This window comes from Ruegeria sp. YTSA144, from assembly GCF_059610125.1.
This window is the reverse complement of sequence record NZ_JBXWNA010000015.1, coordinates 1-55,553: the sequence shown is the minus strand read 5'-3', so window position 1 is coordinate 55,553 and position 55,553 is coordinate 1. Positions and strand designations below refer to the sequence as shown.

General features: G+C 58.4%; 58 protein-coding genes and 2 tRNA genes. 23 read left to right on the top strand and 37 right to left on the bottom strand.

Annotated elements, in window-relative coordinates; genetic code table 11:
* Positions 1-37 precede the first annotated feature (37 nt).
* Positions 38-1,285 carry a hypothetical protein gene (locus tag AC2FF8_RS19770; RefSeq protein WP_496880542.1) on the top strand — a complete coding sequence of 416 codons (1,248 nt, stop codon included), beginning with the start codon at positions 38-40 and terminating at the stop codon, positions 1,283-1,285.
* 57 nt (positions 1,286-1,342) lie between these two features.
* On the opposite strand, the gene AC2FF8_RS19765 is transcribed toward AC2FF8_RS19770, so the two are convergent.
* Together AC2FF8_RS19765 and AC2FF8_RS19760 are read right to left on the bottom strand one after the other, a co-directional pair.
* On the bottom strand, positions 1,343-2,737 hold the full coding sequence (locus tag AC2FF8_RS19765) for a D-alanyl-D-alanine carboxypeptidase family protein (protein WP_496880541.1): 1,395 nt from the start codon (positions 2,735-2,737) through the stop codon (positions 1,343-1,345).
* 279 nt (positions 2,738-3,016) lie between these two features.
* Complete coding sequence (locus tag AC2FF8_RS19760; RefSeq protein ID WP_496880540.1) at positions 3,017-3,718, bottom strand: HAD family hydrolase; 702 nt, start codon at positions 3,716-3,718, stop codon at positions 3,017-3,019.
* 93 nt (positions 3,719-3,811) lie between these two features.
* Here AC2FF8_RS19760 and clpS point away from each other — a divergent pair, with 93 nt between their 5' ends.
* The 4 genes from clpS to hemF are packed head-to-tail and all read left to right on the top strand — an operon-like array spanning position 3,812 to position 6,888.
* Positions 3,812-4,153, top strand: coding sequence for an ATP-dependent Clp protease adapter ClpS (gene clpS, locus AC2FF8_RS19755; RefSeq protein WP_152456986.1), 342 nt, complete (start codon positions 3,812-3,814; stop codon positions 4,151-4,153).
* Positions 4,154-4,195: 42 nt separating this feature from the next.
* On the top strand, positions 4,196-5,161 hold the full coding sequence (locus AC2FF8_RS19750) for a class I SAM-dependent methyltransferase (RefSeq protein WP_496880539.1): 966 nt from the start codon (positions 4,196-4,198) through the stop codon (positions 5,159-5,161).
* 36 nt (positions 5,162-5,197) lie between these two features.
* Complete coding sequence (locus AC2FF8_RS19745; RefSeq protein ID WP_170347355.1) at positions 5,198-5,998, top strand: SDR family NAD(P)-dependent oxidoreductase; 801 nt, start codon at positions 5,198-5,200, stop codon at positions 5,996-5,998.
* A gap of 5 nt (positions 5,999-6,003) precedes the next feature.
* A complete protein-coding gene (gene hemF / locus AC2FF8_RS19740; protein ID WP_496880538.1) occupies positions 6,004-6,888 on the top strand; it encodes an oxygen-dependent coproporphyrinogen oxidase in 885 nt (294 codons plus the stop codon).
* A gap of 3 nt (positions 6,889-6,891) precedes the next feature.
* Here the strand turns inward: hemF and AC2FF8_RS19735 are convergent, their stop codons facing one another.
* Entirely contained in the window at positions 6,892-7,299 is a 408-nt protein-coding gene (locus AC2FF8_RS19735) for a hypothetical protein (RefSeq protein WP_170347353.1), read from the bottom strand.
* A 185-nt stretch (positions 7,300-7,484) separates the two neighbouring features.
* Between AC2FF8_RS19735 and AC2FF8_RS19730 the strand changes: the two genes are divergently transcribed.
* Complete coding sequence (locus AC2FF8_RS19730; protein WP_152456981.1) at positions 7,485-7,997, top strand: toxin-activating lysine-acyltransferase; 513 nt, start codon at positions 7,485-7,487, stop codon at positions 7,995-7,997.
* Positions 7,998-8,924 (top strand): Hint domain-containing protein, encoded by a 927-nt coding sequence (locus AC2FF8_RS19725; protein WP_496880537.1) that lies wholly within the window; start codon positions 7,998-8,000, stop codon positions 8,922-8,924.
* Positions 8,925-8,926: 2 nt separating this feature from the next.
* Here AC2FF8_RS19725 and modC read toward each other — a convergent pair whose 3' ends face one another.
* Genes modC through modA form a run of 3 tightly spaced genes read right to left on the bottom strand, consistent with a single transcriptional unit; the run spans position 8,927 to position 11,501 of the window.
* Positions 8,927-10,027, bottom strand: a complete 1,101-nt coding sequence (gene modC, locus AC2FF8_RS19720) for a molybdenum ABC transporter ATP-binding protein (RefSeq protein ID WP_496880536.1) — start codon at positions 10,025-10,027, stop codon at positions 8,927-8,929.
* Positions 10,024-10,716: a molybdate ABC transporter permease subunit gene (modB, locus tag AC2FF8_RS19715; RefSeq protein ID WP_170347349.1), complete on the bottom strand. Its 693-nt coding sequence runs from the start codon at positions 10,714-10,716 to the stop codon at positions 10,024-10,026. The genes modC and modB overlap by 4 nt, the downstream gene beginning before the upstream one ends.
* A gap of 5 nt (positions 10,717-10,721) precedes the next feature.
* On the bottom strand, positions 10,722-11,501 hold the full coding sequence (gene modA, locus AC2FF8_RS19710) for a molybdate ABC transporter substrate-binding protein (RefSeq protein ID WP_368040385.1): 780 nt from the start codon (positions 11,499-11,501) through the stop codon (positions 10,722-10,724).
* A 295-nt stretch (positions 11,502-11,796) separates the two neighbouring features.
* Here modA and AC2FF8_RS19705 point away from each other — a divergent pair.
* A tRNA-Val gene (locus AC2FF8_RS19705) sits at positions 11,797-11,872 on the top strand.
* 70 nt (positions 11,873-11,942) lie between these two features.
* On the opposite strand, the gene AC2FF8_RS19700 is transcribed toward AC2FF8_RS19705, so the two are convergent.
* The 5 genes from AC2FF8_RS19700 to AC2FF8_RS19680 form a co-directional block, all read right to left on the bottom strand.
* Complete coding sequence (locus AC2FF8_RS19700; RefSeq protein ID WP_496880535.1) at positions 11,943-12,521, bottom strand: hypothetical protein; 579 nt, start codon at positions 12,519-12,521, stop codon at positions 11,943-11,945.
* A gap of 12 nt (positions 12,522-12,533) precedes the next feature.
* Complete coding sequence (locus tag AC2FF8_RS19695; protein WP_496880534.1) at positions 12,534-13,076, bottom strand: membrane dipeptidase; 543 nt, start codon at positions 13,074-13,076, stop codon at positions 12,534-12,536.
* Positions 13,077-13,234: 158 nt separating this feature from the next.
* Positions 13,235-14,413, bottom strand: coding sequence for a carbohydrate porin (locus AC2FF8_RS19690; protein WP_496880533.1), 1,179 nt, complete (start codon positions 14,411-14,413; stop codon positions 13,235-13,237).
* Positions 14,410-15,174, bottom strand: a complete 765-nt coding sequence (locus tag AC2FF8_RS19685; protein WP_170347346.1) for a DUF3299 domain-containing protein — start codon at positions 15,172-15,174, stop codon at positions 14,410-14,412. The genes AC2FF8_RS19690 and AC2FF8_RS19685 overlap by 4 nt, the downstream gene beginning before the upstream one ends.
* 25 nt (positions 15,175-15,199) lie before the next feature.
* Complete coding sequence (locus AC2FF8_RS19680) at positions 15,200-16,597, bottom strand: amidohydrolase family protein (protein ID WP_496798046.1); 1,398 nt, start codon at positions 16,595-16,597, stop codon at positions 15,200-15,202.
* Between the two features lie 142 nt (positions 16,598-16,739).
* On the opposite strand from AC2FF8_RS19680, the gene AC2FF8_RS19675 reads away from it, so the two are divergent.
* The gene (locus AC2FF8_RS19675; protein ID WP_496880532.1) at positions 16,740-17,741 is read left to right on the top strand and encodes a helix-turn-helix transcriptional regulator; all 1,002 of its coding nucleotides are present in this window, start codon (positions 16,740-16,742) and stop codon (positions 17,739-17,741) included.
* A gap of 489 nt (positions 17,742-18,230) precedes the next feature.
* Entirely contained in the window at positions 18,231-19,229 is a 999-nt protein-coding gene (locus AC2FF8_RS19670; protein WP_257600035.1) for a LacI family DNA-binding transcriptional regulator, read from the top strand.
* On the opposite strand, the gene AC2FF8_RS19665 is transcribed toward AC2FF8_RS19670, so the two are convergent.
* Complete coding sequence (locus AC2FF8_RS19665) at positions 19,230-20,363, bottom strand: Gfo/Idh/MocA family protein (protein ID WP_496880531.1); 1,134 nt, start codon at positions 20,361-20,363, stop codon at positions 19,230-19,232.
* 37 nt (positions 20,364-20,400) lie between these two features.
* The gene (locus tag AC2FF8_RS19660) at positions 20,401-21,504 is read right to left on the bottom strand and encodes a Gfo/Idh/MocA family protein (protein ID WP_496880530.1); all 1,104 of its coding nucleotides are present in this window, start codon (positions 21,502-21,504) and stop codon (positions 20,401-20,403) included.
* Between the two features lie 124 nt (positions 21,505-21,628).
* On the opposite strand from AC2FF8_RS19660, the gene iolC reads away from it, so the two are divergent.
* Genes iolC through AC2FF8_RS19645 form a run of 3 tightly spaced genes read left to right on the top strand, consistent with a single transcriptional unit; the run spans position 21,629 to position 24,279 of the window.
* A complete protein-coding gene (gene iolC, locus AC2FF8_RS19655; protein ID WP_496873942.1) occupies positions 21,629-22,597 on the top strand; it encodes a 5-dehydro-2-deoxygluconokinase in 969 nt (322 codons plus the stop codon).
* A 9-nt stretch (positions 22,598-22,606) separates the two neighbouring features.
* Positions 22,607-23,443 carry a 5-deoxy-glucuronate isomerase gene (locus AC2FF8_RS19650; protein WP_496880529.1) on the top strand — a complete coding sequence of 279 codons (837 nt, stop codon included), beginning with the start codon at positions 22,607-22,609 and terminating at the stop codon, positions 23,441-23,443.
* Positions 23,440-24,279 carry a class II fructose-bisphosphate aldolase gene (locus tag AC2FF8_RS19645; RefSeq protein WP_496880528.1) on the top strand — a complete coding sequence of 280 codons (840 nt, stop codon included), beginning with the start codon at positions 23,440-23,442 and terminating at the stop codon, positions 24,277-24,279. Before AC2FF8_RS19650 ends, AC2FF8_RS19645 begins: the two co-directional genes overlap by 4 nt.
* Positions 24,280-24,321: 42 nt before the next feature.
* Here AC2FF8_RS19645 and AC2FF8_RS19640 read toward each other — a convergent pair whose 3' ends face one another.
* From AC2FF8_RS19640 to AC2FF8_RS19580, 13 genes are all read right to left on the bottom strand, one after another.
* Positions 24,322-24,738: a VOC family protein gene (locus tag AC2FF8_RS19640; protein ID WP_257600031.1), complete on the bottom strand. Its 417-nt coding sequence runs from the start codon at positions 24,736-24,738 to the stop codon at positions 24,322-24,324.
* A 90-nt stretch (positions 24,739-24,828) separates the two neighbouring features.
* On the bottom strand, positions 24,829-25,587 hold the full coding sequence (locus AC2FF8_RS19635) for an SDR family NAD(P)-dependent oxidoreductase (protein ID WP_496880527.1): 759 nt from the start codon (positions 25,585-25,587) through the stop codon (positions 24,829-24,831).
* Positions 25,584-26,390 (bottom strand): 5-deoxy-glucuronate isomerase, encoded by an 807-nt coding sequence (iolB, locus tag AC2FF8_RS19630; RefSeq protein WP_496880526.1) that lies wholly within the window; start codon positions 26,388-26,390, stop codon positions 25,584-25,586. The genes AC2FF8_RS19635 and iolB overlap by 4 nt, the downstream gene beginning before the upstream one ends.
* A gap of 48 nt (positions 26,391-26,438) precedes the next feature.
* A complete protein-coding gene (locus AC2FF8_RS19625; RefSeq protein ID WP_496880525.1) occupies positions 26,439-27,620 on the bottom strand; it encodes a phytanoyl-CoA dioxygenase family protein in 1,182 nt (393 codons plus the stop codon).
* 49 nt (positions 27,621-27,669) lie between these two features.
* Positions 27,670-28,569, bottom strand: coding sequence for a myo-inosose-2 dehydratase (iolE, locus tag AC2FF8_RS19620; RefSeq protein WP_496880524.1), 900 nt, complete (start codon positions 28,567-28,569; stop codon positions 27,670-27,672).
* Positions 28,566-30,398 carry a 3D-(3,5/4)-trihydroxycyclohexane-1,2-dione acylhydrolase (decyclizing) gene (iolD, locus tag AC2FF8_RS19615; RefSeq protein WP_496880523.1) on the bottom strand — a complete coding sequence of 611 codons (1,833 nt, stop codon included), beginning with the start codon at positions 30,396-30,398 and terminating at the stop codon, positions 28,566-28,568. The genes iolE and iolD overlap by 4 nt, the downstream gene beginning before the upstream one ends.
* 152 nt (positions 30,399-30,550) lie before the next feature.
* Complete coding sequence (locus AC2FF8_RS19610) at positions 30,551-31,372, bottom strand: ATP-binding cassette domain-containing protein (RefSeq protein WP_170347331.1); 822 nt, start codon at positions 31,370-31,372, stop codon at positions 30,551-30,553.
* A 1-nt stretch (position 31,373) separates the two neighbouring features.
* Entirely contained in the window at positions 31,374-32,480 is a 1,107-nt protein-coding gene (locus AC2FF8_RS19605; RefSeq protein WP_170347330.1) for an ABC transporter permease, read from the bottom strand.
* Positions 32,481-32,549: 69 nt separating this feature from the next.
* A complete protein-coding gene (locus tag AC2FF8_RS19600; RefSeq protein WP_170347329.1) occupies positions 32,550-33,470 on the bottom strand; it encodes a sugar ABC transporter substrate-binding protein in 921 nt (306 codons plus the stop codon).
* Positions 33,471-33,594: 124 nt separating this feature from the next.
* Positions 33,595-34,608, bottom strand: coding sequence for an inositol 2-dehydrogenase (iolG, locus tag AC2FF8_RS19595; protein WP_496873907.1), 1,014 nt, complete (start codon positions 34,606-34,608; stop codon positions 33,595-33,597).
* A 379-nt stretch (positions 34,609-34,987) separates the two neighbouring features.
* Positions 34,988-35,064 (bottom strand) — tRNA-Arg (locus tag AC2FF8_RS19590).
* A 21-nt stretch (positions 35,065-35,085) separates the two neighbouring features.
* Positions 35,086-35,562 (bottom strand): GNAT family N-acetyltransferase, encoded by a 477-nt coding sequence (locus AC2FF8_RS19585; RefSeq protein WP_496880522.1) that lies wholly within the window; start codon positions 35,560-35,562, stop codon positions 35,086-35,088.
* Positions 35,563-35,874 carry an ETC complex I subunit gene (locus AC2FF8_RS19580; protein WP_152459136.1) on the bottom strand — a complete coding sequence of 104 codons (312 nt, stop codon included), beginning with the start codon at positions 35,872-35,874 and terminating at the stop codon, positions 35,563-35,565. It abuts the gene before it with no gap.
* A 157-nt stretch (positions 35,875-36,031) separates the two neighbouring features.
* On the opposite strand from AC2FF8_RS19580, the gene AC2FF8_RS19575 reads away from it, so the two are divergent.
* The 4 genes from AC2FF8_RS19575 to AC2FF8_RS19560 all read left to right on the top strand — a co-directional run bounded on the left by AC2FF8_RS19575 (position 36,032) and on the right by AC2FF8_RS19560 (position 40,451).
* Positions 36,032-36,289, top strand: coding sequence for a hypothetical protein (locus tag AC2FF8_RS19575; RefSeq protein WP_496880521.1), 258 nt, complete (start codon positions 36,032-36,034; stop codon positions 36,287-36,289).
* Positions 36,290-36,303: 14 nt separating this feature from the next.
* Positions 36,304-38,493, top strand: coding sequence for an excinuclease ABC subunit UvrB (uvrB, locus tag AC2FF8_RS19570; protein WP_496880520.1), 2,190 nt, complete (start codon positions 36,304-36,306; stop codon positions 38,491-38,493).
* A 778-nt stretch (positions 38,494-39,271) separates the two neighbouring features.
* A complete protein-coding gene (locus AC2FF8_RS19565; RefSeq protein ID WP_496880519.1) occupies positions 39,272-39,979 on the top strand; it encodes an ORF6N domain-containing protein in 708 nt (235 codons plus the stop codon).
* Positions 39,980-40,022: 43 nt separating this feature from the next.
* Positions 40,023-40,451, top strand: coding sequence for an excinuclease ABC subunit B (locus AC2FF8_RS19560; RefSeq protein WP_496880518.1), 429 nt, complete (start codon positions 40,023-40,025; stop codon positions 40,449-40,451).
* Between the two features lie 5 nt (positions 40,452-40,456).
* On the opposite strand, the gene AC2FF8_RS19555 is transcribed toward AC2FF8_RS19560, so the two are convergent.
* Positions 40,457-40,699, bottom strand: coding sequence for a TFIIB-type zinc ribbon-containing protein (locus AC2FF8_RS19555; RefSeq protein WP_170347365.1), 243 nt, complete (start codon positions 40,697-40,699; stop codon positions 40,457-40,459).
* Between the two features lie 158 nt (positions 40,700-40,857).
* On the bottom strand, positions 40,858-41,280 hold the full coding sequence (locus AC2FF8_RS19550; RefSeq protein ID WP_170347320.1) for an excalibur calcium-binding domain-containing protein: 423 nt from the start codon (positions 41,278-41,280) through the stop codon (positions 40,858-40,860).
* A 145-nt stretch (positions 41,281-41,425) separates the two neighbouring features.
* Between AC2FF8_RS19550 and AC2FF8_RS19545 the strand changes: the two genes are divergently transcribed.
* A complete protein-coding gene (locus tag AC2FF8_RS19545; RefSeq protein WP_496880517.1) occupies positions 41,426-41,908 on the top strand; it encodes a HugZ family pyridoxamine 5'-phosphate oxidase in 483 nt (160 codons plus the stop codon).
* Positions 41,909-41,911: 3 nt separating this feature from the next.
* Here AC2FF8_RS19545 and AC2FF8_RS19540 read toward each other — a convergent pair whose 3' ends face one another.
* The 5 genes from AC2FF8_RS19540 to AC2FF8_RS19520 all read right to left on the bottom strand — a co-directional run bounded on the left by AC2FF8_RS19540 (position 41,912) and on the right by AC2FF8_RS19520 (position 47,307).
* A complete protein-coding gene (locus tag AC2FF8_RS19540) occupies positions 41,912-42,319 on the bottom strand; it encodes a universal stress protein (RefSeq protein ID WP_170347318.1) in 408 nt (135 codons plus the stop codon).
* A gap of 65 nt (positions 42,320-42,384) precedes the next feature.
* The gene (locus tag AC2FF8_RS19535; protein ID WP_152459145.1) at positions 42,385-42,711 is read right to left on the bottom strand and encodes an antibiotic biosynthesis monooxygenase family protein; all 327 of its coding nucleotides are present in this window, start codon (positions 42,709-42,711) and stop codon (positions 42,385-42,387) included.
* A gap of 143 nt (positions 42,712-42,854) precedes the next feature.
* A complete protein-coding gene (locus AC2FF8_RS19530) occupies positions 42,855-45,143 on the bottom strand; it encodes a glycosyl hydrolase family 28-related protein (RefSeq protein WP_496880516.1) in 2,289 nt (762 codons plus the stop codon).
* Positions 45,144-45,281: 138 nt separating this feature from the next.
* Positions 45,282-45,683, bottom strand: coding sequence for a DUF4864 domain-containing protein (locus AC2FF8_RS19525; RefSeq protein ID WP_496880515.1), 402 nt, complete (start codon positions 45,681-45,683; stop codon positions 45,282-45,284).
* A gap of 49 nt (positions 45,684-45,732) precedes the next feature.
* Positions 45,733-47,307 (bottom strand): lysine--tRNA ligase, encoded by a 1,575-nt coding sequence (locus AC2FF8_RS19520; RefSeq protein WP_496880514.1) that lies wholly within the window; start codon positions 47,305-47,307, stop codon positions 45,733-45,735.
* Positions 47,308-47,671: 364 nt separating this feature from the next.
* On the opposite strand from AC2FF8_RS19520, the gene AC2FF8_RS19515 reads away from it, so the two are divergent.
* The 3 genes from AC2FF8_RS19515 to AC2FF8_RS19505 all read left to right on the top strand — a co-directional run bounded on the left by AC2FF8_RS19515 (position 47,672) and on the right by AC2FF8_RS19505 (position 49,279).
* Entirely contained in the window at positions 47,672-48,397 is a 726-nt protein-coding gene (locus tag AC2FF8_RS19515) for a class I SAM-dependent methyltransferase (protein WP_496880513.1), read from the top strand.
* Complete coding sequence (locus AC2FF8_RS19510; RefSeq protein ID WP_496880512.1) at positions 48,394-48,768, top strand: EamA family transporter; 375 nt, start codon at positions 48,394-48,396, stop codon at positions 48,766-48,768. Before AC2FF8_RS19515 ends, AC2FF8_RS19510 begins: the two co-directional genes overlap by 4 nt.
* An 88-nt stretch (positions 48,769-48,856) precedes the next feature.
* A complete protein-coding gene (locus AC2FF8_RS19505; protein WP_170347312.1) occupies positions 48,857-49,279 on the top strand; it encodes a tellurite resistance TerB family protein in 423 nt (140 codons plus the stop codon).
* 19 nt (positions 49,280-49,298) lie between these two features.
* On the opposite strand, the gene dacB is transcribed toward AC2FF8_RS19505, so the two are convergent.
* The 3 genes from dacB to AC2FF8_RS19490 form a co-directional block, all read right to left on the bottom strand.
* Entirely contained in the window at positions 49,299-50,777 is a 1,479-nt protein-coding gene (gene dacB, locus AC2FF8_RS19500) for a D-alanyl-D-alanine carboxypeptidase/D-alanyl-D-alanine endopeptidase (protein WP_496880511.1), read from the bottom strand.
* Positions 50,778-50,843: 66 nt separating this feature from the next.
* On the bottom strand, positions 50,844-51,464 hold the full coding sequence (locus AC2FF8_RS19495; protein ID WP_170347363.1) for a nicotinate-nucleotide adenylyltransferase: 621 nt from the start codon (positions 51,462-51,464) through the stop codon (positions 50,844-50,846).
* 32 nt (positions 51,465-51,496) lie between these two features.
* Positions 51,497-51,967 carry an MOSC domain-containing protein gene (locus AC2FF8_RS19490; RefSeq protein ID WP_496880510.1) on the bottom strand — a complete coding sequence of 157 codons (471 nt, stop codon included), beginning with the start codon at positions 51,965-51,967 and terminating at the stop codon, positions 51,497-51,499.
* Positions 51,968-52,103: 136 nt separating this feature from the next.
* On the opposite strand from AC2FF8_RS19490, the gene ettA reads away from it, so the two are divergent.
* A complete protein-coding gene (gene ettA, locus AC2FF8_RS19485; protein ID WP_257600014.1) occupies positions 52,104-53,771 on the top strand; it encodes an energy-dependent translational throttle protein EttA in 1,668 nt (555 codons plus the stop codon).
* Between the two features lie 130 nt (positions 53,772-53,901).
* On the opposite strand, the gene AC2FF8_RS19480 is transcribed toward ettA, so the two are convergent.
* Complete coding sequence (locus AC2FF8_RS19480) at positions 53,902-54,684, bottom strand: hypothetical protein (RefSeq protein WP_496880509.1); 783 nt, start codon at positions 54,682-54,684, stop codon at positions 53,902-53,904.
* A gap of 337 nt (positions 54,685-55,021) precedes the next feature.
* On the opposite strand from AC2FF8_RS19480, the gene AC2FF8_RS19475 reads away from it, so the two are divergent.
* On the top strand, positions 55,022-55,192 hold the full coding sequence (locus tag AC2FF8_RS19475) for a hypothetical protein (protein WP_425080018.1): 171 nt from the start codon (positions 55,022-55,024) through the stop codon (positions 55,190-55,192).
* The last annotated feature ends 361 nt before the right edge of the window (positions 55,193-55,553 follow it).

Here is a 55,553-nt window from a genome sequence, read left to right as displayed (position 1 = left end):
ATTGACCCGCAGCGGGCAAGTGCAAGGAGGTCGTGGAATGTCATTTGATCTGATGTCTTATCAGCCCCGGGGCGACAAAAAGAACTCGGACTTCTTCAATGAATACCTTCCGAAGATTTACGAACGCCGGACAAGCTCGGGCATTGCGGATCAGGTCGGTGCAATGCGGGCCATCATCATTCAGGTTGAACCCGACGCGGTGTTCGACACAATGGTCGAGCTTTACGTGATGACGCCGTATCGACACACCGCCAGCTATCTGGGGCAGACCCACAGGTTTTCGGTACTGCATTCACATCCCGACTATCCCGCGCTGATCCTGATGGCCCCGCTCAGCCCCGGGTTTGAAGATTTCATCCCCCGCATCAACCGCATGTACCCGCTTGCGCGCAACAATCCTCAGACGCGTTACGTAGGTGAGGTTTTCGCTGCCTGTGATCTGGACGCGCTGACCCGAGCACTTGAGGATCAGAACATACGCTTCGAGTATTCCGGCGACACCGAAAACCCGTTCTACACATCAGACGGGTACCGATTCACCACCCCGTCCGATTTCACCTGCAACCGCGTCGGGTATTCGACCCACGACTTTAACGATACCGACAGTCTGGGCCTTGGGGATCGCGTGTTGCTGAGCGATACGGAACAGGCCCGTCTGGAACAGGCCGCCGCCTTTGGAACCGAAAGCAGGATCGCCCCGCTGATGCTGGGAATCGACCATCTTGCGACGCGGGTGCTGGCGGGCGAGCGCGAGGATGCGATTCTCGAGTTCCTGACCATGGTGCCCTACTATTTCTGGGGCGCTTACAACATATTCGACATGAACTCATCGACCAACGTGAACCGCAACGGCAATGTAGACGATGACAAAAAGTCTCCGGCCAAGGTATTCACCGCAAACAACACGCCATCCTTCGTCAACTCCTTCGCCAAACTGCCGATGCCGACCGAAGATTTCGTGCGCAATTTTGGCCGTCGTCTGCACCACATGGCGGTCGAGATTCAGGATGGCGATCACGGCGCCGGGGAAAAGAACGTCGATTTCGTGGTGAACACCCTGAAGGACAAGGGTGTGCCGTTCCTGGCCCATGTGGTGGGTGAGTGCAAAGACGACCCGAACCTGAAACAGATCTTTTCGAAACACTCCAAGCACACCCTGCTGATTACCGAGTATATCGAGCGGTGTCACAAATACGACGGGTTCTTCACCAAGGACAACGTCGCCGCCCTGACGGCTGCCGCCGGGCAGGATGAACAATACCAGCACGGTCACGTTTTCGACTGAAAAAAGGGCTGCGGAAAACCGCAGCCCAGACCCGTTCAGGAGAGAGAATGCCGAACCTTATGATGGCCCGATCATGAAACAGGTGACGTTGCGGGCCTGCAAACGGCGACAGGCCAGATCCGCCTGTTCGCGGGTCATGCCCTGAAAGGTTGCGTCAAACCCGCGCGCGCTTTGGTTCACCTTGCGCAGCGTGCCTTCCAGAGTGGTCATTTCCGACAATGCGGTTTTCAGCAAAACCTTCTCGGCCTCATACCGCGTGGTATAGCGACCCACATTGACCCCCCACAGGTGCCCACCTGACGAAGACAACCGAGTGACAACCTCCTGCTCAGGCTCTGGCTGTTTGGTGGCGTCCGTCGAAGCCAGAACCAGATTTTCGGGGCGCAATGCCGGACGGGTATCGGATGTTTCCACAGGCGGTGCAGTTGGCGCGATATCCGCCTCTGCAATGGCCGCCGCGATCGCGCTGGTAATGCTGTCGCGATTCTCGTCAGCCGCCGCTGCAACCGCGCTTGCGACTTGCGTGGGCGCGGTCGGGCGCCGAACCGGGCGCAAACTGGATTTTGGCGCGCCGCTCACGCTGGCGACCTGCGTCCCGACACCCAATCCGGTATTTCCAGCATAGGCCGGTCGGGCAGGTTTGCGAATGGGCGCACGCGACGGGGCGCGGCGGAAGCCCAAATCCAGAAGCTCGGCAACCTTGGCATTCCGAGAGGCGCCGGACTTTCCGCCGAAAACGGTGGCGATGATGCGTTCATCCTTGCGCTTTGCCGATGCCACAAGATTGAACCCCGCTGCACGGGTGTACCCGGTTTTGATGCCGTCGGCGCCCTTGTAGGCCGCCAGCAGGCGGCGGTTGGTGTTGGGAACGGTTTTGATCCCTGCATAGGTCGATTGGCGCGAGAACAGATTGTAGTATTGCGGATAGTCATACAGCAGATGCCGACCCAGCGTGGTCATGTCACGTGCGGTCGAAAGATGACCCGCTTCGGTCAAACCATGGGCGTTCTTGAAGGTCGTGCGGCTCATCCCCATCGCCTTGGCGGTTCGCGTCATGCGCCGCGCAAAAGCTGCCTCGGATCCGCTGATGGCAATGCCGATGGCCGTGGCGGCATCATTGGCCGACTTCACGGCAGCCGCGCGGATCAGATAGCGAAAAGCAATCGTCTGACCGGCGCGCAGCCCCAGCTTCGATGGCGGCTCGGCTGCTGCCTTTTTGGTGATCCGAACCGGGGTATCCAGCGTGATCTCACCGTTCCGCACCGCTTCGAACGCGATGTAAAGCGTCATCATCTTGGTCAGCGATGCCGGGTGAAGTCTTGTGTCAGCATTGCGCGAATGCAGAACCTCTCCGGTTCGGGCATCAATCACCATCGCCGCGTAAGGTGCCGCCATGGACCTGAGCGGCGCAAACGCCAGAGCACATAGCAACACTATGAGAAGAAAGCCCATTCGGGCCGGAACTGTCCGCCGAATCTGCACGATTATTGCCTCTGTCTGCCTCGCGCCGCCGGGTTTTCCCGGTCGGCAAATTTTGTTTTATTATCGTACAGACTATCACAGAGACTTGGTGAAATAAACCGAAAGCTGAGCTTTTCGCGGTTTCGTCAGGCCGCCCGAACATGGCTATATCTAGACAGATGCCGCCCAAAGCCCACCAGATGCGCGATTGAGGCAGAACTTGGTCAACGCCCGGCAGGGTTTTCGTGGAACTGCGGCCAAAAGGCAACATCACTTCAGGCTGTGCACCAGATCGGCCAGACCGCCCAAATCCCTCAACTCCCGGAATCGGGGACTGTCGACCGGGGCTTCAGCATGCTCCACCTCCCAGATCAGGCCGTGCGGGACATGAACCCCCCAGCTTCCTGCCTGAATCGGAGCCACGACGTCAGATCGCATGGAATTGCCAACCATCATCGCGCTCGTCGGGCCATCGCCATGCCGCTCAAATATCGACCGGTAAGTTTCAGGGGTCTTTTCAGACACGATTTCCACCGCGTCGAACAGATCGCCCAGACCCGACTGGGCCAGTTTCCGTTCCTGGTCGATCAGGTCCCCTTTGGTGATCAAGACAACCCGACACAAGCCGGTCATGCCTTCCACCGCGTCGCGGGCATGGGGCAACAGCTCGATCGGATAGGCCAGCATCTCTTGGCCGGCTTCGATCAATTGGCGAATGACCGAGGCCGGAACACGGTCGTCCGTGACCTCGATCGCGGTTTCGATCATCGATAGGACAAAGCCCTTGATACCATAGCCATAATGTCGAATGTTGCGCTTTTCGGCCGCCAGAAGCCGCTCCATCAGATGGTCCCGGTCGGCATGCTCGGCCAGCAATTCAGCAAAATGCGCCTGCGTCAGCTGAAAAAAACGCTCATTGTGCCACAGAGTATCATCCGCATCGAAACCGATTGTCGTCAGCTTGTCAGTCATCTCGTTTACGTCCGCTTGCTCTTTTCACCGGCCATCCCCACGTTATATAAGCGCGAAGATAAACCCCAAAACTGAATCGGACAGTTGCCTACGATGCTGGAAAAGACCTGGATGATGTCTGACGAACCGGACGACGACAGCGACGCGTCCGTTCTGGTGCAGACGCGCCCAAAAACCAAGCGTCCGCCTTTGTACAAGGTGCTGTTGCTGAACGACGATTACACGCCGATGGAATTCGTGGTTCATGTTCTGGAACGTTTCTTCGGCATGACCCATGCGGAAGCGTTCGAGATCATGCTGACCGTGCATAAAAAAGGTGTGGCCGTCGTCGGGGTCTTCAGCCATGAGATTGCCGAGACCAAAGTAGGCCAGGTCATGGATTTCGCCCGCAGGCACCAGCACCCGCTGCAATGCACCATGGAACGCGAAGAATAGGGCCTTTTGCCTGACAATCACCCATATTTGCCGGAATTGCCCATGTCCCCTCGCCTGGAACTTGCATTGCAGAACGGCCTGTCGCTGTCGTCGCCCCTTAGCGTGATCTGCCCTGTTCCGGCCCATGATCTGTCGGCGCTTCCCCATGAAGCGCAGGTGGTGCAACCGTTCAAACCTTTTTACGACCATTTTGCTGCGCAGGGCTTTGACACGGTGCCCGAGGCAGACGACCCTTGCCAGGATGCCATTGTGTTTTTGCCGCGCGCCAAGGCGCTGGCGCGGGCAATGATCCATCTGGCCGGTTCACGAGCCCGCGGCGTTGTCGTGATCGATGGCGCAAAGACCGATGGCGTGGACAGCATTCTGAAAGATGTTCGCAAAAGGATCTCGGTCGAAGGACCTCTGTCCAAAGCACACGGGAAAATCTTCTGGTTTCAGGCTGACCCGCAGAGCTTTGCAGATTGGGCTGCGCCAAAGACACAGATCGTCGATGGGTACCACACGGCACCGGGTGTGTTTTCAGCGGACGGGATCGATCCCGCTTCGGCCATGTTGCTGAAGGCCTTGCCCGCCAAGCTGGGGCCGCGCGTGGCCGATCTGGGTGCCGGATGGGGGTATCTGACCGCAGAGTTACTGAAGCGCGACACTGTGAAATCCGTACATCTTGTCGAAGCAGATCACACGGCCCTTTCCTGTGCGCGCATCAACGCCTCTGACCCGAAGTCCCGGTTTTATTGGGCTGACGCCGTCACCTGGTCTGCGCCAGAGCCGATGGACACCATCGTAATGAACCCCCCGTTTCACACCTCACGCAGTGCCGACCCTGCGCTGGGGCAGGGTTTCATCGCAGCAGCGGCACGCAATCTGACGCGCAACGGAACGCTCTGGATGGTGGCAAATCGCCATCTCCCCTACGAAACCACTCTGAACGAACACTTCGCTCGGGTCGATGAAGCCGCCGGCGACAACCGGTTCAAGGTGTTTGAGGCCTCTCGCCCTCGGCGATAAGGCCAGCTAACCTGCCCCCAATTCAGGAGGATTCGGATGTCCTTTTCCATCGCAGGCAAGACAGCAATCGTTACAGGCGGAGCCAATGGCATCGGGCTGGCCATAGGTCGGCATTTCGCGGATGCGGGCGCAAATGTCATGTTCGCCGATATAGATGAAAAACGTCTGATCGATGAGCTTGGGGAACAGGCAGAAGACGGCAATATTCGCTACTTCGCAGGCGATCTGCGCGAAAAACTGACCATTGCCAATTTGCTGTCGGCAACACTGGATGCGTTTGATCAGGTGGATATTCTGATCAACGGCGCGCGCCAGGTGATCCAGTCTGATCCGCTGGACCCCGATGACGATTCGATGCGCACCTTGCTGAACCAGAACTTGATGCCTGCGCTGCGGCTCAGCCAGCTGGTCGCGAAACGCATGATAAAACAGGCCGGGGATGACGATGAAAACCCGGCCGGATCGATCATCAACCTGTCATCCATCGCGGCCCGCCGCACGCATCCGGACCTGATGGCCTATTCCGTGTCTACCGCCGCGCTGGATCAGTTGACACGTTCACTGGCCGTGGCGTTGGCGCCGAACCGCATCCGGGTCAATTCGATTGCGCTCGGCTCGGTCATGAGTGCATCCCTGCAATCGACCCTGAGAGAGAACCGAGAATTCCGCGACGACATCGAAAAGCACACACCGCTTGCCCGCATCGCGTCGGCCACCGAATTGACGGAAACTGCGCAGTATCTGGCATCGGATGCAGCCGGATTCATCACCGGCCAGATCCTGACAATCGACGGTGGCCGCACATTGCTTGACCCCGTTGCCGCACCTGCGCATTAAGACCCATGTTCGAAACAGAAAAAAACACCGCCTCTGCCTGGTTCCGTCAATTGCGCGACGACATTGTCGCCGCATTCGAAGCACTGGAGAACAGCCACGACACCGGCCCGTTTTCCGACGCAAAACCCGGCCGCTTTGAAGTGAAGGAAACCAAACGCCAGTCCGAGGACGGCTCTGACGCAGGGGGCGGTCTGATGTCCGTGATGCGAGGCGGGCGCGTGTTTGAAAAGGTCGGGGTCAATGTCTCGACGGTTTACGGGACCCTGGGCGAGCGTGCACAACAGGCAATGGCAGCGCGCAAAGGCATTCCCGGGATGACCGAAGACCCGCGTTTCTGGGCCTCGGGGATCAGCCTCGTGGCGCATATGCAGAACCCCCATGTCCCGGCGGTGCACATGAACACCCGCATGTTCTGGACCCCGCACGCCTGGTGGTTCGGCGGCGGGTCGGATCTGAACCCCTGCATCGAGTATGATGAAGACACGGCGCATTTCCACGCGACCCAAAAGGCTCACCTGGACCCGCATGGTCCCGGGCACTATCCACGCCTGAAAGAGTGGGCGGACGAATATTTCTATATCCCCCACCGCAAACGCGCACGCGGCGTAGGCGGCATTTTCATGGATGATTACTGCACCGGAGACTGGCAGGCCGATTTCGCCCTGACGCAGGATATCGGTCGGGCTTTCCTGCCGGCCTTCCTGCCATTGGTTGAAAAGCGGCGCGTACAGGGTTTCTCGGACGCCGACAAAGACACCCAGCTGGTGCATCGCGGTCTTTATGCGGAATACAATCTGGTCTATGACCGGGGCACCAAGTTCGGACTGGAAACCGGACATGACCCGGACGCCGTTCTGATGAGCCTGCCGCCGATGGCGAAATGGGTCTGACGCTTAGAACGTGTCCATGATGAAATTGTCATAGCAGTAGTTCTGCGCCGACGACGCCGACATATTGGCCCCAACCTTCCTGACGGTGATGGAATATCCCGGCTTGGTATCCGCCCCCGGCGGCGGGCTCAGCGAGAATTGCACGGTCCGGACACCGGGTTCATAGGCGCGCCAGATATAGATCCGCTGGTTGTTTGGCACACCCAGCGAGCGGATCGCGTAATCCCCGATCCCACACCAATAGTTCACGGGCGCCGACGATCCGATGGCCTTGACCTCGTAGACACCGTTCGGCAAGGCTGTGATTTCCGTGCGAAATTGTGGCCGAACGGACAGACCGAACCCAACGGCCTCGGCCATTGCAGGTATCGATAAAAGCACGGCAGCAGCCAAAGTCTTGAATGAACGCATAATCCAGATATCCCGAAACAAGGGTCCGATACCAATAGCATAGCCGGGACGACCTGCGAGTAAAGCAGGACAGGCCAACGAAACGGTAACACTGACCACATCAAAGAATTTATTCTACCCATATTGCAGGAAAGCAGTACACTCGCGGCAGACTTTTGGTTCCCGTTACACTGTTGGGCATCTCTTTGAGCAAGACGTTTCCAAAAGACTGGTTCGATTTCACGCCGGAAAAATACGCGGATCTGGGCGCTATGTTCTATCTGGCGGGTTTGACGAAAACACATCAGAAACGCAGTCTGGCGCAGGTTCTGTACGCGTTCGAAACCCCGTTTCGCCTAGGCCAGTACCATATCTTCCGGCAGCACGGATTCCCCCGAGGTTTTGTCACCTTCGCCGGGCTCAGCCCCGAAGCCGAGTTCCGATATGCGGTGAAAGAAAAACCCCTTTCAGACACGGATTTCACCAGCGGATCATCCTTCTGGATCATTGATCTGGTGGCTCCGTTTGGACAGACCAGCCAAATTGTTGATATCCTCAAGCAGGAAATCCCGCACCCGCGTGTGCGCACCAACCGGATGGACAGTGACATGACACGCAATCGGATTGTCGAATGGACGCGGGATGAAGCGGGCGAGGTTCACATGCGCCTGTATCGCAAGAAGGAATTTGAACGCGTGTTGCAGCAAGGCGAGGGTTAATTGGTTTCAGTTCCGATCACAGGTGAACTGACCGGGGATGTGACTGGTTTCCCGCCCAACGTTGAGACGGGGCAACCCACTCTGGACAATGGAAACTTCAACCCGGTCACGCAAACCTGGACGATTGCGGCACAGCCCGCCAACGGTACCGCCTCGATTGACCCGAACACAGGAGAGTGGACCTATACCGTCGACCCGACATTTTTCGATGGCCTCGACAAAGGCGAGGTTGTCTTCGATTCTTTCTTCATCAGCGTCTCGGGTACAACCCAAGCCGGCCCATTCACCCTTCCATTCACCGGCACACCGGACCCGGTTGAAGTGGTCATCAGGATTGAAGGCGTCTGTTTTGCGGCCGGAACTCTGATCGAGACTGAAAGCGGCCCGCTTGCGATCGAAACGCTGGGCACAGGTCATATGGTGGCCACTGCCGATCACGGTCTGCAACCTATCCGCTGGATCGAAAGCAGCAGGATTCCACGCGAACGATTATGCGATGAACCTGCTTTGCGCCCCGTTCGTATCTCGGCGGGCAGTCTGGGGCCGAACGAACCCGCTTGCGACCTTCTGGTGTCGCAACAGCACAGAATTCTGGTAAAGGGCCCGAAGGTCGAGTTGCTTTTCGGCGCATCCGAAGCCCTGGTTGCCGCCAAACACCTGTGCGGATGGCCCGGCATTGGCATCGATACATCTGTTGAAGCCATCGAGTATCTCCACGTCCTGCTGGACCGCCACGAAATCCTGAGCGCCAACGGAGCGCTGGCCGAAAGCCTGTTTTTGGGGGAAGAGGCGCTGTATGCCTTGTCCTCTGACGCGTTGCGGGAGCTGGCCGCAATTTTCCCGGACAGGCCGACCTCGGGTCATATCGGATTCGGGCGCGCGGCTCGTCTGATACTGCGCGAACACGAAGCCCGCGCGCTCGCCTGAGACTAACTACCGGCCACGATATGTCCGCCGACATCCTGCGGGGCCAACGCAACCGTCTTGATCACCGCATGACATGTGCTGCCCGGTTGCAGGTTCAGGGCCACAACAGATCGGCGCGTGACCCGCGCCAGCACATTGCCCGCCGGAGTCCTTACGGACACGATCGCACCGGGTCCCTCGCCCGACCGGATCTCTTCGACAGTACCGCTGAGCACATTCAGCGCCGAAAGCCCCTCGGGTTTTTTGTTCGACAGGATCACTTCCTGCGCAGGAATACGAATACGCAAGTTGGCTCCGATCTCATGTGCGATACGAGGCAGAAACAACCGCGCGCCATTGGCATTCAATTCCGTCAGCCCATCGGAATGATGTTTTGCAACCTGAACCTGCAACACGGCCCCGACGGCACGGACACCCGTAGGGGCCACAGACGGGTCGGCAAGAACTTCGGATGCGGGCCCATGACGAACGGCCTTGCCATCCTGCAACGCAACGACGGACGTTGCCAATCGGGCCACTTCAGCAGCCGAGTGCGTCACATAGAGGATCGGAACCGAAACCTCATCCCTGAGGCGCTCGAAATAGGGCAGGATTTCCGCTTTTCGCCCATCATCCAGTGCCGCCAGCGGTTCATCGGCAAGGATCAATCGCGGGCTTGCCAACAAGGCCCGCCCGATGGCGACGCGTTGTTTCTCTCCGCCTGACAACCCGGCAGGTCTGCGGTCCAGCAGATGACCGATGCCCAGCATGTCGATGACCTTGTCGGGGTCTTCGCGCCGTGTATTCTTCGGCGCGAACCATCGCCCATAGGCAAGGTTCTGGCGCACGGTCAGATGAGGGAACAACCGCCCTTCCTGAAAAATATACCCCAATCGCCGCCGATGCGGCGGCAGCCAGAGCCCCTGTTCCGTGTCGAACAGAACCCAGTCATCTACCGCCACCCGGCCCGCCCGGGGCCGCAGCAACCCTGCGACTGCGTTGACGATGGTGGTCTTGCCCGATCCCGAGCGCCCGAACAGCACTGTTACGCCGGGGGGTGCATCAAAACTGACGTCCAGATCGATCCCCGGCAGATCATGGTGCAACCGAACAGACAGGCTCATGATCCGGCCACCCGCGCGGCGGCGCGGCGTCCCACATATTCTGAAAGCAACAGCGCGCTCATCGCGATGACAATCGAGATCAGAACCAGCCGCGTCGCAGCGGCCTCGCCGCCCGGGACCTGCAAAAACGCGTAGACAGCCGAAGGCAATGTTTGCGTCTGACCCGGGATGTTGGACACGAAGGTAATCGTCGCACCGAATTCACCCATGGCCTTGGCGAAGGCCAGAATAGCCCCGGCTATGACCCCTGGCAAAATCATCGGCAAGGTCACCGTACAAAACACCATCGGACGCGACGCGCCCAGAGTTGCCCCTGCCTGTTCCAGCTTCGGGTCCACCGCTTCGATCGACAAACGTATCGCCCGGACCATCAAAGGGAAGGCCATGATCCCGGCGGCAAGGGCCGCGCCTGTCCAGCGAAAGGCCACTACGATCCCGAACTCGGCCAAGATCCGCCCCAGCGGCCCTTGAATGCCGAAGGTCAGCAACAGCAGGTATCCGGTGACAACGGGCGGCAGGATCAAAGGCAAATGCACCAGACCGTTCAAAACCTGTCGCCCGGGAAACCGCCAACGCGCCAGAGCATAAGCGACAAATATCCCAAACGGCAACGTCGCCAGCGTCGCCCAGAAGGACACGCGCAATGAAAGTTTCAAGGCTTCTACTTCGGCAGGTCCCAACCAATTCAAGGCAATCACCTGCCCGGCAGGGTAAATCCCTGCTCCAGAAATACAGCCGTGACAGCATCCGTCTTCAGGTGTTCAAGGAAATCGTGTGCTCCTTCTTTTGCATTGAGGGTCAGGGCCGCAGGGTAAATTATCGGTGGATGCAGATCGGCAGGGAAAGTCGCTACGACCCGGACCCTTTCTTCCACCCTGGCGTCTGATTGGTACACGATCCCAAGTGGCGCGGCCCCTGCCGCAACCAGAGCCAGCGCAGCGCGCACATTGTCGGCCTGCGCCACCTGTGTCCGCACAGCTTCCCACTGGTTCAGGCTCTGCAAAGCAGCTTTGCCATAAATCCCGGCAGGCACCGCGTCGACCAGTGCCATGGCCAGATAGCCTTCTTTCAAGTCCGCCCTAAGGTCATATCCGGGCTGGATTTCACCCATTTGCGCATGATCTTCAGCCCCGACCAGAACCAGACCGTTGCCCAGCAGATCCACTCGAGACTCTGTCCGAATTAGACCATCCTGCTCCAACACATCCATCCAATCCGTATTGGCCGAGACAAACACATCCGCAGGTGCGCCTTGCTGAATCTGCCGCGCCAGAACCGACGACGCCGCATAGGAAACGGAAACGCTCTGACCGGTCTGGTTTTCGTATCCGGCAACGATTTCGTCCAATGCGGTCTTGAGGCTGGCCGCTGCAAAGACCAGAATGCCTTCTGCACCGGCCCGGATCGGGGCCAGCGCCGTCACGCCAAGGACCAATGCCACCATCCAAAATCGGCGGGCGAAGGATAGGGTCATGTAAACTCCCGACCGGTTTGTTTCAGTCTCTCCGGGGATATCGGACGCCACCGGTGGCGCGCAAGCGCCTTTGGCCATTTACACGTGATGGGTCGCAGGTTCAGCAAGGCGTTTTCCATCGATCTGTCTGAAAATTAGGCTGTGCACCTTCCGGCCCGAAAGGCGCCCAGAGCACCCGCATGTTCTGCCTACTGCTTGCATGATGCCCCGTTGATCGGCCGCCGAAGACGGAACGCAAGAAAATCTTCCAGACCCTCTTGCACCTGCCCGCAGGCTTGGCTAAATGCAGCATCACGGGTGATTAGCTCAGTTGGTAGAGCGCTTCGTTTACACCGAAGATGTCGGGAGTTCGAGTCTCTCATCACCCACCATCCTTTTCCCAAAAATTTCTGCGCTGTTCCGTATCCGGGGCCAATCATCATTGAGGCCGATCCTGGACATCTATCGCGAATAGAACCCTTCTCTCAGTTCCTGTCTGAGACGCAGGCGCTGGGGGTATTCTTTCAGAAATCGTTCGGGGGGCTTGCCTTCCCACACTTGCGCGTAAACCCGCATCGTGTTGCCGCCATAGATCTTTTCGAGGTCTTCATCGGAATAGCCGCGCGCCCAAAGATCATCGGTGATTGCCGCAAGTATCTTGGCCAGTTCACCGTTACCGGTGGCCCCCTTGTTGAAGGCGTCGATCATATAACCGCCATCATCATACATGCTTGCGTTTTCAGTGGCGAACTGCACGACAAGCTCGGTCGAGAACATATCATCCGTTGCGATCCCGACGTGGTCCACTCCGACAAGCTGGACATAATAATCAATCATGTCAGCGGCCTGTTTGGGTGAGATATCTTCAGGCCAAACGCCGTCCATCATCCACTCGGTGAATGTGGGAGAAATGTAACCCCCCGATTTGGCCGCACGCAGGGCCTCGTCGTCGGGAATGGCCCGATAACACCCGCGTGGCGTCGCACCGGGTTCGTTCGCGTAAAGGCCGGCGGGGACTGAGTGGGTGTAGACATAGGGCACGCCCGGATAGTTCTAGTCCATGTAGTCCATGGCGTCGTTGGCTGTTTTGGATCCGGTGTGGCTCAGGTCAAGCAGGATACCGAACCGCACCATTTCATCGATGACCGACTTCCCCCAAGGTGTCAGACCGATGTCGCGCCCGTTATAGGCTGCCAACTGTCCCGACCCGGTGCGGAAGATATCGTTGTAGGCCAGGATCATACTCTTGATCCCCATATCCTTTAGCAAGGCCATCTTCTTGAGGTCGCCGTTCAGGATTGTGGCAGTTTGGCTGTTCCAGATGACGGCCGTCTTGCCTTGAATATGGGCGGCCTCGATATCACGGGTTTCGTTCACGATCAGGTAGTTTTCCGGCTGCTGCGCCATCGCCGACCGGAAGTGGTAGTGCTGATCAAGAAAGGTCTCAAAAGACATATCCGCTGCGGCCAGCGTCATCTCGTGACCTGTTATGCCGTTGTCCCGAGCGCGCGCGAAGTAAATGTGCAGCTGTTCGTCTTCAGTCCACCCGGTGCCGTAGGGACTGGCCAACATGCCAAGCACGATTGTGTCCTTCACAAATTGCTTCGCCTTATCTGACGCATCCCATGTCTTGCTTTCCTCGCTCGCGTGCAGCGCGGCACCGAATACGATTGCAATGGCGCTTGCGGCCAACAAAGTTTTTATGACTGAGCCTCCCAAATTGGCTTCGTGTGAGTTGCAGCTTTCGAGCCGCATCAAAAAACGATCCGGGTTCGCAGGCTGAACAGCGTGATGCTATCCTGATTGGGGTTCAGCAGCGGATTGGAGATGAACTGTAGCGACGGCGTGATTTGCAGCCCGGGTGAGATCGAAAAGCGATAGAATGCTTCCAGCGTGAACTGACCGCCGTCGATGTTTCTTGCCTCGGCCCAGTTCAAACCCAAACCGGCCAGATCTGTGTTTCGACCGTAATAGCCCAACCCGGCAGAAACCGAACGATCATACAGCGCTGCCGTGCCTTTCGACGCCCCTGCCCGAAAGAACGGCATCCATTTGTTGTCGACAAACCATGCCGCGGAAAACACACCCCCGTAATCTTCTGCACGGCTGCCATCGTCGGCCGCATCCGCATGCCAGAGGGTCAGGTGGATATTGTCGAAATAGATGCGATCAAAGCCCGACGTGTAGCCAATTTCAAACGATTTGAAGAGATTGCCATCGCTGAACACGTCAAGACTTGGATCAGACGGATCGGCGTTTGCGTCTGCAACGCTGGCAACGGCATAGAAGTTTTCGTTCAGCTTTATCCCACCGGCAATGCCAATTCCCTGGTTGGGCGTGTTGATTGTCGGGTTGGTGTTGAACGACAGGTTTTGGAACCCGCTGTAGGGGCTGACCAACCCATAGATATCCACAAAGTCCGTCACATCAATCTGGCCGACTTGCAGCGTCCACGCGCCGTTCTCGGCCCTTTGGGTCCAGAACAGGTTGGTCAGCAGCAAACCGCTGTCGTTGAAGGCAGTCCCGGTGATCGACAATGCGCCTCCGTCCAGCCCGAGGAATTGCGGGGCAACATCGGTGTATCCGTGCCGATCTTCGATTTTGAATGTCAGAGAACCCCGCTCGGTTGCCTGCCAACTGCCGTAGACGCGAGCGATTCCACCTGCGGCTTCGCCAGTTCCCAAATCAGCGTTCGTGGATTGGCCCAGCGCCAGGTAATCCACGTTGAAACGAAACCCGCCCTCGGCCAGCCGGTCTTTCCACCGAAACCAACCCGGCGCGATATTGCGCGGAAACTCGGAACGGTATTGCGGATCGGTCAGGCCATCGCCAGGTTTCAGCTCGGCCTCGACCGAAGAAGGCCCGGACAACCCCTGGGCACACGCCATACCCGCGCAGGCAATACTCAATGCGGCAACAAGGCGCCCTATCATTCCGACGCCTTTGCGCCGCCGGTTTTGCGATTGCCGGCAGCTCGGACGCGATCGGCTGCACGCTGCCTCCATTCCAGACCGTCGGCCTTTGTTTCCAGCGTTTCGACGCTGTCCGTCTCCAATTTGAAGGTCGCATTCATCGGCACAGGCCCATCCACGACCATTATGTTCTGAACCGAGGGTTCAATCGTCAGCGTACCAGTGAGCCGAACAGGTTCATGGAAGTAACTGGGGGCCCAGTCGCCGTTCAACCGCACCCGGATCATCTGATTGGGCGGAGGCGGAGGCATGTGGCTGCACATCCCGCGTTCCGGTACCAAATACGCCACTGCTCGCCCGTCCGGATCGTTCGGCGCGGGAATGGCAAAGCCCGTCAATGTAACCGTCTGGCCATCGAATCGCGGATTCCCCCTTGTTCCTGCCTTTTTTCGCCGCTCTTTCACATCCTCGCGCTGATCGAGCAGCCAATCGACATCAACGCCACCCTCGGCCAAGGCGTCTTCGGTCTCGGTCAGAAGCTCTTGCCATTTCTGTCTTTCCTCGACGCTGCCGACATCCTGCTGCAACCTGCCGCGCAAGCGCACGACGAAAAGGACATCGTCAAACTGTTCAGGGCTGAGATCACGATAGGGGTCATCGAACACCTGCACGGACGGGTCCGGAAGGTCAGACCAGTCAAGCGTCGCATGGGGCGCTGCCATTGCGGAATGACCGCTCAGGACCAAGCCAGCGAAAACTGCGGCGCGAAACCAAGGGACCATGAAATCTCTCCAACCGTTTTTGGGGTCACTCCAGCGTGTTCTTGTATATCACACCGTCCTTCATAATCAGTCGGATCGTTTCCGGGCTTTCCGGCCTCGTTTCGGCGCCAAACCATTGATCCCCGGTTCCAACGACGGAAAAGTCTGCAAGCGGGTTTCCGTCGATCAGCAGGATGTCAGCATAGGCCCCTTCCTCGATCACACCCAGTTTTCCGGCCGTATACGGGTTCATGAAATCGCCGGACAGCGCCACGATCTCGCCGCCGATCGACGTCAAAGTCACCATCGACTGATAGGGCCCGAAAAACTCATTGTTCAGGTGTTTCTCATAGGCAATCTGGATATTGCAAGCCTCGACCGAACCAACACAATCGGTCTGGAATCCCCGTTTCACCGGGCATTCCTTCATATTGTCGATATAGCCTGCAAATGTGGCCGAGGCGGATTTTGCCTTGGCCAGGCTCGACGGCACGTTTGCCACAGCCGGAATGTCCAGCAATCCGGGGTCGAAGGCCGTCAGGTTGGTGGTAATGTAGGCCCCTTTTTCGTTCATGACCCGGGCAATGTCACAGTCGAACGAGAATCCATGTTCGATCGACATCACACCTGCGTCGAGCGCTGCGAGGATTGCTTCCTTGCGATAAGAATGCGCCATGACATAGCTGCCATACTCATTTGCCACTTGCACGGCGGCCCTGATTTCCTCGGGAGATCCGGCCAGCAATTGCCAGGGGTCGAAGGCCGAGACGACGCCCCCGGATTGCATGAATTTCAACTGTGTCGCACCCATTCGGAAATTGTTGCGAGCAAACCTGTAAACGTCATCCACGCCGCTGACTTCCTGCGCCATGTTCAGGCGGCTCATGTTGGTCTCCGAGCCCGGCGGAGCAGTAAAATTGGCAAAGTCAGCGTGACCACCTCGCGTACCGATGAACGCACCTGACGGAAAGAAACGCGGGCCGTCGATTTGCCCCGCCTCAATTGCCCGGCGCAGCCCGCCATTGGCCCCACCTGCATCCCTGACCGTGGTGAACCCCTGCATCAGGTACATTTCAGCCATTCGTGCGCCATGAATGGCAAAGTCTTCCCATGTCACGTTGGCTTCCATCGCGGGCAGAGTGGGCCCCATCAGCATCAAATGGGCGTGGGTCTCGACAAAGCCCGGGCTCAACGTCCGCCCTCCGCCGTCAATCACAACGGCATTGGGCGCGTCGACCGCTTCGGTTGAAACAGTCTTGATCAGGTTGCCCTCGACCAGAACATTGGCATTCTCGATACGCTGTTCATTCACGCCATCAAAGACGTGTACATTGGTGAACAGCGTTTGAGGATCTTCTTGATCCTGAGCCTGCGCAGCCGCCGAAAAACCAAAAGCTGCCGCAACCATTACCGCCGGGCCAAGGGACATTCGCATGCTGGTCATAGGTTCTCCCTTCACATTCATGTTTTGCCAAGTGTAGCCCGAAAACTCTTGGGCGGGTTGCCACTTTTGGACTAACATGTGCGAATGTGGCCGCAAAAAGGGCCACTGAACGAAACCATTGGTTCAAACAAGGGTGACGGGCGTGCCACTCGGTTCCACTTCTGAAGCGCATAGCGAAGGCTTTATCCGCCTCGCGCTGGCCGCCCCTTTTCTGCAATATCTCACCGACCGCAGGATCAATCCGCAACCGGCCTTGGATCAGGTCGGCTTGAAGGCCGACCTGCTGTCCGACCCATCTGTCTATGTCCACTCAGAACTGGTCTATGGTCTGTTGAATGCCTTCTCCGAATTGTCAGGGGATCGATACATTGGTCTGAATGTAGGAGAGACGTTTGACCTGCAAGGATGGCAGCCATTCGCCCGGTCGCTGCAATCCTCGAACACGCTGTTCGAGTTTTTTGCCCGGTTCGTCAGGCTTGTGCCACAAGAGTCAAACGCCGTGCGGCACAGCCTTGTCGTGGAAGCTGACAAAGCGATCTATCGGATCGAGCGGCAACAGGAACCCACCGTTCCGCCGGTTCAGGTTACCGGGTTTGGGGCTGCCATCTATGTGCGCCTGTTGCAAAGCATGGTGGGAAACGCGTGGGATCCGTCCCGAGTGCGATGGGAAAGCAGATACATCCTTGGCTTGCCTCTCGACTACAAGGGTATCGAAGTCGGCCTTGGAACCAACCCCGGAATGCAGATCAGTTTTCCCGTGGAATGGTTGTTTTTGCACCAGGCGGCAAAGGATCCCGAAGCGCCGAAAACCACGACCCGGCACAATGAAGACGTAACCGTGGTGGCCGCTTTGCGCTCTGTCCTGCGTGGAAAACTGGACGAGTCAGAACTGGGGCCGGAGGTTGTGGCCGGATTGCTGGGTATCCAGCCCGAGCGGTTCCTGAAAGCACTTCACAATCATCAGACAACACTTCCCCGAGAACTGAGGCGGCTGCGGGTCGATGTCGCCAAGGAGTACCTCAGAGAAAGCAAAAAGACAGTTGCCGAGATCGGACTCATGCTTGGCTATTCCGACAAGTCCCACTTCACTCGGTTTTTTCGAAGCCAGACCGGAGTGACGCCAACCAAATTCCGCCTTGGATAGAAACTACGCTGCGAATGGGCGGATTGGCGTTCCACTGCTTCCCTCATGTTTGTCCACCAAGGGATGGCAAGGGTTGAAAAAGCAATTGCCCCATGGCCCTTTTGGCGACGCATGCCTGTTTTGGCTTGATCGAACGTGACCTTGAAAACGGCAAGAAAGGATATGCCCTTGAACCGTCCCGCAGTTTGTGCAACTTCAAATCGCTGACAACACCAGGCATCTCTGGGAACTTGTGCGCTTGGTGGCAATGCAAGACTGCGTCTTGGTGCATCTGCGGATTGGAAAATGCGCTTCGGTTATACTGAAGATGTCAGGAGTTCGAGTGTCTCATTACATACCTTTTTGCGTTCAAAGTCTCGACACTCAAGCAGGGTTGAACCGTCGAAGCAGAGTTGCAACCGGTTGCAAGTTCAGGTCGATGATGCATAATGCTCGGGCAATGCCAAACTTACCTGCTTTCCTGCCTCGCTGTAATCGGAGTCCCGCAGCGTGAGCGTAACTCTGAAAGACGTGGCCGCCTTGGCTGGCGTTTCACGCTCTGCCGTGTCGCGCACCTTTACCGAAGGTGCCTCGGTTTCCGCAAAAACGCGCAGCAAGGTTGAAAAGGCGGCCCGTGAGCTTGGCTACAGCCCCAATGCTCTGGCTTCGTCTCTGACGACCGGGCGCACCAAACTGATCGGATTGATTTCGAACAACTTTCACAACCCGATTTTCCTGGAAGTCTTCGACCAGTTTACACGCGCCTTGCAGGAACGCGGCCTGCGCCCGCTGATCGTGAACCTGACCGACGAGACCGAGCCCGCCAATTCCGTGCGCATGCTACGGCAGTACTCGGTGGATGCGGTGATCGTCGCCTCGTCAACCCTGCCGCCCAGCTTTGCCAAGGCGTTCCACGACGCGGGTGTGCCGGTGGTGCATACGTTCGGACGGTCGGCGACCTCGCCCGAGGTGCATGTGGTCGGGATCGACAATGTGGAATGCGGGCGCATGGCCGCGCGCGAGCTGGTCGCGCGGGGCTATGCCAGCGTGGGCTATATGGGCGGGCCGGTCGATGCGACCTCGTCGCTGGACCGGCAGCGGGGCTTTATCGAAGAAATGGCCAACCATCCGCATATTCCGGTCAGCCACTCCTTCGCCGGGGCTTATTCCTTCGAAGCGGGGCGGGCCGAGATGTTGCGCCTGCTGGCCGGTGACCCGGCGCAGGCCTATTTCTGCGGCGACGACATCCTTTCGATCGGGGCGCTGTCGGCGCTGGCTGATCACGGGCTGAAACCGGGTTCTGACATCGGGATCATCGGCCTGAACGACATGGAGATGTCGCGCTGGGAATATATCAACCTGACGACCATCCATCAGCCGATCAAGCAGATCATCACCTCGTCGGTCGATCTGGTGGAAGAGATGCTGAAAACGCCCGACCGCTACCCCGAGGCGCGGATTTTCCCCTGCCGGGTGGTCGAGCGGGGCACGTTGCGGCCCCGCCCCTGATCAGCGGAACATCGGCGGGCGGGCATCCTGCCAGGCACCATCTGCTTTGCCCGACGCAACAGCCGCGTGGACCGCGGCGATCGATCGCACGCCATCGGCCGCGTTGGGCAGCCCATCCCGGCTTTCACCGCGGATCGCATCCGCCAGATCGCAATAGATATTGGCAACGGCCAGCGGGAAGCCTTCGGGGTGCGCGATGGCGACCCGAGACAGACGCATGGCGTCGTCATGCAGGCCGCCCTCGCCCTTTTCGATGATCTGGGTGCGCCCACCGACCGGGGTATAGATCAACTGGTTGGGTTGCTCTGACGCCCAGCGCAAACCGCCGGTTTCGCCAAAGACCTGTATGTCAAAACCATGCTGGCGCCCGATCGCCACTGAGGATGTCCAAAGACGCCCGACCGTGCCGCCTTCCATACGGAAGTTGATCATTGCATCGTCTTCCAATTCCCGGCTTGCGATCGTTGAGGCCATATCGGCCGAAAGCGTCTTCACCTCATCATCGCAGATAAAACTGGCCATATGCAGGGCGTGAATACCGCAATCGGCGAACTGCCCGGAAACCCCTGCCATCGCAGGATCATAGCGCCACCGCACACGCGGATTGTCCGCATCGGTGGCATCCCCGTGGTGGCCATGGCTGAAATTGGTCACCACAAGACGCACCTGTCCGATTTCGCCCGCGCGCACCATCGCGCGGGCCTGACGCACCATGGGATAGGCCGAATAGCAGTAGTTCACCGCGCAGATCTTTCCCGATGCTTCGGCGACGCGGACTATTTCCTCACCCTCTTCCACGGTCATGGTCATCGGCTTTTCACACAGGACATTGAAGCCTGCTTCAAGATACGCCTTGGCAATCTCGAAATGGGTCGAGTTGGGTGTGGCGATGGTCACCAGGTCAACCGGGTCTTCACGGTCTTTCTCGCCTGCCAGCATCTCTTGCCAGTCGCCATAGGCGCGATCGGCCGCAACGCCCAATCGCTGCGCGTATTCCCGGCCCGCTTCGGGCCGGTGATCCAGCGCGCCAGCGGCAAATTCAAACAGCCCGTCAGCCTGTGCCCCCAAGCGGTGCGCGGGGCCAATCTGGCTGCCTTCACCACCACCGATCATGCCCCATCTCAACTTAGCCATGGTCATTGTCTCTCATTAGAACTTTTAGGTTGAGCGATCAGAAATCGCGGATGTCTTTCCACTGCCGCTGCTCTGACGACGCCAGGGCGGCAGCAAGCACGCGGTTGACCTCATGCCCGTCGCGAAAGGTGGGCCAGGTGGCTTTTCCGGTGTGGATGGCCTGAAGAAAGTCTTTGGCCTCGATAATGATCTGGTCCTGATAGCCCGTTCCATGGCCCGGACCCTGACAGAAGGGCTCGTAATCCGGATGCGCCGGGCCGGTCAGGATCTTGGCAAACCCGCGCGTGGCTTCGGGCCCTTCCCGCTTATACAGCCACAGCGCGTTCTGGTCTTCCTGATCGAAGCGGATCGCGCCCTTTGTTCCCGATATTTCATAAGCATAGCCCATTTTTCGCCCCGTCGCGACGCGGCTGAAATACAGGTTGCCCATAACCCCGTTTTCGAACCGGCACATCATCTGGGCATGGTCGTCGTTTGTCACCTCACCACCAGGTCGGGTTTTGTGAACCGTTTCTACATCCGCCATCACCTGTGCGATGGGTCCAACCAGTGCCAACGCACCGTTGACCATGTGCGGTGCCAGATCTCCGATTGTGCCATTGGCCATGCCCGTCGTGCGCCAGGTCGCCGGAGCGCGTGGGTCGGCATAGAAATCTTCGGTGTGCTCCCCCCGGAACCAAGTGACATCCCCAATCTCTCCGTCGGCGATCAGCTGCCGGGCGAATTGGCTTGCGGGCGTGCGAATATAGTTGAACCCCACCATGTTGACCGCACCCGAAGCCTCGGCAGCAGCAACCATAGCCTGACTGTCCGCAAGCGACGCGCCCAATGGCTTTTCACACAGAACCGGTTTGCCCAGTGCAAAAGCCGCTTCGGCAATCTGACGATGCGTGGATTGAGGCGAGGCGATGACGATTGCCTCGACCTGTGGGTCCTCAACCAATACACGCCAGTCGTGGGTCGCGCGTTTGTACCCGTAGGCTGTCCTGTAACGTTCAGCGCTTTCGGGGCTGGAGGCACAAATGACCTCGAGCCGGGGTCGCAATGCCGTGTTGAACACCCCACCGACCGCAGACATGGCTACGGAATGGGCCTTGCCCATATAGCCGCCGCCGACGATTCCAATTCCGATTTCAGGCATCTGCAACGGCTCCGAACATATCATTTGCAACCGGTTGCAAAATCAGTATCGTGTGAATCGATTCAACGCAAGGTCCAAACTTTGCCGACCCCACTCTGCCGGAGGACAAAACTTGAGCGCTTTGATGGATGGTATCAAAGGAAACCGCTTCGCCGTTCTGGGTCGCGCAGGTATGGACCTGTACGCCGACCCGATCGGCGTCAGAAGCGAGGATGCCGACACTTTCCATGCCGATCTTGGCGGGTCTTCCGCCAATATTTGTGCCGGGTTGGTCAAGTTGGGCAGTGAGGCGTCGCTGATCACGTCCGTCTCGGATGATGCGATCGGACGGTTCTGTCTGAACCGGTTGCGGCATTACGGCGTGGACACATCCTATATCCGCGTTTTGGGCGGCGAATACCGCATGTCTCTGGCGGTGTACGAAAGCCGGACCGAGGATTTTCAGAATGTGATCTATCGCAACGGGGCCGTTGATTTCCAGGTCACCGAAGAGGACATGGACAAGGTCGATTATTCATCTTTCTCAGCAATCATCTCGGCTGGAACGGTCTTTGCGTCCGAACCGTCGCGCAGCGCCACATTCCGGGCATTCGAGAACGCCCGGAACGCAGGTCTGCCGATCATCTTCGATATCGATTACCGCCCCTACAGCTGGCCCTCGGCCGAGGTGGCTGCCGAAGTTCTGTCGCGGGCCGGTGACGCCAGCGACCTGATCGTCGGCAATGACGAAGAGTTCGGGTTCATGGCCGGCGGCATCGAAAAGGGGTTTGCCAAGGCCCGGGAACTTGCTGAAAAACCCGGTCGGATCGTCATCTACAAGATGGGTGAAAAAGGCGCTGTCACGTTGGTGGACGGGCAAGAGCTGCGAACGGGTATTTACCCGGTTACGGCTGTCAAACCCAACGGGGCCGGCGACAGTTTCATGGCCGGTCTGCTGGCCTCGATCGCGGCGGGGCACGATCTGAAAGACGCAGTCATGCGCGGTTCGGCCTGCGCGTCGATCGTGGTGTCGCATCCCGGTTGCGCGCCCGCCATGCCGACGACCCCGGAACTGGACGCGTTCCTCGCTTCTCATCCCGGCCCGGCCACATAGGAGAACCCCATGCATATCGCGCCCTACGACAACCAGAACAAACCCATCGTCGATGTCGATGACCCGACCGTGCCGCTGAACTATTTCAACATCGTCAAGTTGAAGCGGGGCGAAGCCTTTGAATACCAGGTCCCGGGATACGAGACCTGCATCGTGCCCGCCACCGGCAGCGTCGACGTGGAGGTCGAGGGCGTGCGCTTTGCCCATCTGGGCAACCGCGGCGAAGATGTCTGGGATGGCGAGCCCGAAGGCGCCTATGTTCCGTCGGGGGCCAGGGCGCAGATGGTCTGCGTCTCGGACACGGCCGAGGTGTTCGTGGCCGGCGCCAAATACGACAAGGTGCTGGACCCGTTCGACGTGCGCGAGCATGACCTGGTGCAATATGGCAGCGACGACACCAAGACCCATCGCAAGATCAAGCATATCCTGGGCCAGAAACAGCATGACAAGGTCGGTCGCCTGCTGGTGAGTGAGCTGTTCACCGTGGGTCAGGGCGGCTGGTCGGGCTTTCCCAGCCACAAGCACGACACCAACCGCCTGCCGGACGAGACCCGGCATGACGAAACCTACAATTTCCGTTTCAAACCCAACTGGGGCTCGGGCCTACAGATGCTGCAACGCGAGAACAACGAACCGGGCGATGCCTATCACATCGTCGATGGCTCGACGATCTGCATCGACAAGGGGTATCACCCCTGCTGCGTGCTGCCGGGATACGAGATGTATTACTTCACCATTCTCGGCGGGCTGACCCAGCGGTCGCTGGTGCAGTACTTCCAACCCACCCATGCCTATCAGATCGAAACGATCCCGGGCATCAAAGACATGATCGCCAAGTTCAAATGACCCTCGCTACGCTCAAAGACGTCCTGCAACCGGCCTATGAACAGGGCTATGCTGTCGGCGGCCTGGTGACGCTGGGCTGGGAGGACATGCGCGCCTATGTCGCCGCGGCCGAGGCCGAGAACGCCCCGGTGATCCTGCAAGCCGGCCCCAGCTGCCGCGAGCACACGCCGCTGCCGATCCTGGGCAAGATGTTCCGGTATCTCGCCGAAAACGCCTCGGTGCCCGTCGTGGCGCATCTGGACCACGGATATACGTTCGAAGAGTGCAAGATCGCGCTGGACAGCGGGTTCACCTCGCTGATGTTCGACGGATCGCGCAAGCCCTTGCAGCAGAATATCGACGAAACCGCCGCGATTGCCGAAATGGCCCATGCCGCCGGGATCTCGTGCGAGGGCGAGATCGGCTTTGTGGGCTATTCCGGGGGCGAAGGCTCGGCCGGGACCGACCCGGACGAGGCAGCGACCTTCGCCACCCAGACCGGCGTGGATGCGATGGCGATCTCGGTCGGAAACGTCCACCTTCAGCAGAACAAGGAAGGTGGTCTGGACGAGGACCGCATCCGCCGGATTCAGGCCGTGACCAACGTGCCGCTGGTGATCCATGGCGGATCGGGCGTGCCCGTGGAACAGCGCGCGCGGCTGGCGCGCGAGACCTCCATCTGCAAGTTCAACATCGGGACCGAGCTGCGCATGGCCTTCGGCACCGCCCTGCGCGCGGCCGTGAACCGCGACCCCGACCGGTTCGACCGGGTGACGATCCTGAAGGAAACCCACGATCCGGTCGTGGCTGCCGCCCGCACCGTGATCCGCGCCTTTGGTGCGCCGCCGCAGCGCTGACCGTCCCGGCCTGAGCCGTTCTGCAAAACGCGTAGGCGGCTTCTAGTCGTCGCGCCCCGGATCATTGGGATTGCTGGAAAACAGGGCGATCTTGTTGCCCTGTGGGTCCCGCAGATAGCTGACATAGAAACGCGGCCCGTACATGGCGCGAAAGCCTGGCTGGCCCTCGTCCGACCCGCCGGCGCGCAGCGCGGCGGCGTGCAGGTCGCGCACCTGCTGCTGATTGCGCGCCTCGAAGGCGACCATCGCACCATTCCCGGCCGAGGCTGCGGCCCCGTCAAAAGGCGGTTTGACATAGAATTCCGGCAGAACCGGCCGCTGGTCCGGCGGCACCGGCAGGGCGAAACTCAGCCCTTCTGGGCCTTCCTCCAGCGCATAGCCGAGATCCGGCAGAAAGGCGCAATAGAACCGTTTTGCGCGCGCGATGTCGTCCGCGCCGACCGTGACATAGGCAATCATGCCGCATCTTCCCTTGCCGGGTGTCGATCCGTCAACCGGCACCAGCGCATCGGCGCACGTCGATTCCGGACGGGGAAGACCCCAAGGCCGTCAGATCGAGCCGCCCTCGACCATGAAATTCCCCGCGCTGCACATGGCCGCGTCATCCGAGGCCAGAAACAGCACCATCCGCGCCACATAGACCGGGTCGATCGGGTCGGGCAGGCATTGGCGGTCGATCTGTTTGGCCAGCGCCTCGGGCGTGACCCACAGGTCTTTCTGGCGCTGGGTCATGATCCAGCCGGGCACGACCGTGTTGACCCGGATCCGGTGATCGCCCAGCTCGCGCGCCATGGTGCGGGTCAGGCCATGCACCGCCGATTTCGCTGTGGCATAGGCGGGAAAGCCTGCACCGGCCTCCCACCACGAATTCGACCCGATATTGATGATCGAGCCTGCGCCCTTGGCGATCATTCCCGGTGCCACCGACTGAATGGCAAAGAACGTGTGGCGGATATTGGTCGCCATGCGCTCATCCCAATAGTCAGGCGTTACCTCGCGCCAGTCGTGCCGGTCATCCCGGGCCGCATTGTTCACCAGAACATCCGCGTCGCCCAATTCTTCCACCAATTGCCCTATTGCGGCGTTCATCTCGTCAATGTCGCGCAGATCGCATTGGGCGAATGCATGCTCTCCGTCCAGTTCGGAAAGCAAAGCAAGCCCGGCATCGGCGTTGAGGTCCAAAAACCCGACCTTTGCCCCCTGTTCGGCAAAGGCCCGAACGGTTTCCGCGCCAATTCCGCCGGCGCCTCCGGTGATGAAAACCGTTTTCCCTGCAAGGCTTGGGTAATTGGCAAAAGTATGGCTCATCCGTCACGCTCCATGATCCATTCGACCTCGGGGGCTGGAACGAATCGCCATTTCCGAAGCGGCCCGGCCATGACGTTCAGGTAATACATCTCAAACCCGTAGGGTGCACCGCAAGGGTGATGGCCACGCGGGACGGTCACAATGTCGCCATCGGATACCGCCATCGTCTCATCCAACTGGCCGTCATCGGTGTAAACCCGCTGGAGTCCAAATCCGTTCGACGGGTTCAGGCGGTGGTAGTAGGTCTCTTCCAGATATGTGATGCGGGGATAGTCATCCTCGTCATGGCGGTGACTGGGATAGGACGACCAATGGCCATTCGGCGTGAACACTTCGGTCACCAGCAGGCTGTCGGCGTAGTCCTCATTCTCCATCGCGATGTTGTTGATATAGCGCGTATTCACGCCCTTGCCGCGTTCAGTCAGCGTAATGCCATCCGGGCCGATGCGGCGCGCCTGATGACCGCCTTTGCCGGGCGCTGAACACACTGCGATGACACAATCGGTCTCGGCCACTGCATCCCATTCCGTTTCGTTTGGCAAATACAGGCAATGTGGCGGCGTCTTTTCAAAGACGTTCATCCGGTCACCCATAACCCCCCAATCCTGGCCGGCCCCGGTGATCCGCGCCTTGCCTTCGACCATCACCAGAATGACCTCACGATCCGCGGTCACTTCGTTTGCGCGATCCCCTGCCTTTAGATGATAAAGCCCAAAGCCCACATATTTCCATCCCGCGCTGGCCGGAGTGATGTCATGTACCTTGCCGTGGGTTCCAATCGGTTTCTTCAGCAGGTCTGCCATTCTTGTTCTCCTTCTTGGGCGGGCCCCGAGCGCCCGCCTGTGTTGAATTCAGGCAGCTTGCCTTTGGTTCCGGGCCGATAGGGACTTGGCCAGCTGCGCCTGGGTCCACCCTTCCGCAACCGCGCGACGCAGAATATCCGCCTGGCTTTCCGGCGCATTGCCCCCGACCGGGGGGTCCGTGTCCAGATTGGTCGGGAAGGGATAGCCCTCAGCCGTGGCCGCAATTGCGGCCTCCAACTGCGCTGCGTCCAGCGCCCCGCGCTGTTTCAAGGCGATCAGAGACGGGAACACCGCCACAGACATCGCCCGCCGATCCACCGCCTCCATCGCGCGCCCGAAGGCAGATGAGATTTGCAGCAGGTTTGCCATGCGATTGATGTCGGTGCTGCTGTTCGCGCCCGCCGCATGGAACAGCGCCGGATTGAAGAACACCGCGTCACCCTTTTCCAATGGCAACTGGATACAGCTGTCTTCGAAATGCGCCCGGTGTGCTTCATCGTGGAACGCCAGATAGCCCGGCGGGTAGAGCTGCGAGAACGGCAACAACTTGGTCGGCCCGCTTTCCACCGGCATGTCACAATGGGCAACCGCCCCTTGCAGGGTCAGCGAGGCCGTCACCAGATGCGCCTGTGCCGGATACCGGGCCGCGCTTTCGGCGCTTTGAAACCCAAGGTGATAATCCCGATGCGCCTGTTGCGCCTTGCCACCGGGGCGCACCTGATTGACCTGAGCAGTCACCTGATAGTTCGGCCCAAGCCATGCTTCACAGGCCGCCGCAATCGCCGTGTTCCCGAAATAGAGAGCAAAGCCCTCGGGGTCGCGCAGGCACTGTTTCTGCAATGCGTTCCACACCCGGTCATTCGCGCCGGACGCGGCAAAGTGATCGCCCTCACCGGCGCCACCCTGGCGTTCTTCTTCGATGATTTCACGAAACACATCCGTCGCCCGATCAATGATCGACGTATCCGGGTACGCCCCTTTCAAGGCGATCACACCGGCGGATCTGCCCAGCACCCGGCCCCATTCCGCCAGCAAGGCCCTACGCATATCAGGCTGTTCCAAACCGGAACGCAGTGCCTGCATATCATAGACGGGCACGTTCTTTTCGACCGAGGCGGCAAAAGGCACCGTCTCGGCGGAAAGAGACTGAGAGGTCAACACCTTGAATTCATCCAGATCACAGGATTCCCGGTCGAAATAGCCGACGAAACCGAGTTCTTGATTTACCATGATTTTTCTCCTCTTTCATGGCTTCGGTGTTGCCTCGAAGGGCGGGTTGTTACGCTTTGATCTCCAATCCTGCCTTGCCACAAACCTCGACAATGTGGTCATAGCCCTTCTTGGAGTACTCATAGGGCGGCGCCTTGGCCGGGTCCTGCTCTGCCTCGACCACGATCCAGCCGTTGTAATCCATTGCTTTCAATGCATTGGCCACGGCCTGAAAGCCGATGCAACCGTCACCCGGCACTGTGAACGCGCCCGCGATCACCGCATCCAGAAAACTGCGATTGTTCTCACGCGTGTCCTGTACGATTTCAGGACGGATATCCTTGAAATGCACGTGATGAACCCGGTCGCCCCAACGGTTCAACGTGGCCATCACATCGCCGCCTCCAAACAGCAGATGGCCCGTATCGAAGCACAGCTTCAATTCGGGGCCTGAACCCTCCATCAGCCAGTTCACCTCATCTTCGCTTTCGATAATCGTGCCCATGTGGTGGTGATAGGCCATGGGCATGCCCTGATCAGCCATCCACTCGGCAAGTTCGGTGATCTTGGCGGCGTAGGTCAGAACCTCGTCTTTGGACAGCTTGGGACGGTTGTTCACCGGTGTCCCGATCTGCCCCTGCACGGTATTTGAACACTCGGCATAGACGATGCACGGGCTGTTCAGCGCCACGAACTGTTCGACCTGTTCACGAACCGTTTCGCGTTCAGTCGCAAAATCGTTGACTAACGAGGCGCCGGAACACCAACCGCCACACAACGCAATGTCATTGCCTTCGAGATACGCGCGCAGTCCTTCGGTGTCGCCGGGCATCCTCTGGCCACGTTCAACACCTGTGTAACCGATCTCGCGCGCTTCTTTCAGCGCCTGCTCCATCGTGTAGGCTGCGGTCAGGTCCGGCAGGTCGTCATTCTGCCAGGCAATCGGAGAGATACCGATCTTCACGCTCATTTGGTGTTTCTTTCCTTGATGGCGGCTTCATAGGCCGCGCGTTTTTCATTCACTTCGGGGCGGGTGCTGACCTCGGGCACCGCCACTTCCCACCACGTTCCGCCATATTCGGTCGATGGGTAGGGATCGGTGTCGATCACCACGACATAAGGGCCGTTGACCTCACCGCGTTTGGCCAGCGCGTCTTCAAGCTCGGCAATTGAACTGACCTTGACCGAAGTCGCCCCCATCGCTGCCGCATGGGCTGCAAAATCGATGGCGGATGCCGTCTCGTGCACGGTATGGTCAAGAAGGTTGTTGAACTCGGCCCCGCCTGTCCCCATTTGCAGACGGTTGATGCACCCAAAACCCCGGTTGTCCGTGACGACAACGGTGAACGAGATCCCCATCATCGCCGCCGTCGCCATTTCCGAGTTGGCCATCATGTAAGTACCGTCACCGGTAAAGCAGATCACGTCGCGGTCGGGCTGGGCCATCTTGATGCCCATGGCACCGGCGATCTCATACCCCATGCAACTGAAGCCGTATTCCATGTGATAGGCACCGGGGCGCGGCGCCTTCCACAGCTTGTGCAGCTCACCCGGCATCGTGCCGGCGGCGCACATCGCAACAGTGTTTTCCTTGGCGGCCCGCTGCACGGCACCGATCACCTGCATATCCGTGGGCAGTGCATTGCTGTCGGTGGGGGCATCCGTCAGCGCATCAACTTTGCCGAACCAATCAGATTTCAATGTCGCAGGCAGACCCGGCGCGCGATGGTCGCCCAGCGCTTCGCTGAGTTCGCTCAGACCAACCCGAGCGTCGGCCTGCAACGGCATCGCTCCGTGCTTTTCGGCGTCGTAGGCGGCGGTGTTCAGGCTGATCAACTCTCGCTCGGGGTTCGCGAACAAACCCCATGACCCGGTAGTGAAATCCTGAAACCGGGTGCCGACGCCCAGCACAAGATCCGCCTTTGCGCAGATGTCATTGGCGGGTTCGCCCCCGGTCACACCAACGGGACCAAGGTTGAGCGGGTGATCCCAGGGCAATGCGGACTTGCCCGCCTGTGTCTCGGCCACCGGGACATTGTGTGCTTCGGCATAGCGCTGCAACGCGGCGGTTGCGTCCGAATAATGCACACCCCCGCCTGCAACGATAACGGGACGCTTGGCGGCCTTGATCGCGGCAACGGCACGGGCCAGTTCACCCTCATCCGGGCGAATGCGGCGCTGATACCAGACGCGTGGTTCAAAGAAGCTTTCGGGATAGTCATAGGCCTCGGCCTGCACGTCCTGACAAAAGGCCAGTGTCGCCGGGCCGCAATCCGCCGGGTCCGTCATCGTGCGGAAGGCACGCGGCAGAGCCGTCAGCAGATGTTCCGGGCGAGTGATGCGGTCGAAATACCGGCTGACCGGTCTGAAACAATCATTCGCACTGATCGTTCCATCCGAGAACACTTCGGGTTGCTGCAAAACCGGATCGGGGCCACGCGTCGCAAATACATCGCCAGGCAGCAACAAAACAGGCAGACGGTTTACATGGGCCAGAGCAGCGGCCGTGACCATATTGGTCGCCCCCGGTCCGATTGACGATGTCACCGCCATGGCGCGCCGCCGACCCAATTGCTTGGCATAAGCAATCGCGCTGTGTGCCATGGTCTGTTCGTTGTGACCGCGATAGGTGGGAAGACTGTCTTTCACGCCATGCAGCGCCTCGCCCAGACCTGCCACGTTGCCATGGCCGAAGATCGCCCACACACCTGCGATGAACGGCTCTCCGGCCTCGTTCATCTGCGCCCCGAGATAGCGCACCAGAGCCTGCGCCGCGGTCAATCGGACTGTTTTGCTCATCATGATCCCTTTCAGCTCGGAGCCGCTGTCGGCGGTCCGCGGGTTTTCTCATTTGCGAAGGTGTCAGGCCTTTTACCAGAGCCTGAAATCAGAGTGGCGTCAGGTGCCACCGCCCGATGGATGCCCCCGTGGGGGCACCCGTGTGTTTTGCTTTAAACAGTACCGCCCAGTGATCCCTCAAGCTCGGCCATTTCCTGACCGCCGGCCATCAGGTCCTGCAACTCTTCGGGTGTGATTTCACCGCGTTTGGCAGTGCCCAGTGTTTTGCCACGGTTCAGCACGGTAAACCGATCACCCACCGCCAGCGCATGGCGCACGTTGTGGCTGATGAAAACCACGCCGACACCCTGGCTGCGCACCCGGTCGATCGTGGCCAGAACATTCGACGTCTGACGCACCCCAAGTGCCGAGGTCGGTTCGTCCAGGATCAGGATCTTGGCACCGAAATACACCGCCCGCGCGATGGCCACCGTCTGACGTTCGCCGCCTGACAATGTACCAACCGCCTGATCCGGCGCGCGCAGATTGATGCCCATCTTGCGCATCTCTTCCATGCAGACTTCGTTTGCATGATCCACATCGAACCGCTTGAGCAGACCTTTGCCCTTGGTGGGTTCGCGCCCCATGAAGAAATTGCGCGTCACGCTCATCAGCGGGATCATCGCCAGATCCTGAAACACCGTGGCGATACCTGCTTCCATCGCATCGCGCGGCGTGTCGAAATGCAGCGGCTGACCTTCGAACATGATCTCGCCCTTGGTCGGTTTGTGCACCCCGGACATGGTCTTGATGAAGGTGGACTTACCCGCGCCGTTGTCGCCCAGCAGGCAATGGCATTCTCCCGGTTTGACGTCAAAGCTGACGCCAGCAAGCGCGATGATATTGCCAAAGTGCTTTTCGATGTCTTTCATCTGAACGATGGGCGCCTGATCGCCGACGGCATCGCCATGGTGGAACTTGGTGTCTTCGGTCATATCAGCGCTCCCCGGTTACGCGCTTGCGGATCGCGTTGTTGAACAGAACGGCAATCAACAGCATGGCACCCAGGAAGACCTGGAACCAATCCTGATCAAAGTCGGTATAGGTCAGGCCGATGACGACCATGCCAAAGATGATCGAGCCGAAGAAAGCCCCGATGGCCGAGCCGTATCCGCCGGTCAGCAGGCAGCCGCCGATCACCGCGGCGATGATCGCCTCGAATTCCTTCTGGAACCCCCGCCGCGCATCGGTCGAGCCCGCGTCCATGACGGTAATGATCGCCACAAGGGCGGCGCAGCAGGCCGTCAGCATGAACAGTGAAACCTTGACGCGATTCACCGGAACACCTGAATTGGATGCAGCCGTGCTGTCCCCACCCGAGGCGAAAATCCAGTTCCCCACCGGGGTGCGCAGCAGCACGTAGGTTGCCGCCAGTGTAATGACAATGAACCACAGGATTTCGACCGGAATTCCCGGGACCTTGGGCGCACCGCTTTTGAATGTATCGATCATGCCGTTGGCGGCCAGCCATGCGAACAGGCTGCCGAATGCTTCGCCCGAAAAGAAGGGGGCCAGCCAGTCGTTTTCGACCGCGTCGCGTACTCCGCGCAACTGGGTTGAACCGCCTGTCGCCATTTTCAGACCCACCAGTGACAGGCCACGAAGGATGAACAGAAACGCCAGCGTTACAATGAACGAAGGCAGGCCCGAACGGATCACGATATTGCCGTTGACCGCACCGACACAGGCCGCAAATACGAATGTCATTGGGATGGCAAAGAGCAGCGGCAGTTGCCAGGTCACGACACAGACGCCGAAAAACAGCCCCGAAAACGCGACCATCGATCCGATCGACAGGTCGAACTCTCCACCGATCATCAGCAGTGCCGCACCGATAGCCAGGATGCCCAACTGCGCCGCAGGGGTCATGAAGTTCATAACACCGGCAAGAGTGAACATCGATTCATCTGCGGTAATCGCAAAGAATAGGAAAACCAGAACAGCACCGGCAATGGCGCCCAGCTCGGGTCGTTTCATCAGTTTGGCTAGGAATGGTTCTTTCTTGACCCTTTCGTCCGACAGGACGGGCGCTGATTCACTCATGTTTTCCTCCCAATTCGGTGAGACCGGCGCGTTGGCGCCGATCCTGTTGTTTGTCGGATCGCGCCGAAATCAGCGGATACCCTGCGCGGACAGTTCGATGACCTGTGCGGCCTTGTCCTGAGTGATCAGGTTCGGACCCGAAGGCACGTCACCGCCCGGCATCAGGCCGTATTTGGCGTGAAGGCCCATGAAGTTCACCGACAGATAGCCCTGAAGGTACTGCTGCTGGTCGATGGCAAAGGCCGCGTCACCATCCACGATTGACTGGAGGAAGTTGGCCGACAGGTCGAACGAGGCAACATTCAAATCCCGCCCCGAGGCTTTGGCCGCGGCAACCGAAGGCTCGCCGGCCGAGCTTGCGCCCAGCGCCATAACGGTATCGACGCTTTCGTCAGAGGCCAGAGCGGCAGCAACCTTGGACTCGATCTCGGACGGATCGTTCGAGGTCGGCAGAACGGTTACTTTACCGCCAAACCCCTCGGTGAAGCCTTCGCAGCGCAGGTCAAGTGACACGTTGCCGACCTCGTGGTTGACACAGATCGCATTGGTTCCACCCATCGAGGCCAGCTTTTCACCAGCCGCCTTGCCCGCATCATATTCGTCCTGACCTACATGCAGCAGAGCGCCCAGTTCCTTGGCCACTTCCGCGCCCGAGTTGATCGAGATCACCGGGATACCGGCGGCAACCGCACGTTCGATCGAGGGGCCAAGCGCGTCCGCATCCGGGATCGAGACGATCAGCCCGTCGGGCTCCTGGTTCACGGCGGCGTCGATCAGCTGCGACATGGCCACCATGTCAAAGGTTTCAGGTGCACGGTATTCCACGTTCACACCGACATCCTTTCCGGCCTGCTCAACACCGTTTTTCACGACGTTCCAGAATGCGTCATTGGCCTGGCCATGCGACACGACGACGATTTCCTGCGCAAATGCAGGTGTGGCCAAGGCCAGTGCCCCCGCAGCAAGCGCGCCTTTAACGAATTTCTTCATTTCAGTTTCCTCCCAATGGTTCAGTCTGATCTTCTGTCGGGGTACCGGCCCCAATCATCCGGCTGTGCCGAATCTCAGTGGCTGCGGCGCTGGGCCGAGCTGATGTCAGTTTGAAGAATTTCGATCATTTTGCAACCGGTTTCAAAATTTCCTCCATTCGAACCGGTTTTCCTGCCCGCGCCGACAGGGTTGCGGCCTCGGCCATCGCCAGCGCCGCAACACCGTCCTTCAACGTGACCGGAACTTCGGATCCACGTTCAACTGCGTCGACAAAGGCGGCCCATTCCACGCGGTATGCAGGCATGTAGCGTTCCAGGAAAAAATAGGTCGGCTTGGCACCTACGACACCGTCCGCCGTTGACTTTACGACAGTGTTTTCCAGCATGTTCTGAGCCTGTAGCAACCCCTCGGACCCCAGCAACTCGACCCGTTGGTCATAACCATAGGCCGCACGTCGCGAGTTCTTGATTACCGCGATGCGGCCATCCGCGTAAGTCATTGTGACTGCGGCTGTATCCACATCTCCAGCGGCGCCAATTTCAGCATCCACAAGCGAGGACCCAACCGCCGAGATCGTTTCGGGAACCTCCCCCATCAGAAAGTTCGCCATGTCAAAATCATGGATCATCATGTCCCGAAACAAACCACCAGACACCTTTACGTAGCTGACAGGTGGTGGCGCCGGGTCAAAAGAGGTGATCGACAGGAGCTCTGCCTTACCGATCTCACCCGCATCCAGCCCCGCCTTCAAGGTCGCAAAATTGGGATCAAATCGTCGATTGAATCCTATCATGACCGGCTTGCCGCGTTCCGAGACGGTTTTCAGGCAATCCGTGGCGCGCTTCAGGTCCAAATCAACGGGCTTTTCACACAGAACGGCTTTTCCTGCGCCTGTCGCTGCTTCAATCAGATCAGAATGCGTATCTGTTGGAGTTGCAATCAGAACCGCGCCGATTTCCGGATCGGCAATGATCTCTTCGGAACTGCGCGCCTCGGCCCCATGATCGCTGGCAAGGCTGGCTGCGGCCTCGGGCAAGGCGTCGGAAACAGCAATGAGTTTGCTGCCGGGATGCGATGCAATCGCCTGCGCATGAACACGCCCGATGCGCCCGGCACCCAACAATCCGACGTTCAACATACAGATCTCCCGAATCTTGTTGTTGCGCGCAACAATGATTCCTTTTGCAACCGGTTGCAATATTTTTTTCACAACCTTGATGCTTTTACGGCCCAATCCCCAAATCACCCTGAAGAATCGCGATATGGTCCCGGGTCCCGATCCGCCGGCCGCAACCCACACGCTGAAATCCGCGCATTGGCCGTCCTACGGGAATCCCCCAATTTCGGAACATGGTGAATCAGGTTAATACTTGGTTAAGGAACACACACTACCACACTGTGACCCCTTAGAAGGGCTGGCATGACCCCCTCGTCCAGCCCTTCATTCCCTCCCAACTGCCACAAGAAAACGGCCCGCATTGCGGCCCGATGCGTTCATTGAAATTGACGTTCGAGAATGGCGATCCCTGAAGGACTCGAACCCTCAACCTGCTGATTAGAAGTCAGCTGCTCTATCCAGTTGAGCTAAGGGACCGCTGCACCCTTCTTGCGGTTTTTACGAGCGGGGTTCAAGAGCCAAGCGCATGAATGCGCTGTTCGGATCGTCGCTGTACCCAAAGATCGGACCGCTGTAGGAATAACCCAACGCTTCGTAAAGCTTGCGGGCGGCATCATACTCCGGAAGATGCTCTGCCCCGGTTTCCAAAACCAATGCTTCGACGCCTTCTGCGCGCGCCAGTTCGGCCAGATGAGTCATCATGACGCGCGCCAGTCCGCGCCCCCGTGCCCGTGCAAGGATATGCACCGACTTCACCTCGGCCGTGCCATCGGGCAACAGCTTCAGGGCGCCGCAGCCCAAAGCCTGCTGATCGTCGAAAACCGCACAGAATCGAATACCCGGTCCGGCCAGTGATTCTGCGCTCATCGTGTGGTTGCTTTCCGCAGGGCCGGCCGATTCGCTGTGGGCGAAATGCGCTTCGACAATCGGGCGCAACACGTCCGAGGTCGGGTCGGCCTCGCGAATTTCGATCATTCAGTGAGTCCAGGGACCACGGCGGTCGGTGGCGAAGTTTTCCCCGTAGCCGCGTGCGCGCAGGTTGGGTTTGCGCTTGTGCGGCTCGCTGACCTGCGCGTCGATACCATTGTCCCGGGCGTAATCCATCGCCTCTTTCTTGGTGTCGAATTTCAGGCGTATCTGGGTTTGCGTGTCGTTGGATGATGTCCAGCCCATCAGCGGATCAACCTCACGTGCCGAAGCGGGGGCATATTCCAGAACCCACTTGCGGGTCTTGGCCATCCCTGAAGTCATCGCATTCCTTGCAGGCTGGTAAATCCGTGCGCGCATGTCGCCTCTCCGTACTCACTTGGCTGGACCTGTTTATGCGTCAGAGTGCGGCCCGGGACAAGACAACAATTGTCGCGGATCACCGAAGCAAGCCAATGCCAGAAACTGTCATCAGGACCTATTATGATCTTCCATCAATCAGCCAAAGGATAATCAGATGATCCATCGTGAACGCACTCCGGACGCCGACGCAAACCCCGGGAACATCCGGGCGATGCCCTCGACCGAAGCCCTTGCCGTGATCGCCGTCAAACCGATGATGACGAAGGCTCTCATCGGCGAGTTTGCCGCGCTGGCCGGCAAGGTTGGCTCGGATCACGATCCGGATGCGTATCTGCCCAGTGTCGAAACTGGGGGATTTGTACCGGATCAGCCCTTGCAGTTGGACAAAATAAGAACAAATGTAAGGGCCTGATCCGGAGCCTGCCCATGCCATACGCCCATTCCGACAAGACCCAAATGACAACCGAAGATGTTCGGGCCCGCCTGAAACTGGAAGGCGGCAAACGGTTTGTCATGCATACGGAGTTCGCCCCCGCAGGAGACCAGCCAACCGCGATCAAGGAACTTGCTGGCGGCATTCTGGATGGGGAGCGTGATCAGGTTCTGTTGGGGGCGACCGGTACGGGCAAAACCTTCACGATGGCCAAGGTGATCGAGGAAACCCAGCGCCCGGCCATCATCCTCGCCCCCAACAAGACATTGGCGGCACAGCTATATGGCGAGTTCAAAGGCTTCTTCCCGGAAAACGCGGTCGAATACTTCGTCTCCTACTACGACTACTACCAGCCCGAGGCCTATGTCGCGCGGTCGGACACGTATATCGAGAAGGAATCGCAGATCAACGAACAGATCGACCGGATGCGCCACTCGGCCACGCGGGCGCTGCTGGAACGGGATGACGTGATCATCGTGGCCTCGGTCTCGTGCATCTACGGTATCGGCTCGGTCGAGACCTACGGGGCGATGACGCAGGATCTGAAGGTCGGGAACGAATACGACCAGCGGCAGGTGATGGCCGATCTGGTGGCCCAGCAATACCGCCGCAACGATCAGGCCTTCCAGCGCGGCAGCTTCCGGGTACGGGGCGATTCCCTGGAAATCTGGCCCGCCCACCTTGAGGATCGCGCCTGGAAATTCTCGTTCTTCGGTGAGGAACTGGAAAGCATCACCGAATTCGACCCGCTGACCGGCGAGCGCGCCGCAACGATGGAACAGGTGCGCGTCTATGCGAACTCGCACTACGTGACGCCGAAACCGACGATGCAGCAGGCGATCATCGGCATCAAAAAGGAACTGCGCCAGCGGCTGGATCAACTGGTGGGCGAGGGCAAGCTGCTGGAAGCGCAGCGGCTGGAACAGCGCACCAATTTCGACCTGGAAATGCTCGAGGCCACCGGCGTCTGCAACGGGATCGAGAACTACTCGCGCTATCTGACCGGCCGCGCGCCCGGAGAGCCGCCCCCGACCCTGTTCGAATTCATCCCCGACAACGCCATCGTCTTTGCCGACGAAAGCCACGTCAGCGTTCCGCAGATCGGCGGCATGTACCGAGGCGACTATCGGCGCAAGTTCACCCTGGCCGAACACGGCTTCCGCCTGCCGTCCTGCATGGACAACCGACCCCTCAAGTTCGAGGAATGGGACGCCATGCGCCCGCAATCCGTCTTCGTCAGCGCCACCCCGGCGAAGTGGGAGATCGAACAGACCGGCGGTGTCTTCACCGAACAGGTGATCCGCCCCACGGGCCTCTTGGACCCCGAGGTCGAGATCCGCCCGGTCGAGATGCAGGTGGACGACCTGCTGGACGAGGTGCGCAAAGTCTCGGCCAAGGGGTTCCGCACGCTGGTCACCACGCTGACCAAGCGCATGGCCGAAGACCTGACCGAATACATGCACGAACAGGGCATCAAGGTCCGTTACATGCATTCCGACATCGACACGATCGAGCGGATCGAAATCCTGCGCGACCTGCGGCTGGGCGCCTTCGACGTGCTGGTGGGCATCAACCTGCTGCGCGAGGGGCTGGACATCCCCGAATGCGGGCTGGTCGCCATTCTGGACGCCGACAAGGAAGGCTTCCTGCGGTCCGAAACCTCGCTGATCCAGACCATCGGCCGCGCCGCGCGGAACGCCGAAGGCCGCGTGATCATGTATGCCGACAAGATCACCGGTTCGATGGAGCGCGCCTTGGGCGAAACCAACCGCCGCCGCGCCAAGCAGATCGCCTATAACGAGGAACACGGCATCACGCCTGAGACGGTAAAGAAGAATGTCGAGGACGTTCTGGCCGGGCTCTATCAGGGTGACGTGGACATGAACCGCGTCACCGCCACCATCGACAAACCGATGCACGGCGCCAACCTCGAGGCGCATCTGGATGGTCTGCGCGACAAGATGCGCAAAGCTGCCGAGAACCTGGAATTCGAAGAGGCCGCCAACATCCGAGATGAGATCAAACGTCTGGAAGCGGTCGATCTTGCCATCGCCGACGACCCCATGGCGCGCCAATGGGCGGTCGAGAAAGCCTCGGAAGATGCAGTGAAATCGCGCGGACGGTCGACGGCTGGCAGGCCGGGGCAGCGTGGGGGGAATGTGAAGCGGCGGAAGGGGAGCTAATAAGGTTACTTTTCGCTGTTACATGCAAAGGTTATTTGACAGTAGATTTTTGGCTTCTACATCCCATTCAATTCCAATTAACCCGAGAAAGAATGATGAGATGTTCCACAGAATGAACTTCAAAATTTCAGCTATTCCGCCAATAAATACTGCTGCAATATAGGACGCGGTACGTAGCAGACCCCAGATCAAAGTCCAAAGAACATTTAGTAGGCCGCTACCATGCGCATCGACAACCCTACATTCTAGATAGTCAACGTAAGCAAAACAAACCAAAGAAATAAATGCGAAAACAGAACCGGCTATTAATGGAAACCATATTGGTGAAAGCGCCGCTAGGGTTATGGTCAAGAACGATTTTACCTTTACTCCCACTGGGTCACCTAATTAATTGCCTTCAAGAACATTGCCGCAACGAATGAATGCTCAGACTGATAGTCTTAACGCATTAATCCACTTTAGCTTCTGCGCATATCGTCGCCATCCTCTATTTTCTCATTAGACGTTGGATAGAGCAACACCTACAATTTTATTTACGTTTGTGCTGCGCCTTTAGTTTGGAGGGAACTACAGACTTTGAGTGGAGCCAGTTTCCACGCCAAGTTCCAAGTATCAATACTTCCTATTGGTCAACTCGGTTTCAAGTTGTCCACATTTTTTGTTTCACTTTGGTTCTTTGAGGTGTGGTCCGTTCGGCAACCCCAAAAACTCCACCCTTGCCACGCACCCCTCCCTCCTCCACGTTTGAAATCACAGTTTGTGATTCCAAACGGTTGCCATGACGAACGCCAAAAACCTTCCCAGCACACAAGAGGTCCAAAGCGCCATCCACAGGGTGCGCGGCACTCGCGTGGTCCTGGCCGAGGATCTGGCGCGGTTCTACGGAAAATCCGTCAGCGCCTTCAATCAGGCCGTCTCGCGCAACAAGGATCTGTTCGAGGGCTATCGCTTTCAGCTGACCGACGACGAGGTGGCCGATTTGATATCACAGAATGTGATCTCGAAACCCAAGGGCCGCGGCGGGCGGCGGGTCAACCCGTGGGTCTATACCGATTACGGCGTGGCCATCGCCTCGACCCTGTTCAAAGACCCGCGCGCGATCAAGATCACCCGCATGATCACCGAGGCCTTCGTCGACGGCGCCAACGCCCTGGCCGAGACCCCGCGCAGCGCGCCCGAGATCCTGCCGCCCGAAGGCACCCCCGCCCCGCTGCTGCCCAATGGCGATCAGTTGCGGGCGCTGGCCGAAAACATCCTCGATTCCGGGCGGCAGAGCCTTGTCGATTATATCGCCAACCCCACCACCAAGCGCCAACAGGCCGTGGCCGTGATCATGAAGACGCTGGCGGAAACCGCCGGCGAAGAGGTGCGCACCCAACAGGAACGTCTACGCCTGAGCATCGCTGAACGGTTGGCCGCGGGCGATTATGCCGATGATGATGACCGCAAGGGGTTGCTGGACCTGCTGAATGCAATGAAAGGCTGACGCAGCCCTTGCCCCGGACCTTTCGGCCGCTAGACTCCGGGACATGCGCGTTGTCTTGTTATCACTGATCCTCGGCACACCCGCCGCCGCGTGGGAAGCAACGGTGGGCCAGATCTGCACCCTGTCACACGTGACGGGTACGGCAGAGATATTCCTGACCTATGACCCGGCAAAGCCGCTCTATACCCTGTCCGTTACCCGCAAGACCGAAGGTTGGACCAATACCCCATGGTTCGCGATGCGGTTCGAGGGGCCAAACCCCATCGAAATCGCCACTCCGCATCATGTCCTGTCTGACGGTGCATCATCGTTGACGGTCACTGATACAGGATTTGGAAACGTGCTGGTCGGGCTGGAATACAACTTGACCGCCTATGCATTCACGCAGGACAGGGTGACTGAATTTCCCTTGAACGGTGCTGCGCCCCAGGTTCGCATTTTTCGCGAATGCGCCGGGGCCCAGCTGTCCTGACCGGGTCAGAAATCGAACAGATCTTCCAGAAAACCGCCTCGTTTCTTTTTCTTGCGATAGCCGTGATCTGCCCGGTCATCATAGCCGGATTGTGGCGGAGGCGGTGGAGCATAAGCTGTCGACCGCTCAATGATCTTGTCCAGTTCGCCCCGATCTAACCAGACACCTCGGCATTGCGGACAGTAGTCGATTTCAACCCCGTTTCGGTCCGTGATGACCAGTTGAGTTCCGTCAATCGGGCATTGCATCATACGATCTCCCATTTTGCTATCAGTATGAGATGGGGTTGATCCGCTGCATTGCCATCCCTCTGTGACATGACGCCCGATCGCCCGGGCCGAAGTCGGGTGATGCAGGCAACTGGTCCTGTCCCGAGTGGATCTTCTGAACTTCGCAATTGCCGCCGTCAGGGTCGCACGAACTTGGCCGTTCCAAGAGACCGTTGTTGCGGTTCAGGACTGTTGTGAACTGGCGGCGCAGTTGACTGCGGCACGCTGGCAGAACCACAGGCGACCCCGTCGCCATCCGGGTCATTGCGCTTGTGATAACCTGCCTGCCCTTCATAAAATGGCCCCACCCCCAGCGACTGCGTTGCATCACAACCCGCCAATGCGATCAGGTGGATCACCGCCTCGTCCCGCTCAAATTCAGATAGGCGCAGAAAAACACCCGTGGCGATCAACACGGTGGTCAGCGGCAACAACAGAACCATGACCAGAATGCGAACCGGAGACAGCGCCTGCCTGCGCGTTGCCTCTGCGCGTCTGTGTCGTCTGGACGACCGTGGCTTCAGATCAGGCGTATCCTGCGAGGGTTTCTTGAACAGCATTGTCTGATCTTTAACGTCGATTTGTGGCAAAGCCGAGGCAATCCCATATCGGCTGAGGTAAAACAAATGGCGCAATCCGTTTCAGGCACTTAAGATGACAAGGAACTTCATCTGCCCGTATTTTCTTTGCTGCCGAACCGATATCTTGACCCAATCCGATCCTTATCAGACGCCCGACACAGCGGCGCGCTCGCAAGCACAGGACCTTCTCTTTCAAGCCAAATGTGCCGCACTGGCCTTTCTGCGCCCTGACACCGGGTTGCCGTCTGTTTCGCGTATCGCGCTGGCCACGGATGAAGCAGGTTGCCCCATCTCGCTGATTTCAACCCTTGCGGAACATACGCTCGCGTTGAGCGCTTGCCCCAACTGCGCCCTTCTGATCGGAGAGCCCGCAGACAAAGGCGACCCGCTGACCCATCCGCGCCTGACCTTGCACGTGATCGCTCAGCCAGTTCACCGGGACGCGGAAGGCTATGGTGACTTGCGCGACTGGCACCTGGCGCGGCGGCCCAAAGCGAAACTCTACATCGATTTCGCCGATTTCGGACTGGTCCGGTTCGCCATTCAGGACGGCCTATTGAACGCCGGATTTGGCAGGGCCTACCGCCTTACCGCACAGGATTTCTAGCGCTCAGCGGACCACATGCACGGCGCATCCCGCATGGCGCACGACATGAGATGCGGTTGAGCCCAGCAACAGATCCTGCATCCCCGGTCGGTGGGATGCAATGATGATCAGGTCGGGTTTGTTCGCCTCGGCCCAATCCAGAATGGTCCGGCCGGAATGTCCTTCGATCACCAAACCCTTGGCATTCGGCAGTTGCGATGCCAGTTCATCCAGTTCTGTCTGAATCGCCTTACGCGCCTCTGTCAGGTATTCGGACGGCATGTACGAGATTGCATAGTTGGGAATATGCTCGACCACATGCAACAATGTCACCTGCGCGTCTGGCGTGGCCAGAATCCGGGCCAGCTTCAAAGGCCCGGATGTATCTCTTTCAGCATCGAACGAGATGGGGACCAGAATGTTGTGATACATGATGTGAGCCTCCATTTTTGCAGGCTCACTTTGAAACAGAATTGAATTTCAGGCTTTGATTCAGGTCAGGAACTGCCGAAAGTCTCAGCGACGTCATACATGACCGGCTCAAAGCTTTTGCAGAGCTCGTTGATCTTGCGGTTGCGATCGCGCATTTCAGGCGTGCGCAGCATGGCAAGGAAATCTTCGCGGCGTTCCCATTGCGAATAGTTTGCTATTCGGGTTTGCGCGTCATTGACGTGCAGCCCGGCGGAAACGAAACCTGGCTGCTTCGAAATGAATTCGGCATAGGCATCCGTCAGAGCTTCCAGAAGGTCCTGGCAGGTGCCAGGCGTCATTTCAAAGGTCGTGATAACTGTCTGAACACTGGCGTTTTTGGCGATTTTCAGCATCGGGATTCTCCACTTTCTGTCCCAAGCCTAACACATCAAAATGAAACGTCGCCTATTTCCTGCCGTTCTTGCAAACCGGGTCTTTCATTTACAGTCAGATCAGAGTGAAATGGCCACCCGTTTCGGGGTGGCCAGACAGCCTTTTAACGTTCCATGCGCATCAAAACCGAGGCCGTACCCTTTACATGCTCTGGCCAACGCAACAGAAAACTGTCGCCTGTCGCCCCCTGCTCGACCTCAACATGAGGCGCGCTGAAGACGTGGTTGTTGAACACCCCCGAGAGCACACCGATCGTCGCAACCCCATCGCAGCTTCTTGCTTTGCCGTCGAAAGGCAACTGCCCGTTTGCCGAAACAGGCCAAAGATTGGACACCGAGTTCTGCGTATAACGAACCCTCAACGGGTTTGCGGATTTCCTGGTTACGCCATGGTACGTATTGTTCTGGAAGGTAACGTTCGTGTGCCTGTCTTTGTTCAAGTCGGCAAAGCTTGTATCCACCCGTTCCGCTCGAAAGATTTCACCGCTCGTGGCACGGAACTTGTTGCCGGTCACGACCAAGCCATTGAGAAAATGCCCGGGCCCATAGGGGCGAATGACGATGAAACTAAACCAGGACGGGGCCTGACTGGAATAAAAGATGTTGTCCGTGATGCTCATTGCACTGAACGAAAAACCACTCGTGTATGTCGGCGACGGGTCGCGTTCATTCGTCCATTCGATGAAACAGTTGTCGACATAATTCTCGGCGATAGTGGAACTGTTGTAGGTGCCGATCATGATCAAACCGGCCGTACGCACACCTTGCGGGATGCTATCGCCCTGAAAGACATGGTTGCCCAGGATCATGTTGTTGTCACCGCCCAGAACGGCGAAATGTCTGAAACGCACCGCTCGGTTGTGGCGCAACTTCACATCGTTTGAATTGGTATTCAACGCAATGGAATACCGGTCCGTTACGACAAGGGATTCTTCTGCTGACAGGAACTGGCAATTGTCGATCAGCATGCCCTTGCACCCCGTTCCGGTCGACGTGATCCCCCGGTCTTTCGGGCGGCTGATAAAACAGTCGTTCAACGAAAATGTACTTCCGGCGGCCGCCAAACGAATTCCGCTGCATCGGCTGTTGCACTGTAATTCGATCTGTTCCATGCCGAATTTCCGAAGCGTGCTGAAGCCGCTAAAATCCAGCAGGTACTTGAAGGAATAGAATGTGAAAGACTGGGTCCCCGACGCCCCCACAAGAGGCGCGCTCAGCGTGATCTCACCCGCACCGACATTCTTTGACCGTACATAGATTTCGCGCCCGACTCCGCTGCCGGCAACATAGGACCCGACGGGAATGTTGGCGACATTCGCGACATTGGTCAGACGCGTTTTGTCGGACGGGTCATAGGTCGCGGTCGAGGTGAACGTTTCCGTATCCCACGCCGAACTGCTTTTGACGTCAAACTGACCATTCCGGATCACGCGACGGGTTGAAAAACCACTCTGCTTGTTGGGAACCGCTGCTGCCATATCGATCGGCGCGGTGACGGAAATCTTGCGACCACCCAAATCCAGCGAGTCATGATCCGAATTGTTCAGAAGGGCCTGAAACGCTTTTTTGAATGCCAGTTCTTCGTCTCCGAAAGCCGAAATGTAAGCCGGCAGATGGAAATCCTTTGTCAGCAACAGCATCTTGTCATCCGGCATGGTGACTGTGCCTTCAAAGTCCATTTCGGACGTCATACTGGTGTTTTCGGCCAGATGATAAGTCCCTTGCGGAACGTAAACCCGACGGCCACCCGCCGCCTGGTCGGCCGCTTCAAACGCAGCCGAATCGTCCGTCACACCGTCGCCGATGGCCCCGTAGTCGCGCACATCCACAACACTGATCATCTCACGCAGGAAGACACCGGTGACATCCGTGATCTCCAGATCGTCGACGCGCACCAGCGCCCCATTCGCGCCCTCAATATCCAGACCGAAATGGCCATACAGGGCGGCCAGCCCCCAGGGCATGTCCACGCCGGGGCGCTTGCCGGTTCCGACAATCGCCGTTATTTCATGCACGCTTCCATAGCCCGACAGCTGTGTTGCAGGCCCCTGCTCCACGACACCTGCCACATGCGTGTCACCTGCGCCCCCGGCCCAGGCCGCTATGCGCACCGACGGTAAAGGACCGCTGATCGCCTTGACCCGCGCTTTGATCTGCAAATAGCAACCGGGCAAAATCGGCGTCTGGCCCATATATCGAAGCTGTTGGGTAGTTTGAACTTTCAGGATCTCCAGACAGCCACCAAAATCGGCATCCGCAGGCACAAAAACCCCGGTGCCGGATCCACCATAAGTGGGCGAGCCCGGCGTTCCGTCCCCCGCAGACCATACGGTCAGGCCATTCGCGAATTGAGGCGGCATGAAGACGATGCCGTCAGTGATTGCCTTGTTCATTGAAAACCCTTTCTAAATCGCGCCGCGCCAATCTGGCGACGCGTCCAAACCCCGTGTCCAGGTCCGCCCCGAACGCGTCAGTCTGAATACCGAAAGAGAGTTAACCACGGCTCATCTCACCGTGACGGTGGTGTTGCCTCAGGCCGCAGGGTCCGCGTTACCCAACAATTGGACGCCGTTGATTTTCCAACCGCCTTCCAGAGGGGTCATCTGATAGTCCAGTATGTGCACACGCCCGTTTGCATCCGTGATCATCACCTTCTGCCACAAGGCTCCTGCAATTTCACGCAATTCCAGAAAACGTATGTCGGCTGGACGCCAGACCATAGGATATCCATTGCGCACCATCTGTCCGAAATTGTCGGGGGTCTGAAAAAGGCGCTGGATGCTGGGGCTGGCAAAGGTGAAGGCCGTGGCAAAATCATCCGCCTTGAAGGCCTGTATCTGCGCCGAAATGTTTGCTTCGATCTCTGCGTTTTGCGCAAATGCGCCCGACCCCAGCCCGACACTCAGGGATACAGCAAGCAAAAATCGACGCATGGGGCCACCTCCTGCAAAAAAGAGTAGCCCCATACGGGATCAGGTCAAATCAGGTCAGCTCTCCGGCCAAAGCCTTGTCGATCAGGGCAATTGTTTCAGGCACACCGTACAGCGCGATAAAGCCGCCAAAACGCGGGCCCTGCGATGCACCCAGAAGCACTTCGTACAACGCGGTGAACCAACCGCGCATGGGGTCGAACCTCTCACGCCCGATGGAATAGACCACCGATTGCAGCGCCTCGTCCTCGGCCGGGCCATCATAAGCTTCAAGCGCGGCTTTCAGCGCTTCCAGCGCCTCACGCTCCTGATCCGTAGGTGCGCGGTGTTTGCGCGTTGGTTTGACGAAATCGTTGAAGTAGCGAACCGCAAAGCCCGCAGCCTGATCCAGATCGGGATGGCTTTCAGCTGTTGCTTCCGGCGCATAGCGGCGAATAAATCCCCACAGCGTCTCCTTGTCTTCCGCGCCCGAGACCGACGCCAGGTTCAGCAACATCGCAAACGGTACGATCAGGGTCGATTCAGGAACGTCGCCACCATGAATGTGCCAGACCGGATTGTTCAACCGAGCTTTCAGGTCCTGCCCCGGATAGGCGCGCAACTGTTGATGATATTCGTCATAAGCCTTCGGGATCACGTCAAAATGCATCCGCTTGGCCGTTTTGGGCTTTTGATACATGAAATACGCCAGGCTTTCGGTCGGTGCATAGGTCAGCCATTCGTCGATCGACACACCATTGCCGGACGATTTCGAGATCTTCTGGCCATTCTCATCCAGGAACAGCTCATAGGAAAAATGCTCGGGCGCGCGGCCGCCCAATGCACGGCAGATCGCGTCATAGATCTTTTCGTTGGTCGCATGTTCCTTGCCGTACATCTCGAAATCGACACCCAGCGCTGCCCAGCGCGCCCCGAAATCCGGCTTCCATTGCAGTTTCACGTTGCCGCCAGTCACGGGCAGGGTCCATTCCTTGCCGTCCTCGTCATCGAATGTGACGGTATAGGTCTCAGCGCAAACCTTCTTCATCGGCACATACAGAACCCGCCCGGTTTCCGGATGGATCGGCAGGAAAATCGAATAGGTCTGCTGGCGTTCTTCCCGCAGGCTTTTGAGCATGATGGCCATGATGTCGTCATAGCGCTCGACCGCGCGCTTCAGGATCTCGTCGAACTGGCCTGAGCGATAGAAATCGCGCGCCGAATAGAACTCATAGTCGAACCCGAACGTATCGAGGAACCGGCGCAACATCGCGTTGTTGTGCTCGCCGAAGCTGGGGTATTCGCCAAACGGATCGGGAACCGAAGTCAGCGGACGCTGCAAATGCTCTTCAAGCGCCTCCGGGTTGGGCACGTTGCTGGGCACTTTGCGCATCCCGTCCAGATCGTCCGAAAAACAGATCAGCTTGGTCGGTATGTCCGAAAGCGCCTCGAACGCGCGCTTGACCATCGTAGTCCGCGCAACTTCGCCGAACGTACCGATGTGTGGAAGGCCCGACGGGCCGTAACCGGTTTCGAACAGCACATACCCCTTTTCCGGAGCACCTTTCTGATAGCGTTTGAGCAACCGGCGCGCCTCTTCAAAAGGCCAGGCCTTGGACGACATCGCGGTTTCACGCAGTTCAGACATTTCAATGTGCTCCATCGGGGAAAATGTCACGGTCACCCCATGCAACCGGACCGGCCCCTCCTATTGTGCCAGTGCAGCATGAGTCAATAAAGCAGTGGCGCAATTCGCGACACACTGCGCCAAGAAACAGTCGCCCTCGGGCCGGTAGGGAAACCGTTTTTGGGCCCGCAAACACTCTGTCGGGGATATTTGCGCTGCATTTTCACCGGCCAGCCTTACTCAGGCCACAATGGTGGTTCGGTTGTTCCCCGAAACAAAAAAGACACGGGTGCGGGCGCAAACTTGACCTGGTTGTTTCGCACGCTTACCGGGCGGTGTTAGACAAAGGCGACACGGGGGTTTTCCCCGGACCAGAGGAAACGGGATGCGACGCGAAACCACCAACCGTATACGCTTTGTACTCGAAGATATCGTGCCGCCCATCCTGCGTGACAGCGCCGCTTTTCATTGGCTGGCATGCAGGGTTTGGGGCGACCATATCACGCGCCTTGCCGAATTCCGTGAACGCGCAACCTACCTGACGGATGACGAATACGAAAAACTCTACCGCGATCATCCGCGCGTGCATCAGGGCACCGACAATTCCGAAGCCTGCATCAAGCGGATAGCAAGGGATATCGTTGGGCAAAGCATCTGCGATATCGGCTGCGGCACCGGAGTTCTTTTGCAACGCATCAAAGCCGCCCGACCGGATATCACGCAGCTGACAGGGGTGGATTTCGTCGTCGATGATGCGGATGCCATCGACAATATCGACTATGTCGCCGCCCGGATCGAAGAGCTTCCGTTTGAAGACAACAGCTTTGACACCGTCATCTGCACCCATGTGATCGAGCATCTTCTGGACTACCGGCAAGCGATCGCTGAACTGCGTCGTGTCGCGCGAAAACGCGTCATTATCGTCGTCCCGCGTGAACGCGAAAGCAGGTTCACCTTCAATCCACATTTCAACTTTTTCCCCTACACACACAGCTTTCTGCGTGCCGTGCATCCCAGCCCGGACATCCATGTCTGCGACGATCTGGGGCGCGACATCTATTACTGTGAAGACCGCCCCAAGGAAAAACCGGAACCGGAACAACAAGGATGACCCCGCCCGCCCCCACGACAATGGTCTGGGCTGGGTTGCTGTGCACACCAGTCATGATCTCAGCCGGGCAAATCCTGTTCAAACTGGCAGGAAACCGGATTGATGGGCGCGAAGCCTCCGGATTGGCGAGCCTCATCCAGACGCTTTTCGATCCTTTCCTTCTGACAGCCTTTGCCATCTATGGCTCGGCAACGGTGCTGTGGGTGTATGTCCTGCGGTATCTGACACTGTCCCAGGCCTACCCCTTCATGGCCCTCAGTTTCGTTCTTGTGCCACTTGCCTCGCACGTCTTCTTCGGCGAAACACTTGGGCTGCGCTACTGGCTGGGGGCTGCGCTTTTGATTTCGGGAATGATGGTCATGAACACCTGATCGCACGGGGTGGATGAAACAAGGTGTTGAACCTGACCCGCTGCGCTCATATCGTGCGTCTTCGAACAACCCCAATCAGGACCATCCCATGACCGAGCAAGTGCCCCACCCGATGTCCCCGCAGGATTGCCTTGTGGCGATCATGGTTGCAGTCTCGGCCTCTGACGAAAACATCCGAACCGCCGAGCTGGTCAAGATCGAAGTTGCCGTCAACATGTTGCCGGTCTTTGCAGGATACGACAGCGATCGGACCCGTCGCGTATCGCAGGTTGTTTTTGACCTGTTCGAACAGGAAGACGGGCTGGATGCGCTGTTTGGCCTGATCCGTGAAAACCTGCCCGAGCGTCTGAACGAAACGGCCTATGCTCTGGCTTGCGATGTTGCGGCTGCCGATGGTGCGCTGGCCGAAACGGAACTGCGCCTGCTGGAAGAAATCCGGTACGAGCTGAATATCGACCGTCTGCATGCCGCCGCAATCGAACGCGGGGCGCGCGCACGCCACACGGTCTGATCCGGGCAATCTACGGGTTTCAGCTTCCGTAGAGTGCGCCCCAACGTTCCAGCAAGGCCCGTTGCAGTTTCCGCGACCTGCGGTTCCAACTGCGCGCACCTTCAGGCCGTTCACGTTGTGCGCGTGGGATCTTGGCGCGATGGGCCACGTCCGCCGTAAAAATGGCAAAAGCCAGATCAACCCCGTCCGCCGTTGTCAGGAAACCGCCCAGCCCGGATACGAAGTTCAATGTCCCTGTCTTGGCATCGACCTTGATCGGGTGGTTCTTGACCGGCCGTCCATTGCGATCCGTCAAGGCAAATGGCTTCATCAATGGGCGCAATGCGCCCATTTTCCGGGCCGCGACAAGGGCCGCGACCAGATCCGCCGGCACCATACGCGAGGCATCGCCAAGACCGGAATGATCGACCATCGCGATCCCGTTCACGCCAAAGCTCTGAGACGCCCAGAGATTCATCTCGGCCGCCGACTCTGCCAGGTTCCGTGGGTCAGCGCCACGCGCTTTGGTTGCGGCCAATCCGACCATCTCGGCTGTCAGGTTAGTTGAGTATTTCAGCATCCCGCGCAAAATACTGTCCAATGGATCGCTGCGATGCACGACAAGGTCGACACCTTTTGGCGCCTCTCGTGTCACCTGCACCCGATTCAGAACGATTCCATTGGATCGGGCCAAAGTGCGAAACACATCACCCGCATACAATGCCGGTTTGCGTACAGGCAGCCAGCGCGCCCCGCCATTGCCCAGCGCGCCCTTGGCCACGGTCCAGCGATCCTGACGCGGGCTTGGCTGATACGTATAGATCGGCAAGCTGCGGTTCTCGACCCGCATGGCTGCCACATCCACTGCCGGCACATAGCGCGCGCTGCGTGCATCCATGGTCACATCATAACCCTTACCGGCACGCTTCCACTCGAAATGGACCCGATTGAAATTCAACGATATCCCACTGATCGCCGGGCTGTACCCCACATGATCCGGCTGTCCGGGATCAATACTGAACACGAAGGGCAGCGCCCCGTCATAGACCTTGAAGGCTCCGCGAACCTCGATAATTCCGGCTTCGCGCAGGTTGGCCGCCATCGTGGCCAGCGAATCCGTGTCCAACAGCGGATCGCCCCCGCCTGCCAGTATCAGATCGCCATGCAGAATTCCGTTTTCAATTGGCCCATCTGCGATCAAACGGGTTTCGAACCGATGGTCAGGTCCCAGAACGTCCAGCGCGTAAAGCGCGGTCATCGCCTTGCCGACGCTGGCCGGGGGCAAACCCGTACCTTCGCCAAAAACCTCCAGCGTCGTCCCCGTCGCCACATCCGCAACGGCGAAAACAACTTCGCCCGTCAACCCTGCGGCTGCGACCAAACGCTCGGCGCCACTCAACGGCACACCACGCGCGCGCGGCCTGAGCGAGACCAACGGCGCCTGCGCCAGACCAGCTACCGGGATCAGAGATGCCCCCAATCCCCCCAGAAACACACGACGTGAAAAACGACCAGTCATAGGTGAAATAAAATCCCACAGATCAAATGCGCGCAACCACTCGCCGCGATTATGCGCCCGGCAAGGCTATTCCGGCAACACTTCCGCGCGCCATTCGCCGCGTGTCCGAATCTCAGTGGAACTGACATCAACCATCGGCACGTTCACGAAACACCAGGCCGGAGCCTGCGCCCGCCCCAAAAGATGCCGCGCCTGCCCGTCGATCCTGTACTTGGCATAAACCCGCGCCGCCCTGGACATCCGGGCGGATATCCGGTCGCCGGGCCGTGCGACCACACCGACAGGGACGCTGTCCATGATCCTCCGCCAATCTTTCCAGCGGTGAAATTGCGCCAGATTGTCCGCCCCCATCAGCCAGACAAATCGGACCTGTGGATACAATCGCTGCAATGCTGTCAGAGTATCCGCAGTCGCGCGCGTACCCGTCAGCGCCTCGATGTCCGTCACCTCGACCCCTGGGTGCTGCATCACATTCCGTGCTGCCGACAGTCGCCTGTCCATGGGGGCCGGCCCGCGTTCCTTCAACGGATTGCCCGGCGATACCAGCCACCAAACCCGATCCAGCCCGAACGCCTTCATCGCCTCAAGCGTGACATGCACATGGCCTTGATGCGGTGGATCAAACGACCCGCCGAACAGACCGACGACCTGCCCAGGTCGCGCATAGGGTATGCCGTACCGCTCCATACCCTGCTGATGTTCAGAACTGCGGGGCGTTGTCAATCAACAGGTTGCACCACATCGCCCAGCCGAACCCGCCCGGGTCGCACGACTTCAGCACACCAACCCCCATGCCCACGCACGGCGGAATATCCACCCTTGCCCAGCGCTTCTTCCATCCGGCTGCATGGCGCACAGATCACGGTAAATCGCAAAATGGCCTCGCCCACCTGCACCTCGCGTCCTTTGAGCGCCGCCAGATTGATCCCCGACACCACCAGATTGCGCCGCAGGATATCGGGCGCGACCGGCCCCTGCCCCAGGTACGACCCAATCGCCGCCAGATGCTCCTGTTGGATCAAAGTCACCGCCCGTTTGCCTGCTCGCGCGCGGTCACTGATCAGACCGGCCTCAGCAATCACGGATTCCTCCAGTGACACCATCTCGGCCCGGCGCTCTGGTCGCGCTCCGATCCAAGTTACGCAACCGGGCTGCGCCCAACCCGCAATCAATTCCGCCAGTTCCGGCATAACGCCCCCATTTTCAGCGCACTCAAACTATGCCGCCCGGCCCAAAGACGAAATTCACAATACCACCAGCTTGCCCCGCCCGTCCCGCTCGGATATCCAGCGTTTCAACCAAATTTCCCGACCCAGAGGACGCGACATGGCCGCCTATCAATATGTCTACCACATGCAGGGTGTCTCCAAGACCTATCCCGGTGGCAAGAAATGCTTTGAAAACATCCACCTGAGCTTTCTGCCCGGCGTGAAGATCGGTGTCGTCGGCGTCAACGGTGCGGGTAAATCGACCCTGATGAAGATCATGGCCGGCCTCGACACCGACTTCACCGGCGAGGCATGGGCCGCCGAGGGCGCCAAGGTCGGCTATCTGCCGCAGGAACCGCAACTGGACGAATCCCTGACCGTTCGTGAAAATGTCATGCTGGGCGTGGCCGGGAAAAAGGCCAAGGTCGACCGGTTCAACGAGATCGCGATGGAGATCGCCGAGAACTACTCGGACGAGCTGATGGAGGAAATGACCGCCCTTCAGGACGCGATCGACGCGGAAAACCTGTGGGATCTGGACAGCCAGATCGACGTTTCGATGGAGGCGCTGCGCTGCCCGCCGGACGACGCCGACATCGCCAATCTTTCGGGCGGTGAAAAACGCCGCGTGGCGCTGTGCAAGCTGCTGCTGGAAGCGCCCGACATGCTGCTGTTGGACGAACCGACCAACCACCTTGACGCCGAGACCATCGCCTGGCTGCAACAGCACCTGATCGACTACAAAGGTACCATCCTGATCGTCACCCACGACCGCTACTTCCTGGATGACATCACCGGCTGGATTCTCGAATTGGACCGCGGCCGCGGCATCCCCTACGAGGGCAACTACTCCTCGTGGCTGGAACAAAAGGCCAAGCGGCTGGAGCAGGAAGCCCGCGAGGACAAATCCAAGCAGAAGACGCTACAGCGCGAACTGGAATGGATGCGTCAGGGTCAAAAGGCGCGTCAGGCCAAGTCCAAAGCCCGGATCAACGCCTATAACGAGCTGGCCGAACAGTCCGAGCGCGAAAAACTGACCCGCGCTCAGATCGTCATCCCCAACGGCCCGCGCCTGGGCAGCAAAGTGATCGAGGTCAACGGGTTGGCCAAGCACATGGGCGACAAGCAACTGATCGAAAATCTCTCGTTCAGCCTGCCGCCCGGTGGCATCGTCGGCGTGATCGGCCCCAACGGCGCCGGTAAATCGACCCTGTTCAAAATGCTCACCGGCCAGGAAAAGCCCGACGCCGGCACCATCGAATACGGCGATACGGTGCAGCTGTCCTATGTCGATCAGTCGCGCGACGACCTCAACGACAACGACACCGTGTGGGAGGCGATCACCGGCGGCGCCGAGATCATCCAGCTGGGCGACGCGCAGGTCAATTCCCGCGCCTATTGCTCGTCCTTCAACTTCAAGGGCGGCGACCAGCAGAAAAAGGTCTCTCTGCTGTCAGGGGGTGAGCGCAACCGCGTCCACATGGCCCGCCTGCTGAAAGAGGGCGGCAACGTCCTGCTGCTGGATGAGCCGACCAACGACCTCGACGTCGAAACCCTGCGCGCGCTGGAAGATGCCCTTGTCGATTTCGCCGGCTGCGCCGTGGTGATCTCGCACGACCGTTTCTTCCTCGACAGGATCTGTACGCATATTCTGGCGTTTGAGGGGGATGCCCATGTCGAGTGGTTCGAGGGCAATTTCGAGGATTACGAAGAGGACAAAAAGCGCCGTCTGGGACCCGACGCGCTGGAGCCCAAGCGGTTGAAGCATAAGAAGTTTGCACGGTGAGGGCTTGAACCACATCTCTAAGGGCAGGAGTGAGTAGGCTTCGACCGCACCGATTAATCCCACCTACACGAAGTATAATGTTAAACTTGGGCCTTCCGTTGCCGTTTTTGAGTACTGATGGTTCGACTATTTAGCGTCTGCCTAGCTCAGCATGTAGCATGAGCCCTTCCTCATACACTATCCTGTCGAGTTCCTTAATCATGTCCCCAAGGAACCCGACAGTACTAAGTTGAAGGGCCCGCGCGATTTCTGATGGCCTCTTGCCCTCGGCGCTTCGAGAAAAAGGATCCGGCGAAATCGAATTAAAACCTTCATCTCCATGTATATCCTCCCAAATTTTCAATGTTCTTCCATACAATTTTTCTCTTGAGATATATGTTACTAGTATACTTTGCTTTCCCCCAAATCTTACAAAGAATAGACCATCCAATGTTGGTATTGGCACCGTCGACTGATGACCTAGAAGGTTTATAGTTGAAACCCATCCAGAAATTTTTCTGATAAATCCCCTAACCTCCCTAAGTGATTTTGCGCCACCCCTTAGATACAATCGCTGCAACGCGTGATTTGTAATGACAGAATGTGGGCTTTCGCAATGCGTCCAGCGGCCCAAAGTTTCTTGGTCAAAAAAGTGATTTCGCAAAACTAAACGTGGAAAATCCCCCTGTTCTTGGTGCGCAACCATAAATCTAAGTTTGCGATAGTTTTTTTGGCATTGAAATCCAAATATTTCGTCTTGAAAAGGACTCCTTAAAGACAAAACCAATCTCTTTCGGTCTCGTTGGCTGTTGTCCTTCCAATTCAATTTTCTCATTTCTTTTTCTGAAAACCTAAGGAAATCGCCTTCAAACAACTGGCACTCCTCAACGATTTGACGGGCATGACCTTTCGCCAAATAATCTTTCTCTTTCAATAGATAACTCCATGATTCTGCTGATCTCACCAGTCAGATGGCTAACAGCACATTGCAATTCAAGACGTGATGGCAAACGTAAGTTGAGTGCTCGCACCCTTCACGCCAACTGGTAGGCCGGGCTTCAGCCCGGCACCCCTCGAAACACCCACACCTTTACCAACACCCGCCGATGAATGGCCTCAAAACCCTTCAATCGCTCTGAGGGGAATGGTGGATGCCGGGCTGAAGCCCGGCCTACGGGGGGTGTTCTTTGTATCACGGCTCTCCGAATGCCCCGCCCGTCACACAACCGCTCCATTCCGGATCAACCCGACCCCCGCGGATATCGCGATAGATGAACGATTACGGTCACTCGGTCGAGTGCTTCCCCAGCCCGCTCATGAATGCGGCCGCCAAGCAGCAGCGGCTCAACATAACATACATTGGACTGATTGCAGGGGCAGCACTTTGCCAGATCGGTTTCCGCGAAACCTTCCGACCCGACACCTATAAGCCCGGCCTCTGAACCTTCCGATCGGGGTTCACTGCACCAAAGTTCACAGGAAACGATTTCAACCTTTTCTGTCAGGTCCTGTTCCCGCTCTGTGAGTTCCAGCAACAGTTCGAACATTTCTGGGTTTAGCATCCAGGCCGTAAACCACAACGCGTTTGGCAGGATGCGGTATTCACGGCCACAGAAGAAGTTTGACACTCTCTCTTGTCACCCGGCCCCAACACTGCTAAACGCACCCAATCTTGCGGCCTCGGATTCGTTCCGGGGCCTTAGATATTTTGAACCGGGGACCTTCGGGGCCCTATACCCTTGGCACCTACGGGGGCCTCTCACATAGCGGGGAACCCCCTCGCACTTGCTAAACGGAAGACAG

Excerpts from the sequence above, each read along its gene's own strand:
- AC2FF8_RS19515 (WP_496880513.1), top strand. The coding sequence starts at position 47,672 with ATGCGACGCGAAACCACCAACCGTATACGCTTTGTACTCGAAGATATC.
- AC2FF8_RS19525 (WP_496880515.1), bottom strand. The coding sequence starts at position 45,683 with ATGCGTCGATTTTTGCTTGCTGTATCCCTGAGTGTCGGGCTGGGGTCG.
- AC2FF8_RS19760 (WP_496880540.1), bottom strand. The coding sequence starts at position 3,718 with ATGACTGACAAGCTGACGACAATCGGTTTCGATGCGGATGATACTCTG.
- AC2FF8_RS19745 (WP_170347355.1), top strand. The coding sequence starts at position 5,198 with ATGTCCTTTTCCATCGCAGGCAAGACAGCAATCGTTACAGGCGGAGCC.
- AC2FF8_RS19650 (WP_496880529.1), top strand. The coding sequence starts at position 22,607 with ATGCATATCGCGCCCTACGACAACCAGAACAAACCCATCGTCGATGTC.
- AC2FF8_RS19735 (WP_170347353.1), bottom strand. The coding sequence starts at position 7,299 with ATGCGTTCATTCAAGACTTTGGCTGCTGCCGTGCTTTTATCGATACCT.
- AC2FF8_RS19605 (WP_170347330.1), bottom strand. The coding sequence starts at position 32,480 with ATGAGTGAATCAGCGCCCGTCCTGTCGGACGAAAGGGTCAAGAAAGAA.
- AC2FF8_RS19490 (WP_496880510.1), bottom strand. The coding sequence starts at position 51,967 with ATGCCGGAACTGGCGGAATTGATTGCGGGTTGGGCGCAGCCCGGTTGC.
- AC2FF8_RS19665 (WP_496880531.1), bottom strand. The coding sequence starts at position 20,363 with ATGGCTAAGTTGAGATGGGGCATGATCGGTGGTGGTGAAGGCAGCCAG.
- AC2FF8_RS19680 (WP_496798046.1), bottom strand. The coding sequence starts at position 16,597 with ATGACCAGCATGCGAATGTCCCTTGGCCCGGCGGTAATGGTTGCGGCA.
- AC2FF8_RS19770 (WP_496880542.1), top strand. The coding sequence starts at position 38 with ATGTCATTTGATCTGATGTCTTATCAGCCCCGGGGCGACAAAAAGAAC.
- AC2FF8_RS19625 (WP_496880525.1), bottom strand. The coding sequence starts at position 27,620 with ATGGTAAATCAAGAACTCGGTTTCGTCGGCTATTTCGACCGGGAATCC.
- AC2FF8_RS19550 (WP_170347320.1), bottom strand. The coding sequence starts at position 41,280 with ATGCTGTTCAAGAAACCCTCGCAGGATACGCCTGATCTGAAGCCACGG.
- modA (WP_368040385.1), bottom strand. The coding sequence starts at position 11,501 with ATGACCCTATCCTTCGCCCGCCGATTTTGGATGGTGGCATTGGTCCTT.
- AC2FF8_RS19765 (WP_496880541.1), bottom strand. The coding sequence starts at position 2,737 with ATGGGCTTTCTTCTCATAGTGTTGCTATGTGCTCTGGCGTTTGCGCCG.
- AC2FF8_RS19560 (WP_496880518.1), top strand. The coding sequence starts at position 40,023 with ATGCGCGTTGTCTTGTTATCACTGATCCTCGGCACACCCGCCGCCGCG.
- AC2FF8_RS19510 (WP_496880512.1), top strand. The coding sequence starts at position 48,394 with ATGACCCCGCCCGCCCCCACGACAATGGTCTGGGCTGGGTTGCTGTGC.
- AC2FF8_RS19635 (WP_496880527.1), bottom strand. The coding sequence starts at position 25,587 with ATGAGCCATACTTTTGCCAATTACCCAAGCCTTGCAGGGAAAACGGTT.
- AC2FF8_RS19475 (WP_425080018.1), top strand. The coding sequence starts at position 55,022 with ATGAACGATTACGGTCACTCGGTCGAGTGCTTCCCCAGCCCGCTCATG.
- AC2FF8_RS19565 (WP_496880519.1), top strand. The coding sequence starts at position 39,272 with ATGACGAACGCCAAAAACCTTCCCAGCACACAAGAGGTCCAAAGCGCC.
- hemF (WP_496880538.1), top strand. The coding sequence starts at position 6,004 with ATGTTCGAAACAGAAAAAAACACCGCCTCTGCCTGGTTCCGTCAATTG.
- iolE (WP_496880524.1), bottom strand. The coding sequence starts at position 28,569 with ATGAGCGTGAAGATCGGTATCTCTCCGATTGCCTGGCAGAATGACGAC.
- dacB (WP_496880511.1), bottom strand. The coding sequence starts at position 50,777 with ATGACTGGTCGTTTTTCACGTCGTGTGTTTCTGGGGGGATTGGGGGCA.
- AC2FF8_RS19660 (WP_496880530.1), bottom strand. The coding sequence starts at position 21,504 with ATGCCTGAAATCGGAATTGGAATCGTCGGCGGCGGCTATATGGGCAAG.
- AC2FF8_RS19610 (WP_170347331.1), bottom strand. The coding sequence starts at position 31,372 with ATGACCGAAGACACCAAGTTCCACCATGGCGATGCCGTCGGCGATCAG.
- AC2FF8_RS19520 (WP_496880514.1), bottom strand. The coding sequence starts at position 47,307 with ATGTCTGAACTGCGTGAAACCGCGATGTCGTCCAAGGCCTGGCCTTTT.
- iolC (WP_496873942.1), top strand. The coding sequence starts at position 21,629 with ATGGATGGTATCAAAGGAAACCGCTTCGCCGTTCTGGGTCGCGCAGGT.
- AC2FF8_RS19690 (WP_496880533.1), bottom strand. The coding sequence starts at position 14,413 with ATGATAGGGCGCCTTGTTGCCGCATTGAGTATTGCCTGCGCGGGTATG.
- AC2FF8_RS19555 (WP_170347365.1), bottom strand. The coding sequence starts at position 40,699 with ATGCAATGCCCGATTGACGGAACTCAACTGGTCATCACGGACCGAAAC.
- AC2FF8_RS19585 (WP_496880522.1), bottom strand. The coding sequence starts at position 35,562 with ATGATCGAAATTCGCGAGGCCGACCCGACCTCGGACGTGTTGCGCCCG.
- AC2FF8_RS19495 (WP_170347363.1), bottom strand. The coding sequence starts at position 51,464 with ATGGAGCGGTACGGCATACCCTATGCGCGACCTGGGCAGGTCGTCGGT.
- modC (WP_496880536.1), bottom strand. The coding sequence starts at position 10,027 with ATGAGCCTGTCTGTTCGGTTGCACCATGATCTGCCGGGGATCGATCTG.
- iolB (WP_496880526.1), bottom strand. The coding sequence starts at position 26,390 with ATGGCAGACCTGCTGAAGAAACCGATTGGAACCCACGGCAAGGTACAT.
- clpS (WP_152456986.1), top strand. The coding sequence starts at position 3,812 with ATGCTGGAAAAGACCTGGATGATGTCTGACGAACCGGACGACGACAGC.
- uvrB (WP_496880520.1), top strand. The coding sequence starts at position 36,304 with ATGCCATACGCCCATTCCGACAAGACCCAAATGACAACCGAAGATGTT.
- iolD (WP_496880523.1), bottom strand. The coding sequence starts at position 30,398 with ATGAGCAAAACAGTCCGATTGACCGCGGCGCAGGCTCTGGTGCGCTAT.
- AC2FF8_RS19640 (WP_257600031.1), bottom strand. The coding sequence starts at position 24,738 with ATGATTGCCTATGTCACGGTCGGCGCGGACGACATCGCGCGCGCAAAA.
- AC2FF8_RS19505 (WP_170347312.1), top strand. The coding sequence starts at position 48,857 with ATGACCGAGCAAGTGCCCCACCCGATGTCCCCGCAGGATTGCCTTGTG.
- AC2FF8_RS19535 (WP_152459145.1), bottom strand. The coding sequence starts at position 42,711 with ATGCTGAAAATCGCCAAAAACGCCAGTGTTCAGACAGTTATCACGACC.
- AC2FF8_RS19575 (WP_496880521.1), top strand. The coding sequence starts at position 36,032 with ATGATCCATCGTGAACGCACTCCGGACGCCGACGCAAACCCCGGGAAC.
- AC2FF8_RS19530 (WP_496880516.1), bottom strand. The coding sequence starts at position 45,143 with ATGAACAAGGCAATCACTGACGGCATCGTCTTCATGCCGCCTCAATTC.
- AC2FF8_RS19685 (WP_170347346.1), bottom strand. The coding sequence starts at position 15,174 with ATGGTCCCTTGGTTTCGCGCCGCAGTTTTCGCTGGCTTGGTCCTGAGC.
- ettA (WP_257600014.1), top strand. The coding sequence starts at position 52,104 with ATGGCCGCCTATCAATATGTCTACCACATGCAGGGTGTCTCCAAGACC.
- AC2FF8_RS19750 (WP_496880539.1), top strand. The coding sequence starts at position 4,196 with ATGTCCCCTCGCCTGGAACTTGCATTGCAGAACGGCCTGTCGCTGTCG.
- AC2FF8_RS19600 (WP_170347329.1), bottom strand. The coding sequence starts at position 33,470 with ATGAAGAAATTCGTTAAAGGCGCGCTTGCTGCGGGGGCACTGGCCTTG.
- AC2FF8_RS19645 (WP_496880528.1), top strand. The coding sequence starts at position 23,440 with ATGACCCTCGCTACGCTCAAAGACGTCCTGCAACCGGCCTATGAACAG.
- AC2FF8_RS19540 (WP_170347318.1), bottom strand. The coding sequence starts at position 42,319 with ATGTATCACAACATTCTGGTCCCCATCTCGTTCGATGCTGAAAGAGAT.
- AC2FF8_RS19580 (WP_152459136.1), bottom strand. The coding sequence starts at position 35,874 with ATGCGCGCACGGATTTACCAGCCTGCAAGGAATGCGATGACTTCAGGG.
- iolG (WP_496873907.1), bottom strand. The coding sequence starts at position 34,608 with ATGTTGAACGTCGGATTGTTGGGTGCCGGGCGCATCGGGCGTGTTCAT.